General features: G+C 53.7%; 61 protein-coding genes, 1 tRNA gene, 1 other RNA gene and 1 pseudogene (2 of these 64 cut by a window edge). 28 read left to right on the forward strand and 36 right to left on the reverse strand.

Annotated features, from left to right (window positions below; translation table 11 throughout):
- From WCS52_05565 to WCS52_05640, 16 genes and pseudogenes are all read right to left on the reverse strand, one after another.
- On the reverse strand, window positions 1-22 hold the beginning of the coding sequence (locus WCS52_05565) for a transposase domain-containing protein (GenBank protein MEI6166644.1). The gene continues 860 nt to the left of window position 1, outside the view; only the first 22 of its 882 coding nucleotides appear in the window; it begins with the start codon at window positions 20-22; its stop codon lies off the left edge, out of view.
- A gap of 421 nt (window positions 23-443) precedes the next feature.
- A pseudogene (locus tag WCS52_05570) lies at window positions 444-1,544 on the reverse strand (class I SAM-dependent DNA methyltransferase).
- 336 nt (window positions 1,545-1,880) lie between these two features.
- Window positions 1,881-2,261 carry a hypothetical protein gene (locus WCS52_05575; protein MEI6166645.1) on the reverse strand — a complete coding sequence of 127 codons (381 nt, stop codon included), beginning with the start codon at window positions 2,259-2,261 and terminating at the stop codon, window positions 1,881-1,883.
- A 2-nt stretch (window positions 2,262-2,263) separates the two neighbouring features.
- Complete coding sequence (locus WCS52_05580) at window positions 2,264-2,623, reverse strand: hypothetical protein (protein MEI6166646.1); 360 nt, start codon at window positions 2,621-2,623, stop codon at window positions 2,264-2,266.
- 2 nt (window positions 2,624-2,625) lie between these two features.
- Window positions 2,626-2,970 (reverse strand): hypothetical protein, encoded by a 345-nt coding sequence (locus WCS52_05585; GenBank protein ID MEI6166647.1) that lies wholly within the window; start codon window positions 2,968-2,970, stop codon window positions 2,626-2,628.
- Window positions 2,971-3,138: 168 nt separating this feature from the next.
- A complete protein-coding gene (locus WCS52_05590; GenBank protein ID MEI6166648.1) occupies window positions 3,139-4,377 on the reverse strand; it encodes a protein kinase in 1,239 nt (412 codons plus the stop codon).
- Window positions 4,378-4,382: 5 nt separating this feature from the next.
- Window positions 4,383-5,960 (reverse strand): protein phosphatase 2C domain-containing protein, encoded by a 1,578-nt coding sequence (locus WCS52_05595; protein MEI6166649.1) that lies wholly within the window; start codon window positions 5,958-5,960, stop codon window positions 4,383-4,385.
- A gap of 10 nt (window positions 5,961-5,970) precedes the next feature.
- Complete coding sequence (locus WCS52_05600; protein ID MEI6166650.1) at window positions 5,971-6,303, reverse strand: hypothetical protein; 333 nt, start codon at window positions 6,301-6,303, stop codon at window positions 5,971-5,973.
- A 14-nt stretch (window positions 6,304-6,317) separates the two neighbouring features.
- Window positions 6,318-6,386: hammerhead ribozyme type II (locus WCS52_05605), an RNA gene on the reverse strand.
- A 4-nt stretch (window positions 6,387-6,390) separates the two neighbouring features.
- Entirely contained in the window at window positions 6,391-7,062 is a 672-nt protein-coding gene (locus WCS52_05610; protein MEI6166651.1) for a vWA domain-containing protein, read from the reverse strand.
- A 27-nt stretch (window positions 7,063-7,089) separates the two neighbouring features.
- Complete coding sequence (locus WCS52_05615) at window positions 7,090-7,839, reverse strand: hypothetical protein (protein ID MEI6166652.1); 750 nt, start codon at window positions 7,837-7,839, stop codon at window positions 7,090-7,092.
- The gene (locus WCS52_05620) at window positions 7,836-10,718 is read right to left on the reverse strand and encodes a hypothetical protein (GenBank protein MEI6166653.1); all 2,883 of its coding nucleotides are present in this window, start codon (window positions 10,716-10,718) and stop codon (window positions 7,836-7,838) included. The genes WCS52_05615 and WCS52_05620 overlap by 4 nt, the downstream gene beginning before the upstream one ends.
- Window positions 10,715-11,014, reverse strand: a complete 300-nt coding sequence (locus tag WCS52_05625; protein ID MEI6166654.1) for a hypothetical protein — start codon at window positions 11,012-11,014, stop codon at window positions 10,715-10,717. The genes WCS52_05620 and WCS52_05625 overlap by 4 nt, the downstream gene beginning before the upstream one ends.
- Window positions 11,015-11,128: 114 nt before the next feature.
- The gene (locus tag WCS52_05630; protein MEI6166655.1) at window positions 11,129-11,704 is read right to left on the reverse strand and encodes a hypothetical protein; all 576 of its coding nucleotides are present in this window, start codon (window positions 11,702-11,704) and stop codon (window positions 11,129-11,131) included.
- A gap of 242 nt (window positions 11,705-11,946) precedes the next feature.
- The gene (locus WCS52_05635; GenBank protein MEI6166656.1) at window positions 11,947-12,891 is read right to left on the reverse strand and encodes a hypothetical protein; all 945 of its coding nucleotides are present in this window, start codon (window positions 12,889-12,891) and stop codon (window positions 11,947-11,949) included.
- Window positions 12,892-13,003: 112 nt separating this feature from the next.
- Window positions 13,004-15,961, reverse strand: a complete 2,958-nt coding sequence (locus tag WCS52_05640) for a hypothetical protein (GenBank protein MEI6166657.1) — start codon at window positions 15,959-15,961, stop codon at window positions 13,004-13,006.
- A 450-nt stretch (window positions 15,962-16,411) separates the two neighbouring features.
- Between WCS52_05640 and WCS52_05645 the strand changes: the two genes are divergently transcribed.
- The 5 genes from WCS52_05645 to WCS52_05665 all read left to right on the forward strand — a co-directional run bounded on the left by WCS52_05645 (window position 16,412) and on the right by WCS52_05665 (window position 19,986).
- A complete protein-coding gene (locus tag WCS52_05645) occupies window positions 16,412-16,684 on the forward strand; it encodes a hypothetical protein (GenBank protein MEI6166658.1) in 273 nt (90 codons plus the stop codon).
- Window positions 16,685-16,900: 216 nt separating this feature from the next.
- Window positions 16,901-17,035 (forward strand): hypothetical protein, encoded by a 135-nt coding sequence (locus WCS52_05650; GenBank protein ID MEI6166659.1) that lies wholly within the window; start codon window positions 16,901-16,903, stop codon window positions 17,033-17,035.
- 98 nt (window positions 17,036-17,133) lie between these two features.
- Entirely contained in the window at window positions 17,134-17,352 is a 219-nt protein-coding gene (locus WCS52_05655; GenBank protein MEI6166660.1) for a hypothetical protein, read from the forward strand.
- Window positions 17,353-17,628: 276 nt separating this feature from the next.
- Complete coding sequence (locus tag WCS52_05660) at window positions 17,629-18,126, forward strand: hypothetical protein (GenBank protein ID MEI6166661.1); 498 nt, start codon at window positions 17,629-17,631, stop codon at window positions 18,124-18,126.
- A 777-nt stretch (window positions 18,127-18,903) separates the two neighbouring features.
- Window positions 18,904-19,986, forward strand: coding sequence for an AAA family ATPase (locus tag WCS52_05665; protein MEI6166662.1), 1,083 nt, complete (start codon window positions 18,904-18,906; stop codon window positions 19,984-19,986).
- Between the two features lie 335 nt (window positions 19,987-20,321).
- On the opposite strand, the gene WCS52_05670 is transcribed toward WCS52_05665, so the two are convergent.
- The 4 genes from WCS52_05670 to WCS52_05685 form a co-directional block, all read right to left on the reverse strand.
- The gene (locus tag WCS52_05670) at window positions 20,322-21,923 is read right to left on the reverse strand and encodes a DUF87 domain-containing protein (protein ID MEI6166663.1); all 1,602 of its coding nucleotides are present in this window, start codon (window positions 21,921-21,923) and stop codon (window positions 20,322-20,324) included.
- Complete coding sequence (locus tag WCS52_05675; GenBank protein MEI6166664.1) at window positions 21,898-22,488, reverse strand: hypothetical protein; 591 nt, start codon at window positions 22,486-22,488, stop codon at window positions 21,898-21,900. The genes WCS52_05670 and WCS52_05675 overlap by 26 nt, the downstream gene beginning before the upstream one ends.
- Window positions 22,489-22,953: 465 nt before the next feature.
- Window positions 22,954-23,244, reverse strand: a complete 291-nt coding sequence (locus WCS52_05680; GenBank protein MEI6166665.1) for a hypothetical protein — start codon at window positions 23,242-23,244, stop codon at window positions 22,954-22,956.
- A 56-nt stretch (window positions 23,245-23,300) separates the two neighbouring features.
- Entirely contained in the window at window positions 23,301-23,423 is a 123-nt protein-coding gene (locus tag WCS52_05685; GenBank protein MEI6166666.1) for a hypothetical protein, read from the reverse strand.
- A gap of 351 nt (window positions 23,424-23,774) precedes the next feature.
- On the opposite strand from WCS52_05685, the gene WCS52_05690 reads away from it, so the two are divergent.
- The gene (locus tag WCS52_05690) at window positions 23,775-24,464 is read left to right on the forward strand and encodes a site-specific integrase (GenBank protein MEI6166667.1); all 690 of its coding nucleotides are present in this window, start codon (window positions 23,775-23,777) and stop codon (window positions 24,462-24,464) included.
- A 4-nt stretch (window positions 24,465-24,468) separates the two neighbouring features.
- Here the strand turns inward: WCS52_05690 and WCS52_05695 are convergent, their stop codons facing one another.
- Window positions 24,469-24,693 (reverse strand): hypothetical protein, encoded by a 225-nt coding sequence (locus WCS52_05695; protein ID MEI6166668.1) that lies wholly within the window; start codon window positions 24,691-24,693, stop codon window positions 24,469-24,471.
- 536 nt (window positions 24,694-25,229) lie between these two features.
- Between WCS52_05695 and WCS52_05700 the strand changes: the two genes are divergently transcribed.
- The 18 genes from WCS52_05700 to WCS52_05785 all read left to right on the forward strand — a co-directional run bounded on the left by WCS52_05700 (window position 25,230) and on the right by WCS52_05785 (window position 34,365).
- Complete coding sequence (locus WCS52_05700; protein ID MEI6166669.1) at window positions 25,230-25,598, forward strand: single-stranded DNA-binding protein; 369 nt, start codon at window positions 25,230-25,232, stop codon at window positions 25,596-25,598.
- Window positions 25,595-26,071 carry a JAB domain-containing protein gene (locus WCS52_05705; protein ID MEI6166670.1) on the forward strand — a complete coding sequence of 159 codons (477 nt, stop codon included), beginning with the start codon at window positions 25,595-25,597 and terminating at the stop codon, window positions 26,069-26,071. Before WCS52_05700 ends, WCS52_05705 begins: the two co-directional genes overlap by 4 nt.
- Window positions 26,072-26,333: 262 nt before the next feature.
- Window positions 26,334-27,032, forward strand: coding sequence for a phosphoribosyltransferase family protein (locus WCS52_05710; protein ID MEI6166671.1), 699 nt, complete (start codon window positions 26,334-26,336; stop codon window positions 27,030-27,032).
- 23 nt (window positions 27,033-27,055) lie between these two features.
- The gene (locus WCS52_05715; GenBank protein ID MEI6166672.1) at window positions 27,056-28,129 is read left to right on the forward strand and encodes a DUF3150 domain-containing protein; all 1,074 of its coding nucleotides are present in this window, start codon (window positions 27,056-27,058) and stop codon (window positions 28,127-28,129) included.
- 79 nt (window positions 28,130-28,208) lie between these two features.
- Entirely contained in the window at window positions 28,209-28,595 is a 387-nt protein-coding gene (locus WCS52_05720; protein MEI6166673.1) for a DUF1257 domain-containing protein, read from the forward strand.
- On the forward strand, window positions 28,592-28,789 hold the full coding sequence (locus tag WCS52_05725; GenBank protein MEI6166674.1) for a DUF2997 domain-containing protein: 198 nt from the start codon (window positions 28,592-28,594) through the stop codon (window positions 28,787-28,789). Before WCS52_05720 ends, WCS52_05725 begins: the two co-directional genes overlap by 4 nt.
- Complete coding sequence (locus WCS52_05730) at window positions 28,786-29,040, forward strand: hypothetical protein (GenBank protein ID MEI6166675.1); 255 nt, start codon at window positions 28,786-28,788, stop codon at window positions 29,038-29,040. Before WCS52_05725 ends, WCS52_05730 begins: the two co-directional genes overlap by 4 nt.
- Before the next feature lie 96 nt (window positions 29,041-29,136).
- Complete coding sequence (locus WCS52_05735; protein MEI6166676.1) at window positions 29,137-29,775, forward strand: N-6 DNA methylase; 639 nt, start codon at window positions 29,137-29,139, stop codon at window positions 29,773-29,775.
- A gap of 81 nt (window positions 29,776-29,856) precedes the next feature.
- Complete coding sequence (locus WCS52_05740) at window positions 29,857-30,135, forward strand: hypothetical protein (protein MEI6166677.1); 279 nt, start codon at window positions 29,857-29,859, stop codon at window positions 30,133-30,135.
- Window positions 30,136-30,196: 61 nt separating this feature from the next.
- Window positions 30,197-30,490, forward strand: a complete 294-nt coding sequence (locus tag WCS52_05745; protein MEI6166678.1) for a hypothetical protein — start codon at window positions 30,197-30,199, stop codon at window positions 30,488-30,490.
- Window positions 30,474-30,932, forward strand: coding sequence for a hypothetical protein (locus WCS52_05750; GenBank protein MEI6166679.1), 459 nt, complete (start codon window positions 30,474-30,476; stop codon window positions 30,930-30,932). Before WCS52_05745 ends, WCS52_05750 begins: the two co-directional genes overlap by 17 nt.
- Window positions 30,926-31,210 (forward strand): hypothetical protein, encoded by a 285-nt coding sequence (locus WCS52_05755; GenBank protein ID MEI6166680.1) that lies wholly within the window; start codon window positions 30,926-30,928, stop codon window positions 31,208-31,210. The genes WCS52_05750 and WCS52_05755 overlap by 7 nt, the downstream gene beginning before the upstream one ends.
- A 13-nt stretch (window positions 31,211-31,223) precedes the next feature.
- Window positions 31,224-31,451: a hypothetical protein gene (locus tag WCS52_05760; protein ID MEI6166681.1), complete on the forward strand. Its 228-nt coding sequence runs from the start codon at window positions 31,224-31,226 to the stop codon at window positions 31,449-31,451.
- Window positions 31,448-31,672: a hypothetical protein gene (locus tag WCS52_05765; protein MEI6166682.1), complete on the forward strand. Its 225-nt coding sequence runs from the start codon at window positions 31,448-31,450 to the stop codon at window positions 31,670-31,672. The genes WCS52_05760 and WCS52_05765 overlap by 4 nt, the downstream gene beginning before the upstream one ends.
- Complete coding sequence (locus tag WCS52_05770; protein MEI6166683.1) at window positions 31,669-31,956, forward strand: hypothetical protein; 288 nt, start codon at window positions 31,669-31,671, stop codon at window positions 31,954-31,956. The genes WCS52_05765 and WCS52_05770 overlap by 4 nt, the downstream gene beginning before the upstream one ends.
- Entirely contained in the window at window positions 31,953-32,390 is a 438-nt protein-coding gene (locus WCS52_05775; GenBank protein MEI6166684.1) for a hypothetical protein, read from the forward strand. Before WCS52_05770 ends, WCS52_05775 begins: the two co-directional genes overlap by 4 nt.
- A 23-nt stretch (window positions 32,391-32,413) precedes the next feature.
- Entirely contained in the window at window positions 32,414-33,958 is a 1,545-nt protein-coding gene (locus WCS52_05780; protein ID MEI6166685.1) for an AAA family ATPase, read from the forward strand.
- A 71-nt stretch (window positions 33,959-34,029) separates the two neighbouring features.
- Complete coding sequence (locus WCS52_05785; GenBank protein ID MEI6166686.1) at window positions 34,030-34,365, forward strand: hypothetical protein; 336 nt, start codon at window positions 34,030-34,032, stop codon at window positions 34,363-34,365.
- Between the two features lie 64 nt (window positions 34,366-34,429).
- Here WCS52_05785 and WCS52_05790 read toward each other — a convergent pair whose 3' ends face one another.
- The 4 genes from WCS52_05790 to WCS52_05805 form a co-directional block, all read right to left on the reverse strand.
- Window positions 34,430-34,750 (reverse strand): hypothetical protein, encoded by a 321-nt coding sequence (locus tag WCS52_05790; protein ID MEI6166687.1) that lies wholly within the window; start codon window positions 34,748-34,750, stop codon window positions 34,430-34,432.
- 429 nt (window positions 34,751-35,179) lie between these two features.
- The gene (locus WCS52_05795; GenBank protein ID MEI6166688.1) at window positions 35,180-35,848 is read right to left on the reverse strand and encodes a metallophosphoesterase; all 669 of its coding nucleotides are present in this window, start codon (window positions 35,846-35,848) and stop codon (window positions 35,180-35,182) included.
- A 37-nt stretch (window positions 35,849-35,885) separates the two neighbouring features.
- Window positions 35,886-36,572 carry a hypothetical protein gene (locus tag WCS52_05800; GenBank protein ID MEI6166689.1) on the reverse strand — a complete coding sequence of 229 codons (687 nt, stop codon included), beginning with the start codon at window positions 36,570-36,572 and terminating at the stop codon, window positions 35,886-35,888.
- A gap of 174 nt (window positions 36,573-36,746) precedes the next feature.
- Window positions 36,747-37,085 carry a hypothetical protein gene (locus WCS52_05805; GenBank protein ID MEI6166690.1) on the reverse strand — a complete coding sequence of 113 codons (339 nt, stop codon included), beginning with the start codon at window positions 37,083-37,085 and terminating at the stop codon, window positions 36,747-36,749.
- Window positions 37,086-37,844: 759 nt separating this feature from the next.
- Between WCS52_05805 and WCS52_05810 the strand changes: the two genes are divergently transcribed.
- Window positions 37,845-38,363 (forward strand): hypothetical protein, encoded by a 519-nt coding sequence (locus WCS52_05810; protein ID MEI6166691.1) that lies wholly within the window; start codon window positions 37,845-37,847, stop codon window positions 38,361-38,363.
- Window positions 38,364-38,561: 198 nt separating this feature from the next.
- Here WCS52_05810 and WCS52_05815 read toward each other — a convergent pair whose 3' ends face one another.
- Window positions 38,562-39,788, reverse strand: coding sequence for a hypothetical protein (locus WCS52_05815; GenBank protein ID MEI6166692.1), 1,227 nt, complete (start codon window positions 39,786-39,788; stop codon window positions 38,562-38,564).
- A 110-nt stretch (window positions 39,789-39,898) separates the two neighbouring features.
- Here WCS52_05815 and WCS52_05820 point away from each other — a divergent pair.
- Window positions 39,899-39,980 (forward strand) — tRNA-Leu (locus WCS52_05820).
- Window positions 39,981-40,000: 20 nt separating this feature from the next.
- Window positions 40,001-40,600 (forward strand): nucleotide exchange factor GrpE, encoded by a 600-nt coding sequence (locus WCS52_05825; protein MEI6166693.1) that lies wholly within the window; start codon window positions 40,001-40,003, stop codon window positions 40,598-40,600.
- A 134-nt stretch (window positions 40,601-40,734) separates the two neighbouring features.
- On the opposite strand, the gene WCS52_05830 is transcribed toward WCS52_05825, so the two are convergent.
- The 7 genes from WCS52_05830 to WCS52_05860 all read right to left on the reverse strand — a co-directional run bounded on the left by WCS52_05830 (window position 40,735) and on the right by WCS52_05860 (window position 47,818).
- The gene (locus WCS52_05830; protein MEI6166694.1) at window positions 40,735-41,652 is read right to left on the reverse strand and encodes a cation diffusion facilitator family transporter; all 918 of its coding nucleotides are present in this window, start codon (window positions 41,650-41,652) and stop codon (window positions 40,735-40,737) included.
- 38 nt (window positions 41,653-41,690) lie between these two features.
- A complete protein-coding gene (locus tag WCS52_05835; GenBank protein ID MEI6166695.1) occupies window positions 41,691-42,506 on the reverse strand; it encodes a M48 family metallopeptidase in 816 nt (271 codons plus the stop codon).
- A gap of 49 nt (window positions 42,507-42,555) precedes the next feature.
- On the reverse strand, window positions 42,556-43,341 hold the full coding sequence (locus WCS52_05840; GenBank protein ID MEI6166696.1) for a hypothetical protein: 786 nt from the start codon (window positions 43,339-43,341) through the stop codon (window positions 42,556-42,558).
- Between the two features lie 62 nt (window positions 43,342-43,403).
- Complete coding sequence (locus WCS52_05845) at window positions 43,404-44,027, reverse strand: SGNH/GDSL hydrolase family protein (GenBank protein ID MEI6166697.1); 624 nt, start codon at window positions 44,025-44,027, stop codon at window positions 43,404-43,406.
- A 35-nt stretch (window positions 44,028-44,062) separates the two neighbouring features.
- Window positions 44,063-45,307, reverse strand: a complete 1,245-nt coding sequence (locus WCS52_05850) for a Gfo/Idh/MocA family oxidoreductase (protein ID MEI6166698.1) — start codon at window positions 45,305-45,307, stop codon at window positions 44,063-44,065.
- Window positions 45,308-45,372: 65 nt separating this feature from the next.
- Window positions 45,373-46,584, reverse strand: a complete 1,212-nt coding sequence (locus WCS52_05855; GenBank protein MEI6166699.1) for a Gfo/Idh/MocA family oxidoreductase — start codon at window positions 46,582-46,584, stop codon at window positions 45,373-45,375.
- Window positions 46,577-47,818 carry an FAD-dependent oxidoreductase gene (locus tag WCS52_05860; protein MEI6166700.1) on the reverse strand — a complete coding sequence of 414 codons (1,242 nt, stop codon included), beginning with the start codon at window positions 47,816-47,818 and terminating at the stop codon, window positions 46,577-46,579. The genes WCS52_05855 and WCS52_05860 overlap by 8 nt, the downstream gene beginning before the upstream one ends.
- 119 nt (window positions 47,819-47,937) lie before the next feature.
- Here WCS52_05860 and WCS52_05865 point away from each other — a divergent pair, with 119 nt between their 5' ends.
- On the forward strand, window positions 47,938-48,807 hold the full coding sequence (locus tag WCS52_05865) for an AraC family transcriptional regulator (protein MEI6166701.1): 870 nt from the start codon (window positions 47,938-47,940) through the stop codon (window positions 48,805-48,807).
- Here WCS52_05865 and WCS52_05870 read toward each other — a convergent pair.
- The 3 genes from WCS52_05870 to WCS52_05880 all read right to left on the reverse strand — a co-directional run.
- Window positions 48,792-52,013: a hypothetical protein gene (locus tag WCS52_05870; GenBank protein ID MEI6166702.1), complete on the reverse strand. Its 3,222-nt coding sequence runs from the start codon at window positions 52,011-52,013 to the stop codon at window positions 48,792-48,794. The two genes, WCS52_05865 and WCS52_05870, sit on opposite strands and share 16 nt — an antisense overlap.
- 41 nt (window positions 52,014-52,054) lie before the next feature.
- A complete protein-coding gene (locus WCS52_05875) occupies window positions 52,055-53,962 on the reverse strand; it encodes a hypothetical protein (protein ID MEI6166703.1) in 1,908 nt (635 codons plus the stop codon).
- A gap of 101 nt (window positions 53,963-54,063) precedes the next feature.
- Window positions 54,064-56,354, reverse strand: partial view of a hypothetical protein gene (locus WCS52_05880; GenBank protein ID MEI6166704.1) — the 3' portion only. The gene runs 1,840 nt beyond the window's last position; 2,291 of the gene's 4,131 nt are visible here — the last part of the coding sequence; its start codon lies beyond the right edge, outside the window; its stop codon occupies window positions 54,064-54,066.

A 56,354-nucleotide genomic window follows, 5' to 3' on the forward strand; every position in this document is an offset into this window, starting at 1 on the left:
GAGGCGCGAATTCAGGCGGCATGTAATCCGGTGTGCCAGGCATCATCCCGGCAGTTAGGCAGTCTGGCAAAAAGGGCTTCCGGAAGGTCTCGTACTTTTCCCATTTGTACACCAGTTAGGTGGTGCACTTTTCCGGTTTGTACACCAGTCCCTGCACCGCCAGGTTGCCAATCCACCAATGCTTTCTGTAGTCGGATGCCGGGCACATAGTAGGTCGCCGAGCCTTGACCTTTCTTCTCGATTAGTTTCGCCTGCCGAAGTTTACGCAACTCCTGGCTGGCGGTAAGGGTATCGGCACCATTGAGTTGGCGATAGGCTGCATTATCCAGCGCACCAGCCTCCCGCAAAAACACCAGCCCGCGCCGCTGCGCATCCGACAAATCGACATCAGCAAACTGGGCCAGCCATTTGATGTCGGCAGGATTGAGAAAATGATGGAGCAGTAGCGGTGATCCACTGAATACAATGGCCAGGCGGGATCCGTGCTTCTGTTGGGCAGGCAATACCGGCTCAAATTTACTGACCATGTGCTGGAGAAAAAGCAATGCACCATCGTTCACCCGTGGCAACCCAGCCCCGAAACGCCCGTCAAATCCCCTCTGATCATGTTCCTGTTGGATTTCTTTGGCCTGTTTCTTCCAGTCTACCCCGAACGGAGGGTTGGCAAGCAGGTAATCGAATTTATCGTAAGGCGGTTCATCGAACCGATCCTCGATAAACACGTCACCATAGCGCACGTTTTCGCTCCCGCCGTTCTGATCCACCTGCTTCATGAGCATATCAGCGGCAGCCGTGGCGTAGGCGCGTTTATTGTAGTCCTGCCCAAACACATAGAGTTTCGCTGCTCGATGATGGTCGCGAAGATAATTTTGGGCTTCAGCCAGCATGCCGCCGGTTCCACAGGCCGGGTCAAGTAACTTGCGCACAGTGCCCGGTGTGGCCAAAAGGTCGTCGTCGTTGATAAACAGGATATTCACCATGAGGCGGATCACCTCGCGGGGCGTAAAGTGATCACCAGCCGTCTCATTGGCCAATTCGTTAAAGCGGCGGATCAAATTCTCGAAAACGAGGCCCATTTGGTCATTGGGCACCGCGATTGGGTGAAGATCCATTTCAGCGAACTTCCGAACCACCAGGAACAGGATGTTCGCCTCACGCATTTTCTCAATTTCGTTTTCGAATTCAAAGAAATCAAAGATTTTGCGAACATTGGCTGAGAAACCCTTGATATAACTCACCAGATGTTTCTCGATATTGTCCGGGTCGCCCTTGAGTTTTTCAAACGTCAATGGGGAATGGTTATGGAAACGCTGCCCAGCGGCCTTATTGAGGAGTTGATCCAGCGCATCATCATTGAGTTTCCCGCCCTTCCTTTTCTCGAACTCGGCCAAAACCTTGTCCTTCGATGGGGCCAGAACGGCGTCGAAGCGCCGAAGCACCGTCATGGGTAGCATGACTCGCTCGTATTGAGGCGGACGGTATGGGCCACGTAACAGGTCGGCAATCTGCCAGATCAGCTGTGATAGATCATGATGGTTCGGCATAGTTCAACTTTCCACATTTCACTGACTCTGACGATGATTGCGTCTTACATAACGCCCTATAATTGCAACGGGTTTGGTTGCAAAGGTAGTCTGTTGGGACGGAAGATTCAAGAAACGGTTTCTGGGGACGCGCAGGGAGAGACTGTTGGATGCCCGCCTGCATTATTCAGGGCTGATATCGCGCACGGAAACTGGATGGTCAGAAGGCAGATAGCAGATGAATGGCGAAATGGTTTTGTTCAAGTTGGTTTGCTTCTGAAGATATTACCAACGACATTGATTGCAAACCGATGCGTGATCGAATGCCGGGGTGCTGGAGGACGGCGTCTCACGATCTTAATCTTCCCGTTTCTGGATCTCACGCTGGGATTGGGTTTTCGGCTTCTGCAGGTCATGTTGTCCTTCCTCCAACTGTGATGATTGCCTTGCGATTTTTGCCCCCTGCCTTCTCTTCTCCAGGTTTTGTTGCACTTTTTTAAAGCCCATCCAGAGCAAAAGGAACAGAATTGAGATTGCAACAGCCTCGTAGCTTAGCAGGATCATGCCAAACAACCCTCCTGGGCGATACCGCAAGCCGATAAATGTCAGGATGCCAACACAGACCGAGACTATCGGATTACCTAAGAATGTATCATGTAGCGCGCGCCAGGAAACCACGGTCATCATGACTGCCAGGACACCGGCGATGATAGATGCGAACGAGGAGAATATGTTCATAGTCATTGCCCCTTATGACTCTTACGATCCTTGGGAGTTTTGGCCGCAGATGAAGCGCCCGATCCGGGAGGATTCGGTCGTGACGGCCCCGGCAAGCTGTGAAACCCATTGCCCATCATCGCCATTAGTATGTGAAGAAATGCGATGACCATAATGACACCCCACCCGGCAGATTCGGGCGGTTTATGAGGGATGAGCTGACACACTGACGTCATAACAACGACCAGCAGCCATAAGATGCACGTCCAAATAGTTCTATCCGCCGGAGTACTCCACCGTTTGGTTATGAAGTTGTAGGCCACTTCAAAAAAGGCGGCAAGGGCGATGCACAACACAAGCACGATCAGGGGAAATATAGTCATAGTCAGGTTCCTTTCAGGTGGTTGTTGATAAACGATTCATACACAGCTCGAAGCGCGGCGGGAATGTTTCTGATGATTTCCAGTAGCGGGATAACGTCTTCCTTCACCCAACACTTCCGGATGTGCCCGGCGGCCAGGCAGAAGATAAAACCCAGTTGAACCAAGCCCGCAGGGCCACTTGTAGCAAATGCCAAGACCCCCAGGAGCGTCCACCAGATCCAGCACCACTGGTGTTTCTGGAGGCCACCGGCATACTGCGGCTTAAGAGTCCTGTAACCAGCCTCGAAAATCACGGCCATACAGAGCCAACCCGCCAGTGCAAGAATCAGGATCAGAATATTATTCATAACGCACCACCTTTCTTAGTATTCGATCAACTTTGTCTTTTCACTATCCACAAGCCTCATTTCGATCCTCGATTCACCATAATGGTCTCAAACATCAGGCGTGCCGAATATGGAGCCCCAAGGGACGGATAGGGATATCCTGGATACGGCCTGATTCCCAAAGCGAATCTATTCGACATGCACCTCCACATCCGCAAAGCGCAACACGTCACCCGCCAGCACAACGATGGGCTTTCCATCCGCCAACCTTTCCCAGTTGCCATTATCCTGCCTCCGATAGGTGCCATTGCGACCATGGCTTTCAATAGTCACGGCAGGGCCGGTCTTCCGGACAATCGCATGCAACGTCGAAACCGACCCGCCAGCGCGCAATTCGTTTCTGCCGATCTGCATAAACCCTTTCACAACCGGAATCCTGCATCCATCCGGCAGCACCAGCGAAACTGTCGGGAAAGGTTTGCCGCAACCGGGGCAGACTACTTTCGAAGCATCGGCGAGACATGGCCAGCCGCACTTATCACGCGGACAGATATAGACTTCACCCAATGACACCAGAAGCGCATCAAGCCATTCAGCCGCAGTTGGACGTTTGGACGGGGTACGGCTCATGCCGCGTCTGAACAGGTTTGCAAGCCGGGCGTTGAGGATTTTGGGAGGATAGCCTGCCTCGGGAACAATGGAGGAGACCGGATCGAAGAACCATTTATCGTACATCGCTTGCACAAACAGCTCCTCAGTCTCCTTGTAGCCAGCCGTAGGGTGGCGCAGCATCAAGATCTCTTCGGCCATAATACGCAGGGAAAAGAGATCGGACCCCAAGTCAGGAGGAACCGGCTTACCCGCATTCAAGGCATCAGACAATTCCGGCGCCAGGTACATTTCGTCACCAAGGCACGTAGGTTTTGGAATCCCTGGAGCACTGAAATTATCAAAATCAATAATGCGGAGCCTCGGAACAGTGCCATCCATCCAGACCAGCACATTTCCGGCCCGTATATCCCCATGACTGATCTTCCGGGAGTGCAGTTGAACATACCCATGCATAACCGTAATCAAGCAGACAAGGTTTTGCATGAACGTGGTCTTCGCCTCTTCGATGAAAACTAGAAGGGGCTTACCATTGACAAGAGTCATGATGTATCCCACGACTCCGTTGTCATTGATAAGTTCAAGGGGCGCGACAAGAACAGGGCAAGATTCGCTCAGTTTCAGCGAACACAAGTATTCCGTGCGGACTATATTTTCAGCAGTCCTATTCACGGGATGGAAGATCTTCACCGCCATTTCCTCGTGCGTGTCCAGATCCTTCCCTTTGACAACTAACCCCTGGGCGCCTTCCATTCCTTCGGATTCAAGTTCGAGTGTGCGCCCCTCAACTGTCTTTACAATGCTAATGTCGTTTTTCATGGCTTTTACTCCTTCAAGGTTGAGGTTTCTTTCATGTGTGAGGATTCGTCTTCATCCATGTCGCAGGACGACTCAAGTGATTGAACAGGCGTTGCCATCATGCCAAGTGTGATGTTATCGCTGCAGACGTGGCCGTATTTATCAACGTAGTTCTCTAATTGAACAATCACGGCTTTGGTTGCAATCTTCACATTGCCCTTGGCCTTTGCCAGGTACTGGACCACGGCCAGCGGATAGTCATCCCGGACATAGTCCCAGACACCATCACTCCCGGTAATCATAAGATCACCTGGGTAACGGGGCACTGCTCCACTCGCGGGTTCCCCAATCAACGTAGGCCCCAGTGATGTGGTAATTACATTGGGAATGTCGGGATCCGCTTTCTGAGGAAACAGGAACTTTTCGATGGTGCCGTTCCTGCGCACAATGACCCCGCCCCCGTCACCGGCATAGGCAAAGGCATACCGTCGCTCATCCGCCAGGACAACAATCAGAGTCGTTCTAAAGCCTCCCATAAACGAGGTTGTCGCGGTCTCGACAAGTTTCCCCATGGCCTCAGCGGCATGGAGCAGGGCATCGCGGGCAAGTGGAACAATATCCGGTTTTACTTTGACGCGCTGTTGATCGATCAGGAATCTGGCGGCCTCCCGAACGGCAACGTAGGCAGCATAGGCACCATAATTGACTCCACCACAGCCATCAGCAACCAGAATAGTGGTGATTCCGCCAAGTTGAAAAGACAGACAGTAGTCTTGATTATCCGTCCTGACATTCCCTGTAACCGTGGCAACGGCGGTGTCACGACCAGCGGGAACGGTTGGGGGAACAATCCCGGACGAGACGGCCTCATCAACAAGTTGAGCAAAAAGCTTGTCAGGATCATGAATATTGCTTGGGTCAAACCTCTCGACACATTTTTGCATCGTCACCATCTCCGGCATGGGCCGATGATCCGGAATCTGCTGTGAATCTGTAGGGACTAAAGCATTTTGAAACTCCGGCTTGGTTTTCGTGCCTTTCGCCTTGTTGCCATTTTCGGATCCGCGATTTTGTTCGCGCACCAAAATGGCCACAAAGATCACGACCCCCAATAAGACGTATATTGCCTCATTAGTGAGCAACTGTGCCCATGACGTTGCAGACAGATCGTCACCAGTGCCAGAAGCAGGTTTGGTGGTTTTACCAATCTTCTTTAGAGACCGTGACTTCGGACTCTCCTTGGCATTTATTATTGCCGGGATCTTTCCTATGCTGTTCGTCCAACCTTGAATGTAGAGCGGTTTGCATCCACATGTCTTGTGACGGAATGTTCCTGAACCGTCCATGCTGACAATGACTGGATCACACGTCAGATCACACCCGAGACCTGTTGCGCACAAGGACTCAAATACACTTTCCCGCAGGCCATCGGTCCAGACATCAACCGTGACGTTTGTTAGCCAGGCAGGATCAATACGGGGCGTCATCGCCCTCGAAGGCAAAGATCCTGCCTTGGCTGCCGTTGTTGCAAGCAGAACGGCAATGCCACAACTCAATAGCCGGGCAACACAACCCATTCCAACACTTATTAATTTCGCATTCATGACACCCTCCCTATTTTCCCATAATTGATAAAATTATGACCACAGTCACAACCAGGATGATCGCCCAAAACGGAAACTGTGGGCTGTTGTCGCCACTGAGAGGCGCAGGTAATGTCGGTACGGCCTTGGCTGCCGGTGGCGTTTCAACCCTCTGCCAACCCTTATCAACTACAGTCGGCATCGGCTTGTTTACCGGCTTGCTAGGCCTCGGTTCACGGGCCTGTTTAACGACAGGCTTGGGGCTGGACTTGACCGAAGACGCCACAACCACGGGAAGACGCCGCGGATCGATTCCATCATTAACCAAACCTTCACACTCATCATTTCCTGGTAAAGTTCTCATAATTCACCTCATTTTAAGGTCTACCTCGTCAGTGCCGGGAGACCATTCCCGGCAGACAGGAGCCAAAGGCCCCTGTTTCGGCTTCTACTAGCGGTTCAACAAGGTCAGGGAATGTGTCGCATCCCTCCGCTGTGCCATGCTCATCGTCATGGTCATCCCGGCCCTGGCCATGAACATGCGTAATTCGGCTCCACTGTTAACCCTGTAGAAATGCTGGGGCGAGGTGGCCAGTTCCCGCAACAGCACCTCGTCGGCATCATCCCCGAACGCCACCGTGACCAGGTCAGCCTTATCCCTCAAGCTACCCCCCGCCTCCACTGGTGAACCGCCATCAGTGAAGCATCCGTCGGTAAAGAAAAGGACGACCGGGCGGAGGTACTGCTCACCAGCATCACGCTTGTGGCTTTCGAGTTCACTCCGCGCCAGTACCAAGGCCGCCGTCATATTCGTGTAAGCACCAATGGCTAACGCGCGAATATTACCGACCAGTTTCGGGGCCAGAGTCCAGGGATTAGCCACAATTGCCGTCTCATTGAAGTGAATCACCGAAACGACGAACCCGTTATTGTTAACCGGCTTGGCCAATTCGTCGTTCAACTCCTCGCAGGCCGCCTGAGCTTGCCTGGCCTTTTCCCCTTCCATGGAGGGGGAGGTGTCAACAATGACAATCACTTCCTGTTTGACGTCCCCACCCACCCCGTGGCGCCGCTTCACATCGGGGATCACCCTTAACGTTTGAGTCACAATGTTTGAGGTCATTTTCATTACTCCTATCGATACAGTTGGCTACGACACAACGGCAGGCATCGGGGTCGTGCCGAAAGCAGCATTCACCGCCATCGTCAGCGTGGCGCTGAGCGAAGTGACGACCTTCTTGATCTCGGCTTCATCCGGATTATTGGAGATGGGAATCAGGAACCCACCAGCCGCCTCAACGAGTTCTTTGAGGTTGTCCGTGGCCTGAGAGACCAGAACCAGCTTCACGCCCTTGGCCCTATACTCATTGCCGAGTTCCCGCAGAGACTTGCCGGACGGCAAAAGCTTGGTGTCGTCCGTCAGGAAGAAAAGCGCAACGTTCCGGCAGAACAACAACCGTGTGCCCCATGCCGTAACATCAAGGATCCGCTGCGCCTGTGTCGCGTGAGTTTCCTCAAGATCGCCACCCCCGCCATACTCAATCTTTCCGATGGCATCGATCACCTGGTCCACCGAGCCTGATTGAATCATCTGGATAGGCAATTCATCGCAGTCCTCATCTCCGTGTGACCACAAATCGATATCCAACTTGGAGATGGTTCCCTCGAGTGACCGCAACGTTTTCTCGGCAATCTCAGGAACACCTTTCGTGAAGGCTTTCGTAGACCCAGTCCGGTCAACCGAAATGCCAAGCTTCAAACACCCCGGACGAATATGGCGTTCCGGCCTCACAATGAGCCCCTGGGTGGGGGCATCATTAGCAACAGTATTTCCGCTCTGCGGATTCACACTGCCGTTATTGGAGTTCACTTCATTCATGTCTACGTACCGTTTTTTCATATTGCACTGTCCTTCTTGTTTCTGGGTTTACTTGTCTTCACCTTGAAGACAAAATCACTGGAGTCGTAGATTTCGGGCAGGCTCGTTACCGCCTTGAGCCCGGCCATCAATGAGAGTTTGATTCGCGAATCGGGACTTGAGGACCTAGCGGCAAAAGTCTTCTCCAGGTTCTCAAGGTCATTTTTGTTAAAACAAACCTCGATCACCCTGGCCCACCCGGCGGCCAGATCGCGCTCCGCCTGATCGGGCTCGGAATCGAATGTCGTGGTTGGCAGTTCAATTGCAATGGGCAATCCTGTCACCGGGCAGATGAATCCAACATCGACAACCTTGCTGGTGCCTGGTAGCGCCATTTCCAGCGTCGCGGAAATAGATTTCTCCGCCAAAAGATCCTTTATTAGTCTCTGACCCCAATCATGTTTGTAGCCACTGCGGGATGGCTTATAGACGGATCCAATGGCGGCATACCCCTCAGCCGTAAGGAAGTGCATCAGGCTGGGCGCACCACGTGGAGATAGTTGAACGGTCACGTCGTCAACAAAACCCTGGGCCTTGAGCTCATCAAGGATAGGTCGTAATTCCTTGAATGTAAGTGCCTTACCCGAGGGCAGCGTCAAATGTGCCGCGCGACCGCTGACGTTGAGGAATAAGTTTGAGGCAATGTCCCTCATAATGGCGAGGAAATCATTATCCACCGCGCTGGGCATCGTTGTAGGTGTGGTGACAACAGGCGCAGCAACCGGAGCCGACGAAGGCGTCACCACTGAAACTGCGGGCGGAACTGGCGAACTAGCGACCGGCGGTGTCACGGTCACCGGCACCGGTAATCTCCGATAATGCTCGGGGACGATGGGCGGCAATGTTGCCAGGATCGGGGCGTTATTGGCATCAATTTCCGCATCAGTCATCTTCACGGCGTCAGGGATACGGGGATACGATATAAGGAAAGGCTCGGTGTACCTGTTCCCCATGCGCATCATGGCCACACCCTTGGGTAAGGTTGTGAGAGCCTTGGCCTGCTGGTCGGTCAGGGCAAACGTCCTTTTTGCCGTGAAAATGTCATTCCCGTCAAAAATCTGGCAAACCATCCATATTCCCGCAGCGTTAAGAACTGGGTGAGCGATGCTCATCGAGTGGTAAACAAAGAAGAGGCAGATGGAACTAGACCGAACGAGCGTAGAAAGTTGGACAATGGCGGACAACCCGCCAGGAACCTTCGAGGACGCAGCTAAGTTCGAACCCTCATCTTGAAAGAAAATAACTTGGGTTCCGGGGCGTGCACGCAGAATGGGAGTGTTAATAATTTCCTGTCGGATTGCCGCCAGCAACGTGACGACGAGGAATTCCTCTTGCGTACTGCCCGCTATAGCCGACGTATCAATAATAACACTGTAGCCTTTCGTTACGATTTCCTTGAGGTCGTATCCGCGCTGGCAGGCGATCTGGTGGCTAAGAGGTGAACGGGCAATGTCGTTGCACGACATTTGAATAGACTGGAAGAACTCGGGTTTAATGGAGCGGTAATCAGTCGGGATAATTCTGTCTTTCACAATTCTCATCAGTTGTGAATGCGTGAGTTCGCAAACACCACTCAGCGTGTTCTGCTTCATCCCAATCTCGATAGCTGCATCGAGCACGATGCGCGAATCCTTCCGACTAGAAACAGTTAAGAAATAATCCCGATTCACCCCTACCCACTGCCAGGGGTTGAAAAAGGGTTTATCGAGGCGCCCAATCCGCACCTTGATGACGCGTCCGGGATATTTCCGACAGAGATAATCTGCTTGCCCGTCTCCCTTGCTATCGATAAAAAACACAGACTTACCACCACCGATTGAACAGTCGACAACGGCACAACCCCCAGTCGACTTACTGGATCCTGGTCGGCCCGTTGAACGCATGGCCTCCGCCATCTCAAGGAACGTCAACCCAACGGGAGTCCCATCCAATAAAGTGAAGGGATGAATATCCCCCTCGCCGATAATGTCAGGAGGCGGGTTTTGAGCAAAAGCGACGCGCCATTCCATAGGAATTATGATTTTCCGCGCGCGTGCCACAAGACTTGCGAGCGCATTGAGATCATATTCAGGGATATTGCCGGATTTGAGTCCACGCTCGATGTTAGTAATACGCCGAACCCCTTCCATGCTCATGCTAGGATTATCGAGCCCAAGGGATCTGGCCTCCTGGATCAACATCAGAATCGCCTTTGCCTGAGCGGCGGATTGGTATTCCTTATTATTCATTATTGCACCTCTCATTTCCGTTGCATCACATCCTGTTATTGGAATCATCGCTTTGACAGTCGTGCAGGCGAGGAGTCCAGCGGCAATCAAGATCGATATGGCGGTCCCGCCACGGGAAGGCGGCGAACGGGGTGCCGGTGGTGGCGAAGGAGGAGGAATGGACGGCGGCGGCGGAGGAGTCAAGAATGGGATGATAATTAAGCGCAGGATAGTAATGGGTATTTGGAAGATGGAGGCCCACATCCGGCGTTGTTTTCCCTTTTCCCAACAGTCAGAGCAAACACCCAGTTTACCTGATTGCTCGCTTGCGGTTACCGAATCCGGCTCCACTGCAATCAGTTTTGCCAATCTTAGTTTCGAGAAGATTGAGGAGCAATTGACGCACTCAAAGGCGTTTATCGCGGCAATGAACAGTTTCAAATCATTACTGAACTTCATGGGTGTGTCAGCCCCAACGGGAGTGCCGAAATAATCCTCAACTGTGTCGACACTTTTGGTGACCATTTCGCCGCCGAGCAAGTCTGGACCAACACTCTCACGAATCTCAGAAGAGAGCGGGATTGTTGTGGTATTGAGCGTAGGCCCGAGAGTCATCAGGCGCCGAACATTCACATTTCCACCAGTGACAGTCATATTCCACCTCCCAACTTGGATTTGGATGGAGTGTTGATCATCTGGTGCGCGATCGCGACGAAGCTGCCGGTCAGGGCCATGAACACGAATTGCTTTCCATCCTGATTATTCAAGAAGGGGACGAGTTTCAGGATATACGAAAGCGCCCACCACGCTGCACCCAATGCCTCGATTGCGGCCAGGAACCGCAAGCCAATCCGTGAGCCTCCAAAGTAAGTCTTGAGAAGAAACAGAACCAAGGCATAGAGCCCTGCAATCACGAGCAGCATAAAACCGCTCGTGTTCAAGCTCGTCATAACTTCATTACCTTGCGTATTCATGTTTTGTTCTCCGATCTGCATATACTTTGCACCCTTACTGACCCGACGGTCACAGGGCTTTACCGGGCAAATCCGAAACATTTTCGGGAGTTATTGGGACAGTCTGGGATTTATTCCTGCCTTCACGCTGCACATTTCAGCATGGGCTCGCGCCAATTCCTGGCAGTACCGCCCGAGCGTACGGATCTCAATCGTGGCCCCCCGTGTCTGGAACGTAACCCGGCACCCTCCTTTGGTATCGCCAGCTAAATGTCGCTGCAAATGCTCGTTAATGTTCCATCGGAAACGACAATCCAGCTTAAGTCGGTAAATCAATGTTTCATGCAATTTCTTAAAGGTATCGAGTGAGACCAAGCCGCTGTCGCACAACTCGTGGTGCAACCCGTCCAGATACTCCCGGCTCAAGGCGGCGGGAATCGCAACAAGAAAGTTTTCATCACGATAAGTCAGTAGCCACTGTTCGTTGAGGAGTTCCGCAAATCCGATCTCTTTATCCAGGTAAAGTTCAGGCAACTTGACCCGCCATGTGCAAGCAGACGTGTCAACGGAACGCTCCTCGGGACCGAATCCTTGAAGCTTTTCAGAAATCGCATCCCATTTGGCGGTGGGAGAGGGCTGAGTGTTATATTTCTGCCCGCCCTCATTCTCATTCAATTTGCTTTTCATACCCCGTTCACCTTTTCCTTTGATTTGGGAGCGGCGTTTCCCGCTCTCGTTCATCTGGGAAAAGGCTATCTTAGGCGGCGCGACATTTTGTTGCGGAGGTATGGAGGATTTGTTGCGGGATGTTGCATGCAGAAGCACATGATTTGCGCGGAGTGCATGCAGCGAGCAGATCCTGCGAGTAAGCGCAGGTAAAATACGTCGGTTTTTAAGCGGAAGGCAAAAAAAGCGTGCGCGCCTGGCTACTATTCGAGCCGGGCTACCCGCATCTTTGACTCATCTGCAGAGGGCAGAATAACGCAGTGGGTAAATTCGCCCTCACAGCGGTAACCTGATAGACGTTTATTCTCGACGGCGAACGATTCGATCAAAATGTCGCGCCGCAATCGGGATAGCGGGGAACGCAGGTAGTTGGCGAGAATATCCTTTTCGTCATAACCTGTTTTCGCCGCCTGCGGAGTGCCCTCGCCCGAGCGGTAAGCGTTCTCATAAAGCTCGATGGCAGTCAGTTCGTGAGGCTTATATCGGAGCAAGAGCGTTAACAATGAAACCATCACGCTTTCCATATCGACCGGCACAGAGGCACGCCCGTTCTGGCGCACAAACACTTTACGCGAGTGGATGAGGATATCGAAACGGTCCCGCTGCCGTAGCAGGTCGGACACCGCATCTGCGTCACACGGTTTCCGTTTCAGTGGTATTCCGTGCTTATCGGCCGTCCATGCAATGAATGGTGTGGCGGAGGGAGGAGTCGGCTGAGGATCAGACACATCATGTGATGAAAGCTTCTTCAATGATTCCGTGAGGAATGGAACCAGTGATCGTGACATTTCCTCAGCCTTGACGGTGGGGACGCCGAAGGATTTTGCGCAGAGTTTTATGGCTTCGGAGAGTTTTGCGGCTGGCGGTATGGCAATCTTTCCACCGAATTCCGCGGCTATGGCACTGACAGTCAGGATGACAGCGGGAGTAAGAATTGCTAACGACTGAGTCTTATGGAAGTTAAGGGATATCGAGAGAAGCCGCTCGATCCAGGATTGAGTATTATCAGCCGTTGTCACTGGGCTGGTGAGGGGGAGCCGGCTTTGCTCCCAAAGCAGATCAAAATAGGGATACTCGTCAGGAATGTTCTCCTTGACGTAATCCTCCGCGATGGCGCGGATCACATTCACTGGGATAAATGTATCCATACAGGTCGCTCACAGTTAAAAAATGTCTCAGGTTCAATGCGACTGCAAAATGGATACCAATATAGGCGGGAACACGCAAGATTATGCTCCTGCCACCCGCGATACCTTGCCGTTATCCAGGCAAGTGTACCTTTTGGAGATTCGATGCCACCCGTCGGATGGTGTCACGGATCAGGTAGTTGTCAGGATGAAGGATGGCTGCGATTTCCACCAGGTTCAGGAGGGGTTCCAGTTGCGTTTTGGGATCCATCTGGACAATGAGTGGCTCGTTCAGTTCAAACCACGGGGTACGCACTTCGTCATGGAAACTGACGTTTTCCGGGGTGTCTAGGCATTGGGCGGCAACAAGTGCGTCACGGGTTTCGCAAATACTGCGCGTGCTTCGGTGCCACGCTTGGGTGATGATGGTGAAGATTTGGTGTCGCAATTCTGGGGAGAGTGCGGCGTGGATCCCGCCGGGAAACAGCGTAACACATTCGAGCAGAAGGCTCAGTTCGGCCAAAATCGCAGGTGCGGGCAATTCGCGAGGTTCGTTTGCAAACGCCGTAATTCTCCCCTTCAGCCAGGGCAGGTGTGACTTGGCAGTGTCGTCCGTCAGTTGATCGGTTGCGGCCAGATATCGGAGCGCGGCAAACGTGTGGAGTGGGTCGGGTAGTGCGCCGGGTTCACAGCCGAAGCCCCCGTTGGATCCGGCGTGCCTCATAACCAACACGGTCATTCTTTCCCGGAGTGCGGGAGCCATAATGCCGTGACAGATCATCATCACATCACATGTCGTCTTGAAACACGGAATGCTCACGGCACAGAGCGAATTCGCCACGACACCTGATGCGCTACTTTCAAGTAATTGGCAGACCTCGCCTGATTTCTCTTTGGGGAGGAGTCGAGTTACCGTTCGCGAGGACAACTCGGACAGCGTACACATCTTGGATATGATTGTAAATGGAGTCGGGCCATCATGCATGGAGCCAAACAGCATCCAAGGTGTGAGCAGGATGAATATGGCAAGCAAGACAAGCCCCAGTTGTGCGTCCAGTGTTGATATGTTGGCGGCTTTGCTAAAGTCGCCGATAAGTTGCGAAAATGCACCCGCATGACCCGAATCCAGAGAAGCGTGAATGATGGAGTCAATCTTCAAGACCACCCTATAACCTATTGCAGCGAGAGCGAACGGTGGAATCGTGGATTTAACAATGCCATCAATCATTCCCATGTGGAAATCAGATCTTGCGAGCAGCTTGCGGCATGATGGATGAATGACGGTCAGTTGTTTCCGCCGGAGTAATACCCGATAGTCAAGCCATTCACGCCCCAGATATCCAAAGTCAACCAGGCCTGAAAACAACCTTGAATGCCAGAACAGGGACGCAACGCACATTGCAACCAGCATGAGCACATACGAGCCGGGTGTGGAGAGGTTCTGAAAAGCAAAAGGTGTTACTACGGCCAGTGGTGCGAAGGCGGCAGCTTTCCCGGTCAGTAACATAGTGAGGCGGGTGGAGTCGTCCAATATTCCTGATTGCCGAATACGTACCCATCCAATTGCCGCCAGGCCAACGAAACTGATCAAACCCCAGCAGGGGATTATCGATACCGGCACAACATCATCGGGAATGGCGGCTGGAAGAATCAAAGGCTGCGCGAAGGACACAAGCATGCTGGTTGCGATTCCGCACATAAGGAGGATCCCGATAAGTGAGCGGACTTGGAATCGCGATGTTGACAATCTTTCCGAAAACGAGTCGCGCAGTGGGAGGCAAAGCACCAGGCTTGCGGCTATGGCGCCTGATAATGGGGCAAGGACGAAGGCAGCGGTCGAGATCATAGACGCCGTGCCACCCCACTGCGTCTTCATTGCCACAATGTCCCACTTCCCGTCCACAAGATGCGGAATATTGTAGAAAATGACCACCATGCGACGCAGGTCCGCTACACAGATGTAAAAGATGGCGCCGAATGACATGGCGAACGAAAAGGCAAAGAGATGCTGCCGCCAGGGATATTTCGGAAGCAGGTACGTGCCCTCTGTAAGGGCGGCTTGCCGACGGGCGGTTAATTCACGCAGCCGGGTGATTGACATGGTGATTCCATGTCGTGGCATGCCGAAATTCAAACTGGTCGCGATTGACCAGGACAGCGATTGTTTGTTGGTGCCTGCCGAGGAGAGCGAGAAAAGAAATCGTTCGAGAGGTGCCGGGCCGTCATCTGACATCAGGAGGGGGGACAGCTCCGAGGGCGTCACAAATAGGGATGCAGACGCGTCTGCGGTCGCCTCCCGCACACGGGTTATCCATATTTCCGCCATGAGTGCAAGCACGCCGGCCATGCCACACAGGAAGAAGGCGGGATAGAGCACCTGCGCGGTGGCTGAATCCGGTGCGAGCCGGAAACAGAACAGAATGAACGCTACACCTGCGGCGGTGGCAAGCGAGGCAACCCTGAAAACTGCAAGTAGAGGCATGAGATGAATATCAAGCGCCGAAACGTGGCTGAGTTCGTGGGCCAGGATAAGACGTAGAAGGGCGCGACCAAGTGTTTTATTGCCATGGCACGCAACCATACACATTGCCGTAAGATTCTGCGGAATTAACAATGAAGCTGATCCGGAAGCGTTCGCCGTCACGCGGGGTGACACCCAGTTATCAGGAAGGGTGGCAAGTGTGATGCACCCAGGCAGGGCCATTTGTGAGACCAGTTGCTCAACCTCCATTCCTACCTCACGGTCGATCTGTGGGGCTACGGCCGGTGGTGCAGGGTGCTGTCTGTATATCCCCCGTAACGCAAGCCAAAGCCGACGTGATGAAAGCAGCAATATTACCGGTGTCATGCCGAGTACGATGCCCGCTGCGACACGCAACACTGTAAAGCTCGTCTCATAACACAGTCTCAAGCAGGTCAAGGACCCAAGCAGAAGCAGCGCTGCAAGAAAGAACGCCAACAGGAAAGACGCGTAAAGCACACCGGTGGCATGGTGGGTTGGCGGAATCGTTCGGCGCGACCGGGAGCACAACCAGAGAACCACGGTCAGACCGGCAAGAAATATGGCGACACCGATGATTGCTACCTTCATCACAGGATTCCTTTATGAACGAACTTGAGCGTAGGCTGGGACGTTGATGCTGGTCAATGGATTTAACATCACCTCTTATTGTGTTCGAGACCGCTCGCCCTCCGGCGTCCGGTAATGGGGAAATTCCGCTTCCGCGGGCGTTGTTAGCCGGCCGCCTCCCGGGTTCGCGGACGGTGACGACGGCTGTGTGATCAGTTTCCGCTGGGGCGGTTGCACCGCGGCGTGTGCGCTGAAAATCGTAAAAGGGTTCCCCCATTCCTTCGGATGGCTCCCACTTTTAGAATTTTCGCCTGCCGGTGAGTTTTTGTCCGCGTCAGGCCCGCTTACTCACCATTGGCTTCATTCACTCACTGCGTTCGTTTGGCATTCCGCCAGTGCTCACCCTGCCGGGTTCCGCATCTCGGTAATACTTGTGGCCTTGGGGAGAGACTGAGGCAACAGGAATTAAATATGGAAAAAGAAATTATGGAAAGGAATGAAGAAAAAGAAGAGGTGGTCAGTTACACCGTGGATGAGTTCATCAAGGCAACACGCCCAGATGGATTCGGATATATGTACCTGAACGGGAAGGAAATCGCTGCATTTATCGAAGTGCTGTGCGATGCGTGCAACGCGGAGATAACCCAACCGAAGAGCGAGCCTGAGGCGAAGTTGGTTCATGTGTTTGCAAATCGGGCCTGGTGCAGCGACTGCGTTGACCGTTGGCTTGGGGGGGATGAATGATGGAGCCGTGGTATGTGTTCGAGTGGCGGTATCGCTGCAACGTGCCGGTTGTTCATGAGATATTCCTTGAGAACATGACACAGCATGAAATCCAGGAGGCAGCGGTGAGGACCTTCAATCCCCGAAGCGTTGTGCTGGTACTGAGCAAGGAGACCATGGCCGAGATACGAAAAACAGCACGTAGTGGCCTGGATGATGAAAGGAGGTGGGTGGAAAATGAACACAATATGTTTAGTAAGCGGGGGCTATACCCTTGGAGAGTTCCAGAATCCAGTCGAAGCGCTGGAGTTTCGGGATTTCATGAGGCAGAGCAACCCCGAGGGAGGATACAGTCTGGTAGCGTTTGATTAAACCGCGTACTGGGGAGCGGATAGTATGCCCCAGCCCGCCCGGCGGGGAGACAGCCGGGGACATTAAATTCATCGTACTGAAAGGAGGTGGCGAAGAAAATGACAGAAGAAAAGAATCTCTACCTGAGAATAAAGGTAGAAGGACAGGACAAGTACCTGAAGGCATTCCAGAATGACAGGAAGGCCAAGGACTCCGAGCCGGATTATAGCGGTGAGGGTGTGCTTGTCTGGTTGAATGAGGCGAAACCAAAGCTGGAAACGGAGCAATCCATTCCGGTGGTGTTGGAAAGGCCGATAGTTCAGGCGAAACGGTTCTAATGGAACCAGCCAAAAGGCGGCGGGGGGGTGTTTGTTGTGAATTTGAGTTCCTCCCGCTGTCAAAGCGGACGAAAGAAGAAAGGCAGGCGGCGCGTGAGTCTCTCAAGCTGATATTCGGGCAACCGAATAACCTGGGGGTGGAGTGTGCCGCGTGCGGTGAACCCAAAGGCCAAGTCGGGGTTCATGATTCGGAAGGTCACCAGGTGCATTTGTGCATGAGATGCAACTGGATGATGGACTGGCATTAATAAATGAAAGGAGGTTTATGAAAACAAAATGGGAACAGATGTTTATTTGGAATGGGATACCAAGACAGAGGAGGAGCAGAAAGCCCAGTGTACTGGATGTGCCATTGATGCCGGCGAAGAGGGCTACTTGAGAGCCAGTATCGGCATGGTGCTTGAGGAACATATCCTGAGGTTACTATTCCCCGAAAAGTATTGGACCGGGGAGTCCAGGGAAGAATATGACTTCGAGGGAAACTATGAACAGTTGAACGAACTTGGATTCCGGTATCTGGCGAGCGTGGCCAAAAATGAGCCCTTTGAAAAGGAGGGGCAGCAACATGAGACTTTGCAACAACAGCGGGAAACGGCTGGGGCTATAACGCAGGTTATCAGGAATGCCATACCGGGAGGGGGCTGGATACAAACCAGCGAAATTGACGAGTTCCGGTGGGCGGTATCGTGGCTTGATTCGGTATACAGTTTCTTTGAACTGGGAATCAGGAAACAGAGGAAAGGGCTGAAGCCCTACCCATATATAAGTTGGTAAGAGGGGAACTGGCGACGCCTTGACGGGGGCCCCCGTCGGGGCGTTGTCTTGTTTTTGTGATGTGACGGGAACCTGGGTTTGGATGGTGGCGTGTGGACGGGCGGACGGAATAGTCCTCTTCGACCCCAACCCAAGGGGAGGTTTCGCGGGGTATGCTCAACCCCAACCCAATGGCTTGCGGTCTTGAGGTATGTACGCTTCCGCTCTTGCCCCGATGGCTTCGAGGTGCCGCTCTGAAGCCGAGGGCATGAGGGAGCTTATGGTGACCCGGTCAGCCTCCGGCTGTTGACGGACCGTGTCAACGGGACGGTGGTATTTGACCTCCGGTCAAAGGGTAGATTTTTGGCGTGCTACGGCACGCAAGTTATGGGGCTGATGCCCCCCCGCCTGCGGGCGGGGAACGGACGACGGCGCGCGCTATTTTGCGTTCGCGCGAACGTGAGACGGGTTGTGAGACAGATTGCTTTGGTGGTGATGAATATAGGGGAACCCCGCCTGCGGGCGGGGGAGACGACGACGATCGCGCGCTGTTTTGTGTTCGCGCGGTGGAGGAAACGTGTCGGTGGAGGAGATAATTGATTATTTTACGTAAGATGCTTAAAAGTAAGGAGTTAAATTAATTTCAGGGTGAGAAAATAAATAATGAGAAGTGACTGGAAATTAATCATTTTGGCGGAAATTAATTATTCCACCCCTGAAAACCGAAAGGTTTATTAACCACCGCCGATTGGGATGGGTGAGGTGAATGCGTCATAATCAAACATGGGACAGGAGGAATTGCGGGCATACATTGAGCAATCGCGTCAGGAGGCCAAACAGGCGGCGTCGGGCGTAAAGGATTTCAAAGTCTTTGACTTCGGTTACATCCCCGATGCCCCATTCATCCGGCCAGAGACCAAACGAATCATCGATTCCATTGTCCAATACCATCAGACCGGGATTCCCCGCAATCTGGTCGTCACCGGCCCCCGGGGCTCCGGCAAAACCCTCACCATGCGATACCTGGAGCGGGCGCTTCGAACCACTCTCGGACTCCCATTCCACGGAGTGAACTGCAGGGTGCATAACACCAGTTTCAAGGTGCTGGCCCATATCCTGAAAGTCCGGCCAAGGGGGTATGCCTATTCTGAACTTTGCGAAAAGTTTGAGCGTGAAATCCCGGGCAACGCGGTCATCGTTCTCGACGAAAGCGACCTACTGGGGGAGAAAGATATCCGAAAGGATGTGCTGTATTTCCTCTCACGTAGCCGCAACCGGTACTTTGTGGTGCTGCTGAGCAACAACCCCCGGTTCCTGAGAAGCCTGGATGAATCCACTCGCTCCTCCCTCCAACCTGAAACCATTTTCTTCCGGAACTACTGCGCCACCGAAATACTGGAGATCCTAAAAGACCGGGCGCGGACTGGCCTCAATGAGGTGGACGCCGGTCTTCTGGAGGAGATCGCGGCCATGACAGTCAAAAGCACCAATGGCGATGTCCGGGTGGCCATCAAGGCCCTGCTCTACTGCGCCACCAACCAGGGCATGACGGTCCTGGACTGTTTCAAGAAAGCGAGGGAGAACGTGGTGACGGATGTCCTGGAAAGTCTCAATGAGAAGGCGCTCCTGATTCTCAAGGCCGCCTATCTGGAACCCACAAAACTGGTCAAGTCCATCTACCAGCGGTATGTCCATCTTTCCCGTGATTACCGGGAGGAACCCTATGGTTATACTCAGTTCTATTCGACCCTTGGGTACTTGTCCTCCCTGGGCGTGATCATGCTGGTTACTGCAAAAGTGGACCGGACATTCACCAACCGACTGGAGCCACTCGTCTCGGCTGGGGAACTTGATGGTGTTATGAATCGGCGATTTCAGTGAATTTCTAGGGAGTAGAGAGAGTGCGGTGAACACGTCAACCCAGTCGGATGATGCAGAGGGATGCATGATTCATTCTGATGGAGAAATAGATGTGGCGTAGGCGGAATTCCGGAAATGATGGCAAAATGCAGGGACGATGGCTTGCGGTCGCGGCCAAGCTACCTATTCTTTCTCCTCTCGCCTATGTATCGGCCTACTCCTACCTATTCAGTCAGCGTCCCTTTATAAATCTTCCGGTACTACTCAAGGGTAACAGCGGTTAAATTCATGAAATATGGTGGTGGTTTGCGCCGTCAACTTAATCTGACCCCATCCACGTGTTCACTGAGGTCTCTCTACTCTCCCGGCATCATTTCTTCCAAAAGTCGTTTCCCGGCATCCGTCAGCCGGGCATTCTTCGTTCTTCCCTTTTGGGTGAGCCGTTCGTTTTCCTCCACAAGGCCCGCATCAATGAGCGCGCGCTTGGCCTTGTCGCCCTGCCGGCCTGAGAGACTCAGCCTTGTGTACCGGGCAACTGTTCCGGACTCCGGTGCCACGGCAATATCCTGAAGCAACCTCATTTCTGAATCGGAAAGCTGGAGCGGTGGCGATGCCTCATGTTGTTCGGTGACCCGAATATGGGGAGCCATCATCATCCTGATGTCATCATCCGTGACCGGCACGGCGGGAATCTTCATCTCCGGCACCCGGATCATGAACGGTTCCTTGATCCGGCCCTGCAATTTCACAATCGCCTTGCCGATTTCCATAGTCCCCAGTGCCAGCGCCTGATCATCCTGTAAAAGCATGGCGGCACTGATAGTGGCCACGTCCTGCTTCCCCTTAAGGTTCATGGAGATGGTGGTGTAAGTATTGGCCAGTGCGGTCTTGCTGATTTCGGACGGCATCTGGTCAAGAAACACAATTCCTTCCGACATTTCTCGGATTTCCCTGAAAATTACTTCGACGATGGATGCTGGCTGCCCGGAATGCTGGGAGAGGCGGGAAAGGAGGTGATGGGCCTCTTCTATGATGAGAATATGCTTGATCTGGTTTCGCTCGTTCCTGACCATCCGGTGTGAGTAAATCTGGAGCATCAGCATTTCCGAGAAGAAGAGTTTGTCGGCATGACTGAGGGCTTCAAGCTCAAGTACCGTCGGGCGGGCCAATAATTCATCAATGGTCACATTGTTCCCTGAATTCACGATGCCATCCATGGCGCCGAAACAAAGGGAATGTACGGCCCTGATGGCCGATGACAACCACAAGCTGACTCTGCCGGCCGACGGGAGTGTTTTCAGAATGGCCATCACATCCCGAAATGTCGGGTAGCGGGTTACCTTGCCATCATAAACGCCGTGCTTCAGGTATAGTTCATCAATGATTGAGGTGAGCAGATACTCGACACCCGCACCGCAGAAATACGCGGCATTGATGACCTGGACAAGGGCTTTCAAATGCTGGCGGGGATCGATGCCGACGGGCGGGATCAATGGGTTGATCCGTAGGGGCGCAACGTCACGACCGATGGTGTAGACACGAAGTTCCTCAAGACCCGGCAGGTTCTTGAGTCTTCGCCAGGACTGCTTCCAGTCAAGGCATAGCCAGGGGATGCCCGCTTTGTTCAAATTCATGGCCAGCAAGTAGCCCGCATTCGATTTTCCGCTTCCCGTTCGGCCTACCAGGCTGACATGCTGCGCGAGTTCCATTCTCCGGAGGCCGAAGGGACATCGATCCTTTCCGTTATAGTGAACCCAGCCTAGCGTGATATCACCAGCAGCCTGATCGGCAGACGGTGGATGAAAGATTGGCGTGGTGTCCTGAACATCGGCATGGAGGTTGGTGCCAAGCAAGAGATCCAATTGTTCCGATAGCTCTAATTTCCCGTCTTCATCCTGAAACAGATAAGCGGTCCACAGATCATCTATCTTTCTACCCAGAAGAGGTTTCAGCGCCATACATTTCGCCTGAAACGCCTGGGTTGCCATATTTTTCGTGTTCATCATGAGGGAATGAGGACATTAATTCGGCCCTGATCTGACCGGCCTCGTATTGTTTACCTGCCAGGATGAGTTCCCGTCTCAATTCGCTGACATCCCGCCACAGGGTCAAATCCTCTTCCCTGATCTGCTGTTCGAGGTCGAGTTTCTGCCGGTCCAATTGGACGGCTCGGGCATAGTTGGATGGGGAGGGCAATTGTCGGCAAAGTGAAATGTACCCTGAAATGTCGCTAAGTCGCCCGGAGAGTTCCCGTCGGTTCCGGTCCCGCAGAGCGGTTCGTTCTGTAACAAGCTGTTTAAGGCACGTAAGCGTGTAAGAATCAAAGGCAAGTTTCTGACCGGTAAGTTTTCCTAAGAGATCTGGCTTGGCCGCGCCAAGGGCATAACTCTCACTCCGGGCGTTATACGGCATATTTCGATCATCATATAGGCAGGGCGTATTAAGGACCGCATAGCTCAGGCTGAAGGGACGGTACTCGGTAATTTTCCGCCCGTCGGTTGTTGTGAAAGTATAGTCCACCATGTTGTCATTCCGTAGTGATAAGAATATGACGCATAAAGGGTTTATAAACTTTTTGGTTTTGAACTGACCGACATAGTCGCCCGCATCGGCGCAAGAAATATTGACGGGGCTCCCGCTGTTGCAATTATCCAGTCCTGCATCCAGCGGCATGGCCGCGCTTACAGTGTATGAATTTCAACTAGATATCGTCGTCCACAGTCACGGCATTTCTTGTCTTTCGCTTTACCGTCAGCCCGGTACTTAAACCCCTTGGCAACGCTACGCAAACTTCCGCACTTTGGACATTTGGATGGTCTTCCTTTTCCCATTTTTTCACCTCGGGCAACCGACGGGAATGGCCTTTATAACTCTTTCGGTCATTAATGCCGTCGGCTGACGGGATTCCAGACAAGAAAAATGGCAGCGATTTCAAATACAGCGACGCGACAGCAAATGACAGGCGTGCGCCCCTCTTCAGGGCGCGGCTTAAAGAAAAGAATTACGACGGACGGCATCAATCAGTCGACGGGTATCGGCATCAAATCGGAAATTCTGCTCGACGACAAGGGTTTCGAGTAGTTGGGCGTGCCCGTCCAGGATGCAGGATTCTACCCGGTGCTGTTCTTCCGCTTCCATGAATCCGACAAGCGACATGTGATCGCCGGGGCGGAACTCCGATTGTTTTAGCGAAGCAAAAGCGGCGAGCTCCTTAACTTTCTCATACTGGATCCTGATTGCCGCGACTAACTGCGGAATGCATTGCGATTCCATGCTCATGAAAAGGCGGCCCGCCTATATAAACCTGTCGGTCGGCAAAGGGCGGGCGCGGCTTTTCAGTCGTATGGTTCGAGAAAATCGTCCCGTTGATAGGAGGGTTCCCGGTTAAGGGAAACCGTGTTGTAGATGGCGTCCACTGTTTCGTCAAGGCTGGTGACCTTGTCAAGAACGGTGTCCATCGACGAATCCATATCGGACAACTTCTCCAGAATCCGCGAAAGCGTATTCTCTAGCGGCGATCCTTTTTGTGGGTTGGTGTGTGGTGTCATTATGAGATGACAACGCGAACGGGGTATATAAAGTTATCGGTTCCAAAGAGGCGGCACATTGCCGTCATGATTTCCTATGTGCCTCGAGGGTATGCCCAGGCCCCTGCATTCCCCCCCCTATAGGTGCAGTAAAACAGTCCATGGCCATAAAACCCATATCTCTCACTTTTCGCCCTGCGACCGGTAGGTATAAAAAGGCCCTCAACTTCACATTTGTGAACTAGTGTGAAGAAAATGAACGAAAACGAAGCATTCCCAAGCGTGAAACGGGCTGAAACCGGCGCAAAAGCGTCAAATGTGAAGCATTCAAAGAAATATGAGCGTTTTGGCGAAACCATACGGTATCTGACTCTGAATGAATGGCAGAAACTCCTCGATTATATAGAGGATTACCGGCACAAACTCATGTTCCGCATGATCTACCACTTGGGCTGCCGTGTCGGGGAGTTTGTTCGTATCCAGATCAAACATCTCGATTTCAATCGATGTAGCGTATTCATTCCGGCGGACAACACCAAGACCGGCCACATGAGGACCAGTCACCTGCCGGCTGGGGTCATAAATGAGATCAAAAGCATGCTGAGGCGGGAGGGCCGGATGTTGAAACGGACGGAAAGTGTGACTAATCCGGATGAATACCTTTTCAGACGTTCCAAGCGATCCACCAGGCATTACAGTGAAAACCGGGTTCGCCAGATATTCCAGCGCTATGTCATCAAGGCGGGATTCAACCGAGAGTACGGCCAGGACTCAAAGGGCCGAAAACTACACCAGATCACGGTACACAGTCTTCGACATAGTCATGTAATGCATTTCATACACAACTATAAATTGCCCCTGCCGATCGTCCAGAAACAGGTTGGTCACAGGACACTCCGGGCCACCAGCGTTTATCTCAATCCCAGCGATGAGGCGGTGGGTGAAGCGTACGGCGCAATCAAAGAGAAATAGCTTATTACGCGGATTCCTTGTCCGGGGCACTGTCAGTCAGGTAGTCAAACGCCTTTTGCAACGCCAGAATTGCCTTTGGCAATTCCCGCAAGCTAATGGCCGGGGTGCCGCACCAGTGGCCATGCTTGTCCTTGTACCGGACTTCCAGAACCAGTTTTGGAATTTCGATTTCCTTACCTTCCACCCATACCAGATTCCGGAATATGGAGACTCTACATGAGCCAATCATGATGATTTTTTCTGGTGAGGTATTCCGCATATTCCTAAGCGATCAGTCCTACCCTACTAATAGGTATACGTATTGGTACGTAAAGAAACGCGCCTCTTTTGGGTGAGCTGACACCCCACTATAAAGACACGAATCTTTATAAAGCTTCGCCTTTTTGAAGTGGTGACAACAACCCTTCAGTGTGTTGGGCCATGCGGGGCCATACACACCATGTCCTAATCGAAATGTTTATAAACTCAGTTCACCTTCTCCTGTTGAAACATTTAGTTCATGAGCGGAGCAATCCGTTCGCAGTAAGAAATCGCAGGCGAATGTCTGCGTGATGTCGACTGGATCATGCCGGATTCGGGGCGTCCATATTTCTGGAACGGCGACAGCCAAATAGAGCGGGAGCTCTGGCACTTGGCTGGGAAATTCAACTGAAAGGAGGGTATTCCATGATGTTCCGCTGAAGCGGAAGAAGGTGTTTGAGAAGGAGTCATGTCTGAGGGATTGTAGATGTTCAAAATCAACAGTGAGAAAGAAAGGTAATGATCATGAATAAGTTCATAGGAGTTGGAAGATTGCCGCGCAGCGGCACAGTGAATGGAACGGAGAAGAAAGTCTTAAGGTTTACGCTTGCCACTAAAACTGGGCATGGTGGGAAGAACAAGAAGTCGCGCCAGGCCTTTGTGCCTTGTGTGATATTTAAGCCCTCTGAGCCATCTATCTGCCTGCTGACCGGGGATCCGAAAGGGTTATTGATCGGACTGGAGGGCCGGGTCAATACGTCCAAATTTGAAACCCGGGATGGGCAGACCAAGTACAGCACGGAGGTGATTGTGGATGAACGCAGCCTTGAACTGCTGGACTTGCAGGCATCCATAGAACCGTCCGATGACGGGCATGGGATGGAGCCCGAATGAAAAAGCCGGAATACCGGGCAATCTCATTTATGTGCGAGTTGCCTGTGGCACGGGATGGAACCACCATGATCCGTACGCCGGAGGATACCTGGGTCGAATGCCGGGAAATGCGTGATCTGGGCCAAGAGACCTTTGTGGTGCTGGCCTTGAATACGCGCAATCGTCTACTGGACAAGCGGATGATTGGCATGGGAGTCGTGGATTCCTGTTTGGTTCATGCACGGGAAGTATTCCGGCGGGCGATCAGCGAAAGCGCGTCTGCCGTCATACTCGTGCACAACCATCCCTCCGGGGATCCCTCCCCCAGTGCGGAGGACGTCAAGATCACCAAGCAGATGATTCAGGGCGGGCAGATTCTTGGCATCAAAGTGCTGGATCATATTATCGTCGGGCGCAAGCACGGGGATAATATGGCACCCACAAGCCGAGAATTCCTGTCCATGCGTGAATCGGGGCTATGCGAGTTTGACTAAAACCGCATCCTGAAAAAGCAACAGTGCAACGCGGTTGTGTACAAAAACGAACGAAACCCACCCCTCTCCCCTCATGGCGGAGCTCTGCCCTAATGGCGGCGCTTTGTCATGAAGGAATGGGCGGTTTCAGAATAAACCTCAGAATAAAGGCCGAATAAACTTTATTCTGTTCTATTCCGAATCAGAAACAACAAGCGACAGGGCGGATTGGCCTCTTAGTCAGGCTAATCCGCCTTATTCATTGAAAGGAAGAAATAGCAAAATGAGCGAGCCATATGGGTTTCTGGAATTGAAGCCCGTAGAAATGGTGGACTCGGGGTGGATTCATGCCTATGGCGTGTATTACCCCCGTCATCAGGCCATTGAACACCTGAATTCGGACTGGAGCCGGGCTGTTATTCTGGCCAAGCGCCGGATGGCCGGGATCATAGACCGATTCGGGAGCATCGTGGCCGGGCGCATGGAGCGTTGGCTTAGAGACGACGTTCCCTATGTGGTCACACATGTGCCCGTAGAGCCCGAACCGGTGCAATACCTGTTCGCAGACATGGGCCGAGGGGCTCCGGAACTTCTGGCGGAAAGTATCCACCGGCATCTGGGCACTCGGCATAACATTCAGTTGGACACACTGATCCTGCAACTTCGCCCCAAGGCCAGGAAACAGCGTCAGTGCGAGGGAATGGCGGAACGCGAGGCCAATGTGAGGGGCCTTTACACCGTACCTGAGAGAGTAGTGGTAGGAGGAGACCATGTCATCCTGGTGGATGATGTGCTTACTTCTGGCGCGACCATGCGGGAATGCTCAAGAGTCCTGCGCGAGGCAGGGGCCCTGAGCGTTACAGGGGTTGCCTTGGCCCGGACCGTTAGAGTCCAGGATGGCGACTCCAGACTAGAGGAAAAAGAAAGTTACGAAAACACAATGTCAGCAAACGCCATGGTGGCGGACAGGCTGGCAGGATAAGAAAACAAAACAGGAGAATGACAATGCAGGATAATAATCACTTACTAGACGTGCTCACCCGTAAGGGTGTGCTTATGAACGTGTCTGTCAGCTACTGGCGGGCGACCAAGAAACTGACTGCCGAAGATCTGGGACTCGATCCGGAGAGTGTGGAAAAGCGGCTTTTCAGTCTGGGGCATAAAAACCTGATTCCACGGGGATCATTGCAGGCCTTTGCCCTGATTGAGAGCCGAACCCATGCGCTGGTGGATACGTGTACGTTTCCATTCCTTAACGGACTCGGGCATTTTCTGCCCAATACACGGCTGGAGGAAACCATGGGCAAGCTGGCTAAACTGGAGCAGGAATTCATGGCTGAGAAGAATGTATTCCTGAGCCGTTACGCCGAAATGCGCGCACTGGGACTTGCCGAATGGCGGGAAGCCGCAGGGCGACTCGGCGGCAACCCGGAAAGATTGGTCGAAAAGATCGAGGAAGCCTTTCCCACACCGGAACGGATGGAGCGGTCCTTTGGGTTCACGACCCAACTCTTCCAGATCAGTGTGCCGGACGGTTTCACCATGGATCAGATCAGCCTTGGGGAACAGCAGGATATCATCAATGCAAGGGACCAGGCGGTCCGGGAGGCAGCCGAACAAATCCACAAGGGCGTGGAGGGCTTTGTCTCGGATTGTGTGGCATCCCTGCGGGAGCAGACAGCCAAACTCTGCGAGGAAATGCTGGATAGCATGAAATCCGGTAAAACCGGCGTTCATCAGAAAACGCTCAACCGGCTGGTGAAGTTCATTGATGAATTCAAATCCTTGAACTTTGTCGGCGACGTTGAGCTTGAGGCACAGTTAAACCGGGTGAGGCAGGAATTCCTGACCCGGCCGGCTGAACAGTACCGGGACAGCGCGTTCTACCGGGGCAAACTCCAGGCGGGGTTACAGTCACTGGCGGATACCGCGCGGGAAATGACCCGGCAGGATAATCGTCAACTGGTCGAGCAGTTTGGTCAATTGGGCCACAGAAAGCTCCACATTGGCTCCGCCCCTCTGGCAGAACCCGTATTCGGGGAACACCAGGATGACGCGCCCATGATGAAAGCCGGTTGATCCGAAACATACAGCAAACAATAAGGCCCACTGCCCTTTATTAGGGCGTGGGCTTTTTCATTAAAGAAGGAGAATCAAAATGAGTCATTTCACGACGATAACGACACAGATCAAGGATATCGAGGCGTTGAAAGCGGCCTGCGGGGAACTGGGGCTTACGCTCAGGCAGGATGTGGAAGCCCGGGGATACGGTAACAACCGGCATCAGGGTGACTATGTAATTGTGCTGAAGGGACCGTATGACATTGCTGTCAAACGGCAGCCGGACGGCAGTTGCGGGCTCACCACCGATTGGTGGGACGGCCATGTGGAGAGGGAAGTCGGAGCAAACTACGGGAAACTGCTCCAGCTTTATGGGGTCTGGAAAACCGCCATGGAAGCCACCCGCAAGGGCTACATGGTGACGCGGCAAGGTCTCAAGAATGGAAGTATCAAAGTGCTTCTTTCAGGAGGGCCACGCCAATGACACAGAAAACCATTGAAGTGGTGGTGGCGCCGGACGGCTCCATTCGCATTGAGGCCATGGGGTTTCAGGGCGCGGACTGTGAAAAGGCAACCGCCTTTCTGGAGATAGCTCTGGGGGTGACAGGCCGGAAGACCAAAAAGGCTGACTACTTCATCCGCAACACACAACGCCAGGGACAGAAGGTGGGACAATGAATGCGGTGGCTTCACTCATCTTCACACCCAAAGGCATGATTCGGGGCACCTATAGCGAGGTCATTGATCTCGCCTGCCTGGGCCGGCTCAAGATCAGCCGGGCGACCCGCATCGAGTTCGATAACGTCAAGCAGTCATGGCGGGTCAAGGACATGAAGGGGCAACCCCTCTTCACGGCTCCTTCCCGGCAGGAATGCCTGGAGTGGGAACGCCGGTATCTGGAGCGAAAGGAGGACATGAAACATGCATGACATCAGGGAGGAGGCAGAAGAACGGGTAGATCAATAGAGAAATCAGCGTTCGAGGGGCTTGCCCGTAGCTTTGAAAGCAATCCTGTGTTCGGTCATATGCATTCGTATGACCTGTACCGGAATTGGCTCGAAGCCATGTGGGCATTTCTCGATGCCGTGAAGGATCCTGCAGGGTTCAAGCAGTGCCTGGATCGGTATAGCGGGGCCGAGGGCGCGGAATTTGGCCGGTTGCTGGGGTTGTACGTTGACGCCGTTGAAAATGATCCATTCCGGGACATCCTGGGGGAACTCTTCATGCGGCTGGACGTCAACTCTGTACGTTCTGGCCAGTTTTTCACTCCTGAGCCAATCGCAGAAATGATGGCGCGCATGCAATTTGACCAGGAAACATTCAAGAAACTGGTTGAAGAGAAAGGCGTTGTCACGGTGTGTGATCCGGCGGTCGGGTCGGGTGTCATGCTATTGGCATTTGCACGGGTCGTGCATGAAGCGTTGGGACGCTGGGGAACCGGAAAACTCAGGCTCTACGGAACCGACATTGACATCCGGTGCGTGAACATGTGCCGGATTCAGCTTCGGATGAATGGACTGGATTATTTCGGCAGGATGGCCGGGCTGTTGGCGGGGCAAGTTTCCGTGACAAGCCAGGAGGCCATTCCCGACGTAATCCCGGAAGCCGTTCCTGATGTGGTGATCCATAGCGGACAACAGGAGCTACCCGGTTTCGCGGCATAGTTATCAATAACAGCAACAAAAACAAGCAAGCCCGCTTTACCTCACACAGGGTGGAGCGGGCTTTTCTATTAAGGAGTGAGAATGACATTGAACCAACTGATCTGTAGTGCGGCATCGGTTTATCCTGAAAGTTTCGTCTTCGAATATTGGTCGATGACCGAGTCGGAACCGCAGGAAAACCGGATGGGTGGTGACACCCTCGCCCAGTTCATCGCCCAGGAGATCCACGACACCTATGACGTCAATGCTTCCGATACGGAGCAGATCGCCAGTGCGGTAAAAGCCATGCAGACAGCGGCCGATGACCTGCAAAGGGTCGCGGATGCGCTGGCAGGGCTTACAAGGAAGAAAACAGCATAATGAAAAAAATGGAGCCTGGCTCATGGCGGGCCGGGCTCTCCTTATATATGGTAAGAAAATCATGAAACACAAACAGAAGAAACAGGAGCCACTCATTGTGGCATTGGAAGGCGGGCTCGTGTCCTGCGTTGCGTCAGCCGATAAACGGCTAATCGGTCAACCCGTGGTGGTGATTGATTACGACACCGATGGGCTTGATCCGCAGGATCTGATCCATGTCCGCTGGCATAAAACAACCTATGCCTCAGCAGGGCAGGCAAAGGCCTATGCGCATGGTGATGAGGTGGCAAGAACCTGCCTGACATCAGGCACAAGGAAAAGACTGATGGAGGAATACCATGAATACAAGACTTAAGGATGGATACTACATCGCCGAGGCACCGGCGGTCGGAAACTCCATGGAGGATACACGCTATGTGGTTTTCCAATGGACGAAGGACGATCAGGCTCTCGTCGACAAGGTCAGGCGGCATATCTTGCTGCTTGAAATAAATGGCCGGTGGTACTCGGTAAAGACCGGGCCCGGCCCCCGCGTTCAGTTCCTAAATTTCCTACCTGACTGGGTGGAGGATGTCGAGGGACTGCGGGAAGGCCTTGATGGCGGAACGGCAACCCGAATCGGGCATGAGGAAGCGGAACGGTTGTTCGCCGTCGAGGATGACAGTGTGACACGGGTCGACTGTGTTCACCTCACCATCACCGATTCAGAAGTCTATGTCGGGGCATACGGCAAGCATAGCGGAACCCACTGGGAAACAAGGGACTTTAGTGCCGGGGAGGGAGCGCCGTCATGCTGACAATCAAGCTGTATCACGGGCGCAAGGATCCAGAGCAGCAAATGGATGACTGGGGGTCCGATGGGCCGCTATTGGCAATCGGAGGATTCCACGTCACCTATCTCTCCACCTACCGGGTGAAACTGGCGGATAAGGATTGGCATTTCCTGAAGTTCGTCGGTGATCTGCTGTACTACGACGGCGTTCTCTACGGGGACTTCACCATCAGTGACAGCGACCCGGAAGCCATTGGGCAAATTGTGCCGTGGTTCGATCCAATAAAGGGACAAACAACATGAAGGGAGGCAAGACGTGAAGAAATATACGGTGCTTTTGCTGCGGCCCGACTATGTGGCGGATAATTTTGGAACCGACACATACCTTGCTCAAGTGGAGGCGGACACTGTCGAGGCGGCTGTTTTGGCGGCACAGGCGCAAGTGGCTAAGCTCGATGATCTCGATCTCAACTCCATTGACTATCACCCGCTGATCACCATTGAAGGTTGGCATGACGATCTAACCCCGGAGGTGTACCGATGATGCGCTGCTGTTGGGAAATAGATGTGGATGCCAGGACACCAAGGGAGGCGGCGCGTAAGGCGCTGGCCATACATCGTGACCCGCAGTCCATTGCCACGGTGTTTGACGTTCAGTACCGGGGGATGATGGTCAGGGTTGACCTAACGGAAAACAAGGTTCGACGGATCAGTCGATGCAAAGGCCACGCCACGCGCGGGAAAGGGAGGCAAGGTATTGCATGAAACCCAAGGTAATACAGGTCGTATTGGTTGGTGGCGCATATATGTCCGGCAGGTTTGAGCCAGGATGGGCTCAAGTTGAAGCCCTTAAGGATAACGGGGATCTCGAAACCCTTTTTGTCCCTGAAAGTGCCGGACATGGTTTCAATGCAGCGCTGGATTTCGTTGAGGATAGAACCGACACGACGGAATTCCGCGCGCGTCTGGATGAGTGGGTCCGCACCGGCGTTCTGCCGCCAGCGGAATCTTACTGTCAACAAAACAAGGAACAAGGAGCAAAAGAATGAGATATTACGAAGCATTTATCGACAAATTCGGCTTCAGCGACGGCGAAGATATACCGCCCGATGCTGATGCCCATCGCGAATTGCTGGTGCGGCTATTCAACAAACGCGCCATGGCGATTCGTTCACGGGTGCGCTGTGGTGCATACAACCGGCCAGGCATCCATAACCCGTGCATGGTGTTTTATGTGCGGGCAGCAGCAATCCGAGCGATTCGGACTGAACACCTGCACAATGCTGAGGTTATGAGCCAGTGGGTCGCCGATGCCGACAACATCGCACCCCTGCTGGTTCAACCGACCGATCCTCGGGTTACCCGGATCGTCGAGTGGCTGGATAATAACCTGGAACTTGATACGGGCGTGTGGACGGACGTCGAAATCGATGCCGACACAATGAAACGTGCACTCAAGCGGGCAGGGAAACGGAACAAATAACAAACCAAATGAAAGGAATAGGAATGAAAACTGCAATTATGAACTACATCCGGGCGGGATACCCCGGGATTTACATCGTATCGAGCGAGGAATCACGGATTGAAGGTGAGATCAAGACGGTGGCAAAGGAATTGGGCCATGGTCTTTATGCCTGGTCCATCACGGAAGGATTGGTGGATACATCGGATGGTAGCAACAACGGGGGGCAGGATCCCCAGGAAATGCTGCTCCATGTGCTGGAACTACCGGAAAACACCGTTATATTTCTGAGGGACTTTCATCAGTTCCTGGAAAACGGCAATCCGGTGTTGATTCGCACAGTGAAGGATGTGCTCAGGGTTGCCAAGACCAGGGGCAAGGCGCTGATCATTGTCGGGTGCCGGATCATCTTGCCGCCGGAACTGGAGCGGGAGTTTGTGGTGGTTGAGTTTGCGCTGCCAGGGAAAGAGGAACTGGGTGACGTGCTCGACAACATCGCTGACTCGGCAGCTAAAGCGAAGCCAAAGAAAGACCGGCGCGAGCTACTGCTGGATTCAGCATCAGGGCTCACTTCCATTGAGGCGGAGAATGCCTTTGCACTATCATTGGTTGAGAGCGGAGAGCTTTCCCCGGCGGTGGTATCGCGCGAAAAGGCCCAGGCGGTGAAGAAGAACGGTCTACTGGAGGTCTGCTCCACTGCGCGATCACTGGATGATATTGGCGGGCTGGATCTGCTCAAGGCGTGGCTTGTGCAACGCAAGGACGCCTTTGGCCCGAAAGCGCGGGAGTACGGACTCCCCTCGCCAAAAGGGCTGCTCATTATTGGCATTCCCGGAACGGGCAAATCACTGACGGCCAAAGCCACGGCAAGCGTATTCCAGCGGCCTTTGCTCAAGCTTGATGCCGGGCGGTTGTTCGGCGGGCTTGTGGGGCAGTCGGAATCCAATCTTCGGTCAGTCATTCAAACGGCGGAGGCCATTGCGCCGGCTGTCGTTTGGATTGACGAAATCGAGAAGGGTTTCAGCGGATCCAAGAGCTCAGGGGGTTCTGATGGCGGAACTGCCAGCCGGGTATTCGGGACCTTTCTTTCCTGGATGCAGGAACGCTCAGCGCCGGTGTTTGTCGTGGCCACAGCCAATGATGTGGCGCAACTGCCGCCGGAATTCCTCAGAAAAGGTCGCTTTGATGAGACGATCTTTGTGGATCTGCCCACTCAGGAGGAACGGGTGGCCATTTGGCGGATTCAAATCGCCAAGTATGGCCGCAAGCCGGAACGGTTTGATGTCACCCAGTTGGCAAAGGTAACGGAAGGACTGACCGGCGCGGAAATTGAGCAGGCGTTTATTGACGCGCTCTATGCGGCGTTCAGTCAGGGCAAAGAGCCGTCGGATCTCACTATCAGCATGGTGCTTAATGATTTGGTTCCCCTCAGCAAGTTGATGGGTGACCAGATTTCGGCACTGCGCAAATGGGCCAAAGGCAGGGCCAGACCGGCGACCACGCAGGAACAGGAGCGAACAGGCCGGAAAGTAATAGCGGCCACTCCATCGGAAACGACAAGCCAGGCTTCGGGTGAAGCTGCGGCATAAACAATGACGGCAAACCATGAGGGCGGGCTCACGAGCAATGAGTCCGCCCTTTTTATTGGAAGGAGACTGAAATGGAGAGGTTATGTGAATTAAGGGTAACGATTGGCAACTACAACGCGCTCAGGATAAAGAGCATCATCTCCGCCTGTATGGTGGAATGGTGCTTTAAGAAGTATGACTTTGGCTTTATGAAGCCGGCATACGGGCGCAGACGATTGCTCCACGCGTCATCCATGGGAACGCTCTACGAGTTTGAGGATGCGAATTGGATTATTAAGCGAATAGAGCAGGCCGTATGGCGGGCGAATCGCGGCATATGCCATGTCGAGGTGGAAGCCAGGGAATATACCAGGAATCTTGAGCCAGTGAATATTCAAGAAGATGAAGCTGAACTCCTGATAGCCTGATTCTTCCTTCTTTCCCTACCCGGATCGTTTTCTGATCCGGGTTTCTTTCACAACTTAGCGGCAGCTATGCCGATTTTTCGCCGTCAGCAGCTGCGGGGTTGCATGCGACGTAATACCAGCCAAACACGTCGGGTTTCCGGCGCCACCCCTTGATGTATTCGGCATAATCCTCTTTCGTCTGATAAACGTCGCACTGAAGCTGGTCGGCGTGTGCCTCACGGATCCGGTTCCATTGCACGGGCCTGTCGATTTCGATTGCGACGCACTCGGCGAACGAGGGTTCAAGCGGCGACATGCCTGCACTGCAAACCAGGAATACCCCGTCCGGCAGTCCAATGTAGAACTTCTTGGTCAGTTTTCCGCTCATCAATATTTTCGTACTCATTATTGATCTCCTTAATTTTCAGTTTCCATCTATCCTGATGCTGGCAATAATATTGCAAACTGAGGCAAAGCGGGAGGGGACTCTCTGGGTGAGAATGGGAGATTACGGGATAGCTGAGTGTCACCCATCGATAATACAGAACTGGAAGGCCGTAGTCGCCTTGAGATCAATCACACTGAGGCGTAAATGCCTTTTGACGAAGCAGTCCCAAATGATAAGCCCTGAGACGGACTCCACCCCATTTAGAATGCCCCGTAAAAGATCACGCGCCCTGTAAAAATCTCCGTGAGTAAGCCGTTGCATCAGTTCACGCGCCAAGGGGCAGCGGGATGCGCTATCCAATAGCATTGGACAAGCCTATTTATTGGACACTCGCCGATAACGTCAAAGACCTCACTGTTTTAACCACGCATCGGCACATATTTCGTATCAGCGCAACCATTCCCACCATCCTGTGCAACCAGTCATGGACAATCCTACCCAACGGCACCCCCTCTTCACGCCTGTCCTGTAATAGTGAAAATGGCCGAAGTACCATAAAGATGGCTGGTATCTTGCCAGAACATACGACAGCACCATTCTGGAGGAATCATCCGCCCTCATATCATTCCCCATCACAGCAAATTCCCGGGGGCAGGTGTGGCTGATCACAATATCCACCTTTGTATCCGGAAGTAGCGCTAAGTCCATTTCCGAGATTTCTTCTTCGGGAAACCAATCGAACCCTAGCTTACGCATATCCTTATCCGTTGAACGAGCGCCCCCTATAAACAGCACGGTGCGACCATCCGGCAAAGTCAGGGTACTGCCACGCTTCATGTAATAGACATGGGGCCAGATTTCGTTTGATGATAACGACCGTAAGCTCCAATGGTCTTCATGATTACCGTCAGCCCAATAGAGCTTCGCGTCGTTCATCACAGGGTTTTTGGGAACTATCACGGCCCCCCGTTCATCATGACGTGTAATATTCGGCCAGAATCCAAAATCCCCGCATTGCAGAATGATTTCCGGACGCTTTTTATTCACAAGCGTATTCAGCGCCCCGAACTCGCGATGGACGTCACCCAAAACCATAATGGAGTTATCCTGTTTCATGTCTCTTGTCCCTTAGATATCGCCTTGCCTAGTCCGCTCAGTGCGGCCATGGAAATTCAGGCTGGCGGTGCTTCAGCTCCACGATGGAGGCATGCGTCATTGTTTCTCTTTTCTTAACGGAGTACACGTCGGCATTGATATGGTGTAAATACTTCAAGTCCGGCCACCCACTACGGTCGATATTTTCAAAATTAAGTCCAAAATTGCACTCAGCTTCACCCTTAGTAAAGCACACACATGAACAGCCTAAGCACGGCCCCCAGGGAGAATCAGAAGGTCCTTGTGAGCCTTGAGCGGCACAAAGGCCCCACAACAACCATGTTGTACCGTACTCTTCGAAATACCGCTCTTGAAAATCCTCCCAAAACGCTCCAATAAATTTGATGTCAAATTCTGCTCCGCCGATGCAAATATCGTCCGGCAACTCTTTCAGGAAATTCGAATCAAGTGAACAGTAATAGACCGGTTGCGCAAATACTGGATGACATACCAGAACAAATAGTTCTTCTGTAAGTAGTTCCTGAAATGCGGCAGTCAATTCTTCGTCTTTGATCGTGGGGGAGTGAGACTTCGCCCATGCCAGAATATCCGCCTCAATCGCTGGTGATACCCACATAGACGGCGCGTCGCCTGCCCATTCAGCAACGCAAGCGCATATCAATGCCTGTCGGGCTGATAAGATTGATTTGTTCGCTGCTACTGACGGCATGTTTCCCTGAGTCATAGCTACACCTCCACTTCTGATATGGTTATGAACGACCTTGATCTGCGACGTTGTCCTAAAACTGATTACAATATACAAAGTAGCAATCCTACGCGAAACGGGATGGTCTGGGCGGGAATGGGATATTATGGGATTGCTGACAGCCGCCGCCCGACTTGTGTGGTAGACAGAGAATTAGCGTCGAATATCCCGAAGTCGACGCTCCAGTACTGATTCAATCCGGCGCAAGAGGTTGCTTGACCACTGCGGCACCATGTCTGCCGGATATAGGGGGATCACGTCATACTGGTTATCCTGATAGACCTGAAGTTTGTGTACGGTACCCTCCATGTAATGGCGGTCTCCGGTCATGCCAAAATACTCGATGAGCGGACCGCACTGCAGGGCAAAATCAGGGTACCACGCACGGAATTGACCGGCATCCATTCCAGCCGTCGGCTTCTCATAAATGAAAGGAATGCGACGGCTGTCGAGAAACTCGCCGATCTCACGCTCTGCGCGGGATCTATACACAGGCCTCCGGCCTGTTTGGTAATTGCATTCGCCCATTGAATTGGGAGATGGATGGAGTTTTTGAATGTTTCGGTAGTTAAGGTATCTGGCCGATGGGTTTATAAGGCGGCTATGCCTGGCTTGGAGATGGTTCGTACAGGTAATGACAGAAGTAATACCGACAAAACGAGAGGCTCACAGCCAACAGAAGCTCGATGGAGAAAAGCTGAGCGAGAAGTATGTAGGCTGTTGGCTAATCTTATCCCTGAAGGTTGCATTGTACTCAATGATGTAGCCTTCCCATATGGCAACCTGGATCATCTGGTAATCAGGCCTGACCGCACAGTATTCCTTGTGGAGACCAAATCCCATCATGGCGAGGTCAGTTGGGACGGGCGGCAACTTTTAATCAACGGGCGGCAATTCTCATCGAATCCCATTTCCCAGCTAAACCGCAGTATTCCGTGGGTGCGGAAACTCACCGCGCCCTCATGCAGTCGGAAGCCTTGGATTGTCGCGATCTTAGTCTTCCCCTACGCTAAGGTCGCCCTCCGGCGGTCTGTCAAATGTGTCAATGTCATGCATATATCTCGACTCCTTCCATTCATCCAGAAATACCCAGGGAGCAGGAGAAATCGGAATGCATGGCCCCTGATAGGTCCTGATGATTTCCCGGACTGCTGTGAATCTTGCCCGTAGGTTTCTCATAACCCTGATAATCCCCTCCTATCCCGGCACCGTCCATGGTCACGAGGGCTTGTGATGTCGTAGCCTTTTGTCATGAACAAGGACAGAACGGCACTATCAGCATCGTCACCTCAGAATACGGGAGAAACTATCTGCTGGCATGAATTATCTTTTTCTATTCAGGCCGGGCGAGACCTATTTGAAACCATCGCGGCCAAATATCCCGAACTAAAGCCCTACCTTGTCCTGTGTTACCACGGCACCCAAATTGATATTCCAGACAACCCTTTGTCAGTTCTGACCCAAAGTCCACGCATGGTGGCCGACGACCACTCCAAACAAGCGGCCATCGAACTACTGCGCCGGATTGATACTGTGAAAATCAGATTCAGGGACGAGTTGGAACGTCAGCTATCGGCGCTCTCAAAAGAATTCCGCTTTGTTTCGGACATCACCTTCGAGATTCGGTTTGAACGCCTGGTCTATGAGTCAATATGGTGGATGCAACTGGACAGCGCCATCGACAAAAAACGCACGCCTCAAGGCAAGGCCTCAATCCGGATCGTCCTCTGTCACCTGCGGGATCTGCCCCAGCAACCGATCAAGAGGTGAGCCGCGTTGATCGTATTTCCCACCCTGTTTGCCTCGCTTTTGCCCCGCGGAACAAGGAATTGTTGGTCAAGCATCTGCCGCTCCATGCAACCTGGCCCCCATCTTGATTATGGCCATGCTCGTGTCTGCAACCATGGGTATCAGAGCGCAAATGAGGGTGTTTGGTTTGGCAGACCGGTGCTCAAAAGCAAGGCGTCGTCACCCAGCATTGACGAACTGAAGGACATTACTTTCAGCCTCAGCCTCTGGACGTATGCTCCAGAACTGCTCAGCGTCTTCCTTATCCACCAATGGGTTGACGTAGTGACCTTTGACCGTGGCAATGGTATCGCCTAACTGCACAGCCGTATCGCCCTCGTGATGATGCATTGCATAATGGAATGTTCCAAAAGTATGCCGCATGATGTCCTTGCGATAGTTAATGGCACTCTTTCGGACAACGGCCTCAAACCGTGCTCTCGTGTAGATGATCGGCCCTGCAGCCTTCTGACAAGGGAAAAGCCAGGCTAATAGTGCTGGCGACACATCCACAAGCCGACCTCTGCGGTTTTTATCCTGTTCCGGTGTCACCGTTATCTTGCCACGCTTCAAATCAATGTGTTTCCAGTCTAGTGGGCCATGATCGGTCTTTTCGCCATGCATCTCGACAGGGCGCAAGCCTGCAAAAAGGCCAATGGCGACATAAGGGATAAGTTCTGGATCTTTCTTGACTGTGGCACGGAGCAACTGCTCGACTTCTTTCGGGGTCAAGTAGGTGATCGGTTTCTTATCCAGTCGCGGCACTTCCATAATCATGACCGGGTTCTCAGCCATGAAACGCCGTTTAACAGCCCACTGAAAGAATGCGCCCAGATGCCTCATGACAGACCGACGCGTCACCATCGTAAATTTCTTTGACCGGAGCCAGTCTTCCAGAACGGCAACCGTGATGTGGGCGATTGGTTTGGAGCCATAGTCTCGGCAGAAGAAGGTTAATCTGTCAGAGTACGCCCTTACAGTAAGCGCCCTGCATCCCCGTTCTTTCCTCGACATAATAAACTCAGGCATCGCCTCTGCCACCGTTTTCTTGCCATGGGCGGAGTGGTTGTGACGCATATAGAATGCGGCAGCATCAGATAATCGCACGGTTCTTTTGAGAATGCCCAGCCCTTGAGCCGCGTCCATTAAATCGTCGTTCGTCAGTTTAGTGGCAAATTGACCGATCCGTTTTGACAGTGATTTCTGTCGCTCTGTATCGACATCCTTCTTCTTTCCCCAGTTACGGATTGCACGCTCAGCCTGGGCAAGCGTTTTGAACGATTGGCGGGTACGCTTAGTGTTCACCTGGCCGAAGTCCACATCATAGCGCACGTACCTGTGCCCCTTGACCATGCAGACCCGCTCGTGTATCTTTGGTTCTGGTGTCTCTTGAACTTCTGTGTTCATTGTTTGCGCCTTTTTTTAGGTGATTTCTGCGGAAATAGTGGCGCAAACTGGCGCAAACGTCAACACTGAAAAAGCATGATACGCCGTAAGTAGTTAACAGTCAGTATGTTGGGCGAGTGGTGAAATTGGCAGACACGCAAGACTTAGGATCTTGTGCCGCAAGGCTTGGGGGTTCAAGTCCCCCCCCGCCCATTTAATAAAGAAGAGATACTATGAGCAAAAAACACCATCACGAACCGGCCGCAACCCCTCCTGTCGAGACGGAACCCACCCCGGTGGTTGCTGAGCCCGTGACCGAACCTGTCGTCGAGCCACTCTCCATTGACCCCAAGGATCAGGAAATTGCCGCCTTGAAGGATCGGCTCCTGCGGTTGCAGGCGGACTTCGATAATTTCCGCAAGCGCACCCTCCGGGACCGGGAAGACATGGCGCGCCGCGCCGGGGAACGCCTGCTGCAGGATCTCCTCCCTATCGTGGATCATTTCGAGCTGGGTCTTGAAGCGGCCCGCCAGAATCACATCAAACACAGCGTGATCGAGGGGTTTGAAGGCATTCTCAAACAGTTCAAAACGAATCTTGATAAAGCCGGAGTGACCCCCATTGAAACGAAGGGGCAGCTCTTCGACCCGAATTGCCATGAATGTGTCACCCAGCTCGCTTCCGAGGAGCATCCGGAAGGCACGATCATCGAGGAGACCCGCAAGGGCTATAAACTGGGCACCTACCTTCTCCGCGCCTCACAAGTGATTGTCTCGACCGGACCGGCCCGCGCGGCAGAACCGGCCGCCAGTCAAGAACCACCGGTGTCTTAATCACGCGCACAATAGTTTGAACAGAAGTCACGAAGGTCATAAAGAAGATTTTTCTTAACCGCCTCCGGCGGAAAACGATTCCCCCTTCGTGGTCTTCGCGGCTTCTGTTCAAATTCTTTTCTGACCTGAATTCTTTACAGCCGCGTCAGATCCTCATGCGGTTCCGCATGGGGATTAATGTGAATCATCACATCCCCGATGTTCGGGAACTGGCAGAATAACTGGCGCTTGACGCTGGTGGCCACATCGTGGGACCGCTTGACGGTCATCAGCGCATCCATCTCAAGCTTCAAATCCACAATCAGGTATTGCCCGGACCGGCGCCCCCTGATTTCATGAATGCCCGCCACGCCGTCAACCCCGGCGGCCGTCTGGCTCATTTCCGCCAACAGCTCCGCAGGGAGCGAGACGTCCATCAGATCGCCCAGCGCAGGACGGAGCGTCTCCCAGCCAATCCGGATGATAAAGAAGGCCGAGACCACCGCCGCAATCGGGTCCATGATCTTCCAGCCGAGATATGCGCCGGTGACCCCGATTAACGTGGCGATGGACGTGATGGCATCCTTGCGATGATCCTTCGCGACGGCCAGGACGGAGGGACTTTCCAGATGCCCCGCGACCCGCAGGGTATACCGGCAGAGCCCTTCCTTGATGAGAATGGTCATCGCCGCGGCGATGACCGCGATCATGGCCGGGGTTTCAAGTTGATGGATGATCATGGTGTGGGCGGATTTCCAAACAATCCCCACCCCGGTCATCAGGATCAGGCTGGCTACCAGAATCGCCGACACACTCTCCGCCTTACCATGTCCATAGGGGTGTTGCTGATCAAACCGCTTCCGGCCCATCCGCAACGCCACCATGGCGGAGGTGATGGCAAAGAAGTCACACATGCTCTCCAGGCCGTCCGCAAACACCGCCTCGGATTTACCATACCAGCCGGCCGTCAACTTCAATACCATCAGAAAGGCATTGACTCCGAAGCCAACCCAGATCACCAGTTCGGCCCGGTCAAATCGGTCGTCACGGTCTTTTTTTTCGTCGCTAGACATGATGCCGGTTCCCATTGATTAAGCAATTTATCCCGCCGTTATGGCCGGGATGCCCCCCGCGATTTTTCATATTCCACAAGGGCTTGCGGCAGTTCCGCTTCCAGCCGCTTGATGCGCGTGGCATCCACCGGATGCGTGCTGAGGAACTGGATCTGGGACCCACCCTCCTTATTGTTGAAGGCGGCAAACCGCCGCCAGAACTCCACCGCCTGCCGGGGATCATAGCCCGCGCGGGCCATATAAATCAATCCGAGATGATCCGCCTCCAATTCCTGTTGCCGTGAATGGGGCAAGGCCACTGCCAGACTGCTCCCGACGCCGTAGGCAGCCAACACCGCCAGCCGATTGACATCGGACTTATCCTTCACCACCTGATCCAGCGCCACCCCGCCCACCGCGATGAGCAGGGCCTCTGACATCCGCTCTCCGCCATGCCGGGCAATGGCATGCGACACTTCATGCCCGATCACGGTGGCCATCCCGGCTTCATCCGCGGTGATTTTCAGGATACCGGTATAGACCCCGACTTTCCCGCCCGGCAGACAAAAGGCGTTCACTGTCTTGGCATCGTCAAAGACCACAAACTCCCACTGGGCATCGGGCATCGGCGCCACGGCGGCGATCCGCGTCCCCACCCGGCGCACCAGCGCGTTGAGTTCCGCATCCTTGGACACCGGCGTGTCTTTCTTGAGTTTCTGGAACTCCGTCAGACCCAACTGCGCTTCCGTGCCGGAACTGGTCAGCAGCAATTGCCGCCGCCCCGTCTCAGGCACGGTGGCACAGGACATCAGCAACATCGCGGCCATCAGCGCCAGGCCGAACCGGCCAAAAGAGGATAAGTGGACGAATTTCATTTCACAGGATCATAACAGGCATCGCGCGACCCGTAAAGATGCACCATACTCACCGCAAGGACTTCAGCCACTTCTGCTCCATGGCCTCCACGGAGGGGAGGTCAGAGGAATAGACTGACGTCAGGGCCGCGTCGACCGTTTTGCCGTCGCGCAAAGCTTTGCAGAACGACCCGAAGCGGGGCCCTCCATACATCGTAATCATGAACCCCACGACGCTGGCTGATTGCGCATAGAACACAGCCACCCGCTGTTGATCCGGATCCTGGCGGATATCGGCGACCATCAACTCTTTCAACTTGAACCCCAGTCCCTGCCTGAAGCCACTGGATTTCCGCCCCTCCTGCTCCCATTGGGCGAAGCCCTCGGTCAGCCACAAGGGCACCCGGTCATGTCCCATGAAGTCCGAAAGGATCAGATGCGACAGCTCATGGGGCAGCAGGGATGTCAGGAACCCTGCCCCGCTTTGCGGGTAGCTGGCGATTTCATGCCGCTCATAGCTGGCCCGGCCGGTGGCCCAGACGGGGGCCTGACAGGCATCGGCAAAGGCCCGGGCCGTCGGGTAGATCAGGATTTTGACCCGGTTATCCCAGACCCAGAAGTTCTGATATCGCGTAAACCCCAGATCCGCGGCTATCGCGGTATAATAGGACTCGGCTTTATCGGAGACACTGTTGGCAAAGGGTTCATCGCCGGTATGCATGACAATAAAATGGGTGGATTTCACCACCTGCCACTCCTGGGTAGATGCGGCGGGAGCGACACGGGGAAGTGCCAGTAAGGCCATCATTACCCCAACAGCCAGTTTCCGCACCCTGGCCAAGCATAACGGGCTCATAGTCATTATCACCCGCTAAAGTTAGCACATTTTATCAGTCTGTAGTGGGCAAAATTCTGACGTCAGAGGCGTGCATTGCTCACCCACCCGTTCAACCATCCCGCAATAAACGCCCCCTGTTTCTCCCGTATGTGCTCATGGAAGTGGACATGATCACAGTAGAGGTCCGGGCCCAGATTGCGCGTGAACGTGTAAAGGTCCAGCAACGGGACTCCTGCCTGACTCATGACGCGATCCGCCACGGCATTGTAGGCGACCCCATCGGCAGAGAAGCGATACATACTGATACCAGGGCTGTTATGCACGGCCTCATCGCAGGGAGTGGTGCGAATCCAGACCAGTTTGACTCGCAACTCACTGGCGACAACGACAATGGAACGGAGGTTCTGTTCGTAATCATCGAGCGCTACCTGGGGTTTATTGGTCTGGAGATCCCGCCTAATGTCATGGAGCCCGCAATTCACCAGAAGGAGATCGGCCTCAAGCCCTCCCGTTCGCGCCAATCCTTTCAAATAGGCTAACACCATCGAGGAGTCGCCCCCGTTGGCGCCCTGGGGATTGTCCAGATTCAGCAACGCCTCGGCGTCCCCCTCCTTTCGCGCGTACTCCACTACGCCAGTCAGATAGTTCTTCAAATAGGGGCCATAGTGGATAGATATACTGTCACCGATCACATAAATTTTCATCGGATGTTCCTTAACGGCTCTCTTTACAGGCCTGGTTAGAGTGTAGCCACATCCACCATCCGCCCCTCACGGCGTGATTTTTCAGCGGCAAACACAATGGAATGGGTTTTCAGCGATTCCTGCGCGTTGGCCACCAGACTCCGGTCATCGCGACTGTGCAGGGCCTGGAGCCATTCACGTACGACGCGTTCATCCCCGCCTCCATGCCCCCCGGCCTCCTCCCCGATGTCAATGCGGGTGACATTCTTGTCGGCAAAGGTCTTGATCGTGATGGACTGCTGGTCAAAACTGATATCACCCAGGGTGCCGTGGATCCGAAGCCGCCGCCCATGATCCAATGCAAACGCCGTCATCGTGAATGTAACCGTGATGTTGCCTTCGAACAGCATATTGACCGTCTGGTGATCCACCACGTCATTGTCACATTTCCAGACGCAACGGCCATAAGGCCCCGTCCGGATGGCCGCCATGTGCGCCTCATACGAATGATCGGGGCTGACCACATTGGCCGGCCAGTCCTGCCGGCGGCCATGGACATAGGCTTTGATCGCCGAGTAGGTGCAGGAAGGTTCCAGCGGACAGGCCTCCGTGCAGCGGTCAGCACTACCCGCCGGGGCTTTATCGCGCCGGAAATAATTCAGGGCACCAAAGGAGCTCACCTTGAGACACGGCCGGTTCACCAGATAGGAGATATAATCAATGTCATGACAACTCTTGGCCATCAGCATGAAGGTCGCCGGTGCCTCTTTTCCCCAGTTGCCACGCACGAAACTATGAGCCTGGTGCCAGTAGGTAACCTGCTCAATATGGTCAACCGTGACGAGTTCTCCGATGACGCCACTGGAAACCAGCTCCTTCACCTTGCGGAACCCCTTCTGGTACCTGAGGGAATGACAGACGGCAACGAGCCGGCCTGTCCGCCGCTGGGCCGCCTCGATGGCCCGACAATCCTCGATCGAGGTTGCCATGGGCTTCTCCAGCAGGACATCATACCCGAGGTCCATGCAGGCCACCGCCGGTCCGACATGGTCCTGATCCATGGTGGCAATCACCACGGCGTCGGCCATGGCAGGCCGAGCCACAAACTCATGCCAGTCCGAAAACACCTGATTGCGGGGAATATCATGAGTCTTTGCCAGCGCTTCGCGATAGGCCTCACGAGGCTCGGCCACCGCCGTCACCTTGCCCAGGTAAGAATACTGCTGGATGAGCGTGGCAAATCCCGTGCCACGGCCACCGGCTCCAAGAATGGCGATTGTCTTCAATTTTTTCGAGGTCATGATCGGCTCTTTCCTTCTGGTTATTTCGATTCACTATATGTCGATGGCCACAGGGTTGCCTGGCTTCACTTAAACAGTTCTTCCACCCTCACCGTGCGTTCTTCACGCCGGGACAGTTCCGCAGCCTGCCCGATGGCGGTGGCCCAAAGGCCGTGCTCCGTCGTTGAGGTGTTGACCTCTTCCCCTTTCAAGACCCGGAAGAAGGAATTGATCAATTCGGGATCAGCGCCCCCATGCCCGCCGCTTTCCTCCGGAATATGATAGGTAATGACTTCCTTGCTCCAGCGGGGGCGGACCGTAATCTCCCGCTTGTCCACGCTGGCTTCAGCTTGTCCCAGCTCACCGACCACGGTGTAGAGCCGGTCTGTCACCGAGGTCACAAAACACTCCAGATGACTGGCCTTGGCCCCGTTTTCATATTCCACCATGGCGATCCCGTTATCATGGGTATCCTTGTCCGACAGGTACAGGCAGAGATCTTTGGAATAGCCATCACAGGCAACCGCACGGTCATTCCAGGGGCTTTCCTGGATATTCGGGATAATATTGATATCGGGGCAAACGGCGCCATAGGCGCATTCATGACAGGTGGGCCCCACCGGCACTCCGGGCTTCACGGCAAAGGGGAGATGTTTCGAATTGAACACATCCACCCCGGCAAAGGCGCTGACCTTGACCGGTTTGGGAAAGTCCAGCAGCCAGTTGAACACATCAAAATCATGACTCCCCTTGTGGATCCAGAGACCGCCGCTCTTGGCATAGAGCCGGTTCCAGCGCGCCATATAGGTGCGGCCCCCATCATAGAATTCCCGGTTCTCGATCAGGAAGATGCGCCCTAACGTTCCTGAAGAAATCACTTTTTTCAGGCGCCTCACGACCGCGTGATGCCGCAAATTGAACCCCATCATGGCGACTTTTCCCGCCTTTTCGGAGGCCTTGATGATGTTCTGACAGGCTTTGACAGACGTTGCCAGGGGTTTGTCAATGAGGACATGCACCCCGCTACTCAAAGCTTCCACCGCATTGGATTCATGACAACAATCCGGGCTGGTAATCACCACCGCATCAGGCTTCTCGGCCGCAATCAGGGCGGTAATGGAGGAGTAAAAGGCAGGCTTGAGCCCCAATTCCCTGGCCGTCAGCTCCATCCGGACGGGATTAGGATCACAAAATGCCACAATCTCCGCATCCTTCCGGGTGGCGATTTCCTTGCCAAACGCCAATACACAGCGCCCCCCCGTCCCGATCAACCCTACTCTCAATTTCTGCTTATTCATGTATTTCCTTAACGATGAATGGATCCAATAATACTCCTTGGCCCTGTAGCTTTTTTTGCAGGATCCGAACGTCCAAAGCATGCACATCCGTAGTCGTCTGTCTGGCCGCAAGGGCGGCGGCCGTACCCGCCGCCTCCCCTGAAACGGCACACGGCGGAATGGCCCGGGTGACATCCCATGCCGTCGTATCGGCGGAGAGGCAACGCCCGGCCGCAAGCAGGTTATCCGTATGCACCCCGCAAAGGGACCGGAACGGCAAGGCATAGACCGGTCCGGACTTCCGCCAGTCGCCCGTGAACCCGATGGCATCGTCAAACCATTGATGCAGATGCTTCTCGCCGAGACTGAATGCGCCGATCAGTCGACGCGTCATCCGGAAGCAGGCAATCGTGGCAGGCATGACAAGTTGCACATCCTTATCTGGATGAGCGGCACGCAGGGTCTCCATCGCGGAACGAAGGGTTTCCCTCGTCTTCAGGATGTGACCGGTCACCTGATCCCCATCATCACCCCGGAAGAACGGCGCCCGCCCCCCCTCCCGCGTCCCCAGGCTGCAATACTTATTCGAATGAAAGTTCAGTTTAAGTTCATCTGCCGTAAAGGTGTAAAACCACCCTGCAAACACGTTCGAATCCAGCGATTCGGTTGCTTCACCGGCCACAAAGCACACATCGGCATCACCCGTCGCATCCACCACCACTCCACACGCGATCGCAAAACGGCCGCTCTTATTTTCCACGATGACATGCGTGATGCGCCTGCCCTCACGCTGGATCGCGCAGAAACGGGTGTCGTATAACAGTTTGACTCCAGAATCGACCACCAGTTTCTCCAGGGCCATCATGTAGGAAGCAGGATTGAAACAGGATTCATAGCGCGCTTTCTTGCGCTCCTCCACCTTGCCACCCTGCCGCCAACATTCCGGAATCCCCTTGAAATAGGCCGAATCATTATTGCGGATCAAATCGGCGACTGATAATTTCAACAGCTCTTCGCCCAACCCGCCAATGACCTGGCGCCCACGCCCATCACAGATCGGCAACCACATCGTGACGTTACCCAATGTCGCAAGCCCGCCCAGGGCGCTTTGCTTATCCAACAGGCAGACGGAGACCCCATTACGGGCGGCCGCCACGGCGGCGGCCACTCCCGCCACCCCGCCGCCGACCACAATCACATCAAACTTTCCGGTTACGGGGAGCTCACGTGAAGGCTCAAGTATGGTCATGTTCATGTGTTATTCCAGGATTCCGTCGGTTTGACACAGCACGGGCTTCTTTGTTATATAGATGTTCAGAAAATTCAGCAAATTCGTCAACTCACAGTTTGTGATTTTATCGGGTGGTTTGTGACATGCGTGACTTTTTCCTCTATACACGGACGCTTCCCGGACTCCCTCAATTACCCCGGCTGATCTGCGTCGGGCTGGAAACCCAAAGCCTGCCCACCTATGGCCAATCCGGCCGAAAGCGCGATGACCGGCCTCATGCCATTTTCCAATACACCATCGCCGGAGAGGGAGTCTTTCGCAACGCCTCAGGGACGCATCTGATTAAGCCCGGGTGCGGATTCCTCTGCGAGTCACATGATCCTGAAATCACGTATAGCTATCCCTCTGGGGCGAAAACCCCGTGGCAGTTTCTCTTTGTCGACATTGCCGGCCGCGCCGCGCATGTTTTTATCCACGATCTGATCAATAAATTCGGGGCCCTCTACGAATTGCCACCCACCCACCCGGTCATTGAACGACTCATGGCTTTGCGGGTCTATGATCAAGTCGGATGCCTGCTTTCAGCAACCGAAAATACCCGGTTGGTCCTCGACCTTCTCCAGGCCTTACTCGCCAGCAAGGAATCCGCACTCGAGAAAAATCCGGATCACGTCCTGATCAAGCGCGTTCACGAGTATATCCAGGCCAAGATGGCTACGCGTATTACCGTCAGCTCCCTGGCTGATGATCTGGGTATTTCGCGTGAACACCTGACCCGTGTCTTCACGGCTCAAAGCGGGATGAGCCCCTACCAACACATCCTGGCCTGTAAGATCGAATGCGCCTGTGGGTTATTGCGCTCCGCCAACCCGCCGTCCATCAAGGAAATCACTTCGCGATTGGGGTTTGACCATGTGGATCACTTTACCCGCGCCTTCAAACGCATCACCCACTGTGCTCCCAGGGAATTCAACCGCTTGGGCGTATTACCCACCGCTCACCGGATCAGGTAGATCGAGCCCGCGCCGATTCCAAACGTTGGCGCCAAACCCGTCCGCACCGTAACATCGTCAAGATAGGTTGCCCCTATCCCTGAAAAGATCAACTGACTCATCAGCGTATTGGTCTGAACCATATGGAACCAGGAACCGGTTCGTGACAGACTGCCCTGGACCCAACTCCACCCGGCGGGATCCTCGATAGCAGCCGCCTCGTCCACACGCAACTGGAACAGGTGGTTCGAGTAGTCCTGCGCCACGGTAAACCGGGTCCAGTTTGACGTATCCACCAACGCGGCATGGGATAGCGTCAACCACTCGTTGGTCGGGGTCCCCGTCATATTCCGGTGCCAGATCACCATCTGGCGATTGGTACTGACGTAGAAGGCATACTGGAGAGTGGCATCGTTGACGGGAAGTTCCGACATCGGCACGGGATACATCATGAAATCGAGGTATACCAGTTGCCCGGTTGAACTGTGGATTTCAGTCCGGATGTTGTCGCGCACCAGTAGCGTTTTGGTATGGGTGGTCAGGATCGGGGGGCCGGAGAAAGAAGGATAGGGGTCCGCCAACTTGCTGTTCATGGCGGCGTTGTTGGTCACCTGGGCGGCATCGCCATAATAGTCCGCCGTCCAGCCGTTCGTCCCCGCCAGCAGGAATCCATTAGGATAGGTTTCAAATGGCTCCTCATAGGGCACCGTGTTGATGAAAACAGTGTCATTGATGAAAACCACACTGAAGTTGGTCTGGTAGTTCACCACTTGATCCGCATCAGCCTGGACAAAAGCCCCCTGCTGGAAGGTCAGGGTCATGTTGTAAACCGTATCATTCGAGGCATGGGAGGTTGCGGTCCCTGTTAAATTCACACTTAACTGGTTGGCACTGTTGCGGGTGAGCTCAAACACAAGCCCGGCAGGTACGTTGGAGGTAGTATAGAGACCTGTTAAATCGGACGCAAAACTGTCCCCCGTCAGGGTGATGACCAGCGGGGTCTGGTTATCTATGGCGCCCAGGGAGCGCTCTGCAAACGTCGCCCGGCTATACGCCAGGCTCGGTGGATTTTTGAATGTAACGGCTAGATTCGTCGTTGACCCATAAATGTTGGCGGCAGCAACGGTCGAAAACGCCTCATTACTGAAAGTCAGCCGAAGATCGGCCCGTGATTGGCCGCTGGTATGCAACGCCGCCACGTTGGTCAGGGAAAGGGTAACCTGGGTGTCGCTATCCCGTATCAGACAGAGCCCCAGGCCAGCCGGCACATTCCCAAGGGAATAATGGCCTGTGAGATCGCTGGCAAAGGCCCCGTCAGTCAGGGTCACGGGCAGGGAATTCCCGATTGACCCGTTATTCCGGGATGACTCGGTGAACTCCAGACCACTGGGCAGGGCCAGGGAGGGCTGGTTGCTGAAAATAATACTGAGATCAGTTCGTGACGCTCCCGCCAGCAGGGCCGCATTCCCTCCTGAAAAGGCCGCGTCACCAAAACTAATGGTCACATTATTGAGGCGGCTATCGGAGTTCAGATGCGCTGTGGCGTTGTTTGAAAAAACCAACACCACGCCGGCCCCGCTGTTGGTGCGGAAGGCATGGAGCTCCAGACCCGGAGGCAAATCTGAAGTCACCGCCCCTGCTAAATCATCCCCGTCTAATCCGGCAAAGGTCTCAAAGTGAATAGCCACTACCGTCCCATTGACAGACCCGTCATTGGCTGGCTTTTCAGTAAAGGTCGTCGTCCCGTAAATCAGTGCCGGGGCATCCATGAATTGCACGGCTATGGCCGCTGTGTAATTGGACACATTTGCCGCCACCACATTGCTGGCAAATGCGCCCGCTTGAAAGGTCAGGGTCAGGTTGGTGCTGTCGGCACTGGAATTCGCCAGCGCCTTGCCCAGCAGGGTCATTTGCAACTGGGTGTCATTGATCTTGCTGACCTGCCCTGTCAACCCCGTCGGCAGGCCGATAATGCTCAACTTGACGCTATTGGTGGCATAATCCTCACCATTATCCCCGGTGAACAGATCATTCGTCAGATTGATGGTCAGTGCGGGTGAATTATTGATGGCGCCATCACTCACGCCCGTCATCTCCCGGAACACATTGGTGCTATACGACAGAATTCCGGTATTCCTGAAAGCAATCGTCCGGTTCCCGCTGGAGGCTCCATCAACACTGCTCGCGGACCCCAACATCAATGCGGAATCAAGAAGCGTGAAGGTCAGGTCCGAAATGCTGTTGATGGCCTCATTGGATACGGCCTGCCCCGTCAAGGCGATGCTGAGGTGGGTGTCGTTGATCTTGGTCACAACCGCCGTCAGGTTGGAAGGGAGGTTCCCCACGACATATTTGGTAGCGGCAAATATGCCATCACCGTCTGTAAAGGAGTCATAGCGCAAGCTGACGGTCAGGGGGATGGTATGGTCGATGCTCCCATTATTGGTGACACTCTCCGTAAATCCGCCGGCGCTCCACGCAAGGGAGCGATTGGTCACCACAAAATCATCCACATAGTTGGTGCCACCGTCGCCGAAAATGACCTGCGCCATCAGGGGATTGGTCTGCACCATATAGAACCAGGAGCCAGCCGCCTGCGCCCCGCCTGCCGTGTAGCCCGCCGCGCTGGTGATCGGATCAGCCCCGTTGACGCGAACCTGAAACATCTTGTTCGAATAATCCTGTACAATCGTAAACCGCGCCCAGGTACCGGTATTGACCAGCGTCCCGGCGCCTAGGTCCAGCCATTGATTCGTCACCACCGGACTCTTACTGTGCTGCCAGATCACCACATGCTGGTTGGTCTTGATATAGAGCGCCCATTGCACACTCGCATCATCCGGCGGATTGAGGTCGCACCAGGTCGGCATGACGGTGAAGTCCAGCACCGCCACTTTCCCGGAGGAACTCAGGATATCATTGTCCAACAAATCCGTCACCGCCACTACATTGGTGTGCGAGGCCAGCGGCAGGGGATAGGCATAGGACTGGGCGTAGGTGTTGGTCAGGGCAAAGACCTGTGACACCGCATTCGTGACCAGCCCAGCCCCTATTTTGCCGGATGACCACCCATTAGTTCCCTGAAGCAGCGTCCCACTTGAATAGGATTCAAACGAATCCGCCCACGGCGCCGAATGAGTGGCGGCCAACCCTGCCGCCGCCCAACCCAGACAAGCCATCAGGAGCGCACTCCGGAAAACCCGCCCTGGCGATGTTTTATTCATCATAAGCCCCCCGCGAACAAAGACGTCGTGCCCCACAGTGTCATTTACTTAACCATGATCACAAACCCCGTCGCGCGGGGGCGCAATACCAGATTGGTATTCCCCACGACCACCATTCGATGTGTCAGGGGAACCCCCTGCCAGTTAGCGGGTGAGCCCCCGGTGATATTGGCGGCCGTGAACAGGGTTAACTGGGTATCCCGGCTGATGACACTATCCATAACATTCAAGTTGACCGTTGCATTGGTCGGCAGGTTCAGGACGCCCCCCACATTCACCACCACCGCATTACCGGCCGCATTGGTCGTCCAGTTGAGTGTGGTATTTTCAGCGAGAGTACAGGCCCCTGTAATCGTCACCGCACTGTTTACCACCTCCATGGTGCCGAAGCTGTTTGTCAGCGAGCCCTCCAAGCGGGCAATAGTATTCGAGAACAGGATTGAGCCGCCCGTCCCGATCGTCACGTTACCACCCCGATAGCAGTTTGTGGCGTTCACCAATTCCAGCCTTGTGTAGTTAGCGGCACCCGGATTTGAGGCGAAGGTGTAGGTCTGGCCAGACGTTGCATTGGTCGCGTTGTTCAGGCGGAAGGCGTTCTTGCCACCTGCGGTAAAAGACATATTCGTCAGAGGAGAACCGGCTTGGTTTCCATTCACATCCACTGCTGCCACATCTCGAAAGGCAATTGTTCCCCCATTGATAACAACTGGCCCGCCGTTCGTGTTGATCGCAGGAGTAGTCGAACTGTATACACTAAACTGGTAAACCCCACCGGCATTGCTAATGATGTTTCCTCCTCCATTTGGACAAAGCAGGGAATTGGCATCCAGGAGACCGCCCGTGACCAGAATGGTATTATTGCTAGCGCCGGCCACATAACCTGCGGTCACCAACGTGCTACCTACCGTCCTGACTTCCCCCCCTGAAATCGTCAGTGTGCCTTTCGATGTCACACCATTGGTGGGGGAGTTGTCCCCCAACCTGACACTATTGGCAAGCCAAGACCCGCCAGACAGGGTCAGCGCTCCGACGCCACTGCTTCCAATATAAACACCGGTGGCAGCGGAGCTATCAAGAACCCCGCCTGTGATCACCACAGTACCCGTGCTACCCGAACTACTGCCTAAAGAAGAAGACGCTAAAACGACGACCGTTCCGCTCCCTGAGATATTCAATCTACCAGATGAACCTGAAGCATTACCAACGATCAAACCTTTCATTAACCACGTCCCGCCCGAAACGTTCATCGTGGCATCATTCGCATCTCTGCCGACATACGAAGTGCAGGATCCGTTTGTCGTCACCAATACCCCGCCTGTCAAATTAACCATTCCGACGCTCCCGGCAAGTTGGCCGACAGTTAATACACCCACACCGCCGAATAATTCATTGGTTCCCCCGTTCAGATTTAGTAGCCCACATGATCCGGAACTATACCCAATAGTCGCCGAGTAACCTACCCAACGCCCACTCGCCACGGTCATCACTCCGGTTCCAGAAAACCCGACAGCGGAATATGTGGTACTATTGGACGTTACGAGCAAACCATTATTAGACAGCAGGAGCGATCCACATCGACCGACGGCAGTCCCGACCTGCAGAGGGGAGACACTTCCTGCGCTCAAAACGAATGGACTGGTATTTCCAGAAATCACTATCGTGTTGGTAGCCCCACCCGGCGCACCGATATATAGGTTGGAATTCACAAGGAAGTCTGTGGGCGTATTATTGTCAACCGTAACCGTCTTGCTCACGGCGTTTGTGATGTAGACAAAGTTATTAGACGGCGCGAGTCCCGTTGACCAATTCGTTTCGGCACCAAAGCTCCATGCACCACCACTACTACTGGCGTTCGTCCATGTAGTGATCGCCGATTGACACATCCCCGGCGTCAAGATCAACATCAACGTTAACCCCAACACGCCACCTCGAACAATAGTTGAATTCCTCATTGTTGCCCCCTTTTTACGGTTAAATTTTAGCACTTCTGCAATTCATCACATAGAGTCATTTTGTGACATGCTACGCCAAATTGTGACTTGGTATATCACCTTCAATAAGTGCCGAAATCACGGAATCGCAGGACGGGAGTGACCTCAACCTCGTTGACTAGGTTGATCACCTGGCTACCCATCGCCACGCCAATCCCCGTAAGTTTTATCGGATAGTCAACCTTGTGATTTCCCGTCCCGTCATGTCGCCAATCCAAGGTCTCAGGCATAATACTCGGCGGCTTCAGGTGGGATTTTGAATTTATTGGAAACCTCACAAAATGCCACCCATCAAAATTGATGGAGGCCAGATCTGCCAGGTCATAAACATCGCACCCAAATCCCCCGGTGGGCCCGGAGGTCCATTGTTCACCTTCAGCATCCACAAACTCAAAAAACAATTTACCCCATCCCGAGTTACCCTTAACCCACACCCCGATGGTGTCCGGCTCACCGGGAACGGGCACAGGTCGTTTCAACTTGAGTGAGCCATACTCCTGAACGAGGAGGTGGGGCTTGTCACTCTTGCGTAACTCCAGTTCCAGGCATGCGCCTTTCTCGTCGTCATTCCCTTGACGTAATTCAAAGTTGCCCGGCTTGCGAAAACGCGTGTTTTTGGGAGCCGCCAAGACGGGAACATCAAGCAGGTCGTCTCTGCCCATAACCAATTGCCAGCCATTTGTGCCATTCATGGCATCACCAATGAATGGGGATTTTCCAGCAGGGACGGCTTCCCGCGGGAAGCTGCGTTTGCCAAGACCACCCACATTCAATGGCCGGGAGCTTGTGATATAGAATGGCTCCTCCGATATTCGCGCCTCAATTTTCTTCTCCCGGCTGGTGATTTTCACCTCCGAGCCGAATAGACCGGTTTGAATGACTTCCGCATCCTGATCCAGTAAAAGCGTGGCCTCAAGCTGCCCACGGGCCGTCCAGAAAGCATAGACGTAGCCACCCCCTCTCTTGTTAAACTCAAGGCCATACACCGTGGCAGATCCGGTATCAAGCTGCTGTTCCAGCTTGGCGCCATCGAGTATTGCCGTCATGGTGGCCGCTGCCGCATAGGCCGGATAGGGATAAACCTCGGGATAGCGGGACAAGAGCCCATCGCCCCAACACGAGTAATAGTAGTAGTTGCCCGCATCCGTAATACTGGTGAACGGGATCCGCGGACTCCGCCACGCATGGGCTACCAGCCAATCACGGGCCGACCAGACCGCATTCTGACGCAGCCCCTCATGCTGCACCTTGCGGTATTTCCACTCATAACAGGCAATGACTGGCTTTTCGGCCCCGAACTTACGGGAGAGTTCCCTGAGGATCCAGAAGTGACGACTCAACCCGTCTTCAGGAAGCTTATACAGCCCGCCCCCCAACTCCTCCCCGATATAATCGATATACTCGGAAGGGAATTTATTACGATACAGAGACGCCATCACCCCGACTGAATCGCCACAGTTTCCGACCTCAAGTTTAAGTTGGGGATAATATTTCCGATAGAGCTTGGCCGTAGCCAGTGCCTCATCATAGTTTTTCTTCTCTGCCGCATCAGCCACCGCATCGGGAGGAAGGCTCTCCCCCATAAGCTCAACCGGATATCGCCCCCCCTTCCCTTCATGGAAAAGGGTTGCGGATTTCACATGGGGGAAATTGGTGAGATACCCATCCACCATCGCCCTGAAGGCATTGACATACTCCAGAGACTCAAACCCGGGAAATTTCCAATCCGCCTTGTTTCCGGCCGCTTGCTTGAACTTGTTTATAATACGACGATTTACCCAGGGAACATCGGCACTTGTAATCTGCCGGGGTTCATAGTCTTTTTCTGAAAAGACCGGCGTGATGGTACCAATCCCCGCCCGTCCATAAATATCCTTAAGGAGTTCAGGCCGGGGAATGTCGCCATGAACGCCCCCATGACTCCAGGCAAAATAGCGGGAATCATAGCCCGCCTTCCGGGTGTCTTCGGGGAACAGGCAAAAGAATGCCGTGTGATTCAGGAGCTTCCGTCCTGTCGCTCCAGAGAGACTGAAATCAATGCTGTACCAGCCGTGCTCCGCTTGGTGCAACGCTACGGGAAACCTGGATTCATCCCCGGCCTTAGCAAGCCGGATATCCCGTTGCCCTCCTCCTGACGCCTTGCCATCAATGTCCCGAATCGTCCATTCCAATTTATAGTCCCCTTTTTCCACAGCTCTCAACGAGGCATCCATCTCAGCGCGTTCCCCGGGCAGGTAACTATTCCCCAATACTGCGGGGAAAACGCAGAACTCAACCGGACTTTGCTCCAAGGTCGCTCCAAAAACATGGACTGAACTGGCAACCGTATACGACGGAAGCGCTTCGCGACTGA

Source organism: bacterium (genome assembly GCA_037128595.1).
Taxonomy (GTDB): Bacteria; Verrucomicrobiota; Kiritimatiellia; order CAIKKV01; family CAITUY01; genus JAABPW01.

Excerpts from the sequence above, each read along its gene's own strand:
- WCS52_05575 (MEI6166645.1), bottom strand. The coding sequence starts at position 2,261 with ATGAACATATTCTCCTCGTTCGCATCTATCATCGCCGGTGTCCTGGCA.
- WCS52_05580 (MEI6166646.1), bottom strand. The coding sequence starts at position 2,623 with ATGACTATATTTCCCCTGATCGTGCTTGTGTTGTGCATCGCCCTTGCC.
- WCS52_05585 (MEI6166647.1), bottom strand. The coding sequence starts at position 2,970 with ATGAATAATATTCTGATCCTGATTCTTGCACTGGCGGGTTGGCTCTGT.
- WCS52_05590 (MEI6166648.1), bottom strand. The coding sequence starts at position 4,377 with ATGAAAAACGACATTAGCATTGTAAAGACAGTTGAGGGGCGCACACTC.
- WCS52_05595 (MEI6166649.1), bottom strand. The coding sequence starts at position 5,960 with ATGAATGCGAAATTAATAAGTGTTGGAATGGGTTGTGTTGCCCGGCTA.
- WCS52_05600 (MEI6166650.1), bottom strand. The coding sequence starts at position 6,303 with ATGAGAACTTTACCAGGAAATGATGAGTGTGAAGGTTTGGTTAATGAT.
- WCS52_05610 (MEI6166651.1), bottom strand. The coding sequence starts at position 7,062 with ATGACCTCAAACATTGTGACTCAAACGTTAAGGGTGATCCCCGATGTG.
- WCS52_05615 (MEI6166652.1), bottom strand. The coding sequence starts at position 7,839 with ATGAAAAAACGGTACGTAGACATGAATGAAGTGAACTCCAATAACGGC.
- WCS52_05620 (MEI6166653.1), bottom strand. The coding sequence starts at position 10,718 with ATGACTGTCACTGGTGGAAATGTGAATGTTCGGCGCCTGATGACTCTC.
- WCS52_05625 (MEI6166654.1), bottom strand. The coding sequence starts at position 11,014 with ATGACGAGCTTGAACACGAGCGGTTTTATGCTGCTCGTGATTGCAGGG.
- WCS52_05630 (MEI6166655.1), bottom strand. The coding sequence starts at position 11,704 with ATGAAAAGCAAATTGAATGAGAATGAGGGCGGGCAGAAATATAACACT.
- WCS52_05635 (MEI6166656.1), bottom strand. The coding sequence starts at position 12,891 with ATGGATACATTTATCCCAGTGAATGTGATCCGCGCCATCGCGGAGGAT.
- WCS52_05640 (MEI6166657.1), bottom strand. The coding sequence starts at position 15,961 with ATGAAGGTAGCAATCATCGGTGTCGCCATATTTCTTGCCGGTCTGACC.
- WCS52_05645 (MEI6166658.1), top strand. The coding sequence starts at position 16,412 with ATGGAAAAAGAAATTATGGAAAGGAATGAAGAAAAAGAAGAGGTGGTC.
- WCS52_05650 (MEI6166659.1), top strand. The coding sequence starts at position 16,901 with ATGAACACAATATGTTTAGTAAGCGGGGGCTATACCCTTGGAGAGTTC.
- WCS52_05655 (MEI6166660.1), top strand. The coding sequence starts at position 17,134 with ATGACAGAAGAAAAGAATCTCTACCTGAGAATAAAGGTAGAAGGACAG.
- WCS52_05660 (MEI6166661.1), top strand. The coding sequence starts at position 17,629 with ATGGGAACAGATGTTTATTTGGAATGGGATACCAAGACAGAGGAGGAG.
- WCS52_05670 (MEI6166663.1), bottom strand. The coding sequence starts at position 21,923 with ATGGCGCTGAAACCTCTTCTGGGTAGAAAGATAGATGATCTGTGGACC.
- WCS52_05675 (MEI6166664.1), bottom strand. The coding sequence starts at position 22,488 with ATGGTGGACTATACTTTCACAACAACCGACGGGCGGAAAATTACCGAG.
- WCS52_05680 (MEI6166665.1), bottom strand. The coding sequence starts at position 23,244 with ATGAGCATGGAATCGCAATGCATTCCGCAGTTAGTCGCGGCAATCAGG.
- WCS52_05685 (MEI6166666.1), bottom strand. The coding sequence starts at position 23,423 with ATGGACACCGTTCTTGACAAGGTCACCAGCCTTGACGAAACAGTGGAC.
- WCS52_05695 (MEI6166668.1), bottom strand. The coding sequence starts at position 24,693 with ATGATTGGCTCATGTAGAGTCTCCATATTCCGGAATCTGGTATGGGTG.
- WCS52_05700 (MEI6166669.1), top strand. The coding sequence starts at position 25,230 with ATGAATAAGTTCATAGGAGTTGGAAGATTGCCGCGCAGCGGCACAGTG.
- WCS52_05705 (MEI6166670.1), top strand. The coding sequence starts at position 25,595 with ATGAAAAAGCCGGAATACCGGGCAATCTCATTTATGTGCGAGTTGCCT.
- WCS52_05710 (MEI6166671.1), top strand. The coding sequence starts at position 26,334 with ATGAGCGAGCCATATGGGTTTCTGGAATTGAAGCCCGTAGAAATGGTG.
- WCS52_05715 (MEI6166672.1), top strand. The coding sequence starts at position 27,056 with ATGCAGGATAATAATCACTTACTAGACGTGCTCACCCGTAAGGGTGTG.
- WCS52_05720 (MEI6166673.1), top strand. The coding sequence starts at position 28,209 with ATGAGTCATTTCACGACGATAACGACACAGATCAAGGATATCGAGGCG.
- WCS52_05725 (MEI6166674.1), top strand. The coding sequence starts at position 28,592 with ATGACACAGAAAACCATTGAAGTGGTGGTGGCGCCGGACGGCTCCATT.
- WCS52_05730 (MEI6166675.1), top strand. The coding sequence starts at position 28,786 with ATGAATGCGGTGGCTTCACTCATCTTCACACCCAAAGGCATGATTCGG.
- WCS52_05735 (MEI6166676.1), top strand. The coding sequence starts at position 29,137 with ATGCATTCGTATGACCTGTACCGGAATTGGCTCGAAGCCATGTGGGCA.
- WCS52_05740 (MEI6166677.1), top strand. The coding sequence starts at position 29,857 with ATGACATTGAACCAACTGATCTGTAGTGCGGCATCGGTTTATCCTGAA.
- WCS52_05745 (MEI6166678.1), top strand. The coding sequence starts at position 30,197 with ATGAAACACAAACAGAAGAAACAGGAGCCACTCATTGTGGCATTGGAA.
- WCS52_05750 (MEI6166679.1), top strand. The coding sequence starts at position 30,474 with ATGAATACAAGACTTAAGGATGGATACTACATCGCCGAGGCACCGGCG.
- WCS52_05755 (MEI6166680.1), top strand. The coding sequence starts at position 30,926 with ATGCTGACAATCAAGCTGTATCACGGGCGCAAGGATCCAGAGCAGCAA.
- WCS52_05765 (MEI6166682.1), top strand. The coding sequence starts at position 31,448 with ATGATGCGCTGCTGTTGGGAAATAGATGTGGATGCCAGGACACCAAGG.
- WCS52_05770 (MEI6166683.1), top strand. The coding sequence starts at position 31,669 with ATGAAACCCAAGGTAATACAGGTCGTATTGGTTGGTGGCGCATATATG.
- WCS52_05775 (MEI6166684.1), top strand. The coding sequence starts at position 31,953 with ATGAGATATTACGAAGCATTTATCGACAAATTCGGCTTCAGCGACGGC.
- WCS52_05780 (MEI6166685.1), top strand. The coding sequence starts at position 32,414 with ATGAAAACTGCAATTATGAACTACATCCGGGCGGGATACCCCGGGATT.
- WCS52_05785 (MEI6166686.1), top strand. The coding sequence starts at position 34,030 with ATGGAGAGGTTATGTGAATTAAGGGTAACGATTGGCAACTACAACGCG.
- WCS52_05790 (MEI6166687.1), bottom strand. The coding sequence starts at position 34,750 with ATGAGTACGAAAATATTGATGAGCGGAAAACTGACCAAGAAGTTCTAC.
- WCS52_05795 (MEI6166688.1), bottom strand. The coding sequence starts at position 35,848 with ATGAAACAGGATAACTCCATTATGGTTTTGGGTGACGTCCATCGCGAG.
- WCS52_05800 (MEI6166689.1), bottom strand. The coding sequence starts at position 36,572 with ATGACTCAGGGAAACATGCCGTCAGTAGCAGCGAACAAATCAATCTTA.
- WCS52_05810 (MEI6166691.1), top strand. The coding sequence starts at position 37,845 with ATGAACAAGGACAGAACGGCACTATCAGCATCGTCACCTCAGAATACG.
- WCS52_05815 (MEI6166692.1), bottom strand. The coding sequence starts at position 39,788 with ATGAACACAGAAGTTCAAGAGACACCAGAACCAAAGATACACGAGCGG.
- WCS52_05825 (MEI6166693.1), top strand. The coding sequence starts at position 40,001 with ATGAGCAAAAAACACCATCACGAACCGGCCGCAACCCCTCCTGTCGAG.
- WCS52_05830 (MEI6166694.1), bottom strand. The coding sequence starts at position 41,652 with ATGTCTAGCGACGAAAAAAAAGACCGTGACGACCGATTTGACCGGGCC.
- WCS52_05835 (MEI6166695.1), bottom strand. The coding sequence starts at position 42,506 with ATGAAATTCGTCCACTTATCCTCTTTTGGCCGGTTCGGCCTGGCGCTG.
- WCS52_05840 (MEI6166696.1), bottom strand. The coding sequence starts at position 43,341 with ATGAGCCCGTTATGCTTGGCCAGGGTGCGGAAACTGGCTGTTGGGGTA.
- WCS52_05845 (MEI6166697.1), bottom strand. The coding sequence starts at position 44,027 with ATGAAAATTTATGTGATCGGTGACAGTATATCTATCCACTATGGCCCC.
- WCS52_05850 (MEI6166698.1), bottom strand. The coding sequence starts at position 45,307 with ATGACCTCGAAAAAATTGAAGACAATCGCCATTCTTGGAGCCGGTGGC.
- WCS52_05855 (MEI6166699.1), bottom strand. The coding sequence starts at position 46,584 with ATGAATAAGCAGAAATTGAGAGTAGGGTTGATCGGGACGGGGGGGCGC.
- WCS52_05860 (MEI6166700.1), bottom strand. The coding sequence starts at position 47,818 with ATGAACATGACCATACTTGAGCCTTCACGTGAGCTCCCCGTAACCGGA.
- WCS52_05865 (MEI6166701.1), top strand. The coding sequence starts at position 47,938 with ATGCGTGACTTTTTCCTCTATACACGGACGCTTCCCGGACTCCCTCAA.
- WCS52_05870 (MEI6166702.1), bottom strand. The coding sequence starts at position 52,013 with ATGATGAATAAAACATCGCCAGGGCGGGTTTTCCGGAGTGCGCTCCTG.
- WCS52_05875 (MEI6166703.1), bottom strand. The coding sequence starts at position 53,962 with ATGAGGAATTCAACTATTGTTCGAGGTGGCGTGTTGGGGTTAACGTTG.